The organism is Azospirillum sp. TSH20 (assembly GCF_003115935.1).
GTDB lineage: Bacteria > Pseudomonadota > Alphaproteobacteria > Azospirillales > Azospirillaceae > Azospirillum.
On the sequence record NZ_LGQU01000078.1, the window covers coordinates 57,672 to 100,826 of the forward strand.

Consider the following 43,155-nt stretch of genomic DNA (forward strand, 5'->3'; position numbering starts at 1 on the left):
ATGCAGCTTGCCGGTCCCGGCGTGTTCGGCCCGCCGAAGGACCATGACGCGGCGATTGCCGTGCTTCGCCACGCGATAGAAGCTGGCGTGAACCACATCGACACCAGCGACTTCTACGGTCCGCATGTCACCAACCGGCTGATCCGCGAAGCGCTGGCGCCCTATCAGGACGATCTGCTGATCGTGACCAAGATCGGCGCCCGGCGCGGCGACGATGCGTCCTGGCTGCCGGCGGCCTCGCCCGACGAACTGCGGCAGGCCGTGCATGACAATCTGCGCAATCTCGGCCTGGACGTGCTCAACGTCGTCAATCTGCGGCTGTGGGGCGACCATGGCCACGCGCCGGCCGAAGGGTCGATCGAGCGGGAACTGAGCGTGCTGGCCGACCTGCAGCGGCAGGGGCTGGTCCGGCACATCGGCCTCAGCAACGTCACCGCGGTCCAAGTCGAGGAAGGCCGCCGCATCTGCGAGATCGTCTGCGTGCAGAACCACTACAACCTCGTGCACCGGGCGGACGATGCGCTGATCGACGACCTCGCCGGCAAGGGGATCGCCTATGTGCCGTTCTTCCCGCTCGGCGGCTTCTCGCCACTGCAGTCGGACCACCTGTCGGACGTCGCCCGCCGGCTCGGCGCGACGCCGATGCAGGTGGCGCTCGCCTGGTTGCTGAAGCGGGCGCCCAATGTGCTGCTGATTCCGGGCACCTCTTCGGTCGGGCACCTGCGAGAAAATCTGGCGGCGGCGGAGCTGGATTTGCCCGCCGATGCCCTGGAGCTGTTGGATCGCTTGGTCCAATAGCCCCGGCGGCACCGTGGATGTCACATGGGAGCCGGTCGATAAGGGGGGCTGCCCGAACCGGTTTCCATATCCTACAATCGGCTGTTCAAGCGGATCAGCCGTAAAAGGAACAGCCCCGGTGAATCTCTTCTCCCTTCTCGATCAGGCGGCAACCCGGTTCCCCGACCATGGGGCGGTGTTCCGCGGCACCGAGCCGGTCCACAGCTTCGCGGAGTTGCGCTCGCGCGCGCTGCGCATCGCCGCCGAGCTGCGGACCTCGGGGCAGCCGGGGGACCGCATCGCCATCGCGACGGAGAATGTGCCGGAATATGTCGAGCTGTTCTTCGCCATCTGGGCGGCCGGCATGGCGGCGACGCCGGTGAACGCCAAGCTGCATCCGCGCGAGCTGGTGCAGATCCTGGAGGATTCCGCTGCGACCACCGTCTTCGTCTCGCCCAAGCTGGCCCCCGGATTGGAAAAGGCGCTCGACGGATCGCCGGCCGCCTCCTGCCGCCGGATCGTCATCGGCGGGAGCGATTACGCTGCCCTGGCGGCGGGAGAGGAGTGGGCCGGGCCGATCGACCCCGATCCGCAGGCGCTGGGCTGGCTGTTCTACACCAGCGGCACCACCGGCCGGTCGAAGGGGGCGATGCTGTCGCACCGCAACCTGCTGGCCATGACCATCGCCCATCTCGCCGATGTCGAGGCGGTGGACGAGGAGTGCAGCCTGCTGCACGCGGCGCCGATGTCGCACGGCTCCGGCCTCTACATGGCGGCCTATGTCGCCCGCGGCGCCCGGCAGGTGGTTCCGGCCTCGTCGGCCTTCGAACCGGCGGAGTTCCTCGATCTCTGCGACCGCCACCCCGGCTGCGGCGCCTTCCTGGCCCCGACCATGGTGCAGAGGCTGCGGCTGGAGGCCGAGCGCGACGGGCGCCGGCCGGCCAACCTGCGCTCCATCGTCTATGGCGGCGGGCCGATGTATGTGGAGGAGCTGCGCCGGTCGCTGGCGGTCTTCGGCCCGGTCTTCGTCCAGATCTACGGCCAGGGCGAGGCGCCGATGACCATCACGTCCTTGCGCCGCCGCGACCATGCCGCGGACGACGATGCGGTGCTGGGATCGGTCGGCTTCGCCCGCAGCGGTGTCGAGGTGGCGGTGGTGGATGCCGACGGCCGGCAGCTGCCGCCCGGCGAGGTGGGCGAGATCGTCTGCCGCGGCGACGTGGTGATGGCGGGCTATTGGAACAACGCCAAGGCGACGGCCGAGGCGCTGCGCGACGGCTGGCTTTACACCGGCGACATGGGGTCGTTCGACCGGCGCGGCTACCTGACCCTGCGCGACCGGTCGAAGGACGTCATCATCAGCGGCGGCACCAACATCTACCCGCGCGAGGTGGAGGAGGTGCTGCTGCGCCATCCGGATGTCGCCGAGGTCTGCGTCACCGGCCAGCCCGATCCCGAATGGGGCGAGATCGTCGTCGCCTTCATCGTCGCCGAAGCCGGCCGCGACATTTCCCCCGACAGCCTCGACGCCCATTGCAACGCAAACATCGCCCGGTTCAAGCGGCCCAAGCGTTACCTGTTCGTCGAGGCGCTGCCGAAAAACAACTACGGCAAGGTGGTGAAGCGCGAGTTGCGGGCGCGTCTGGCCGGCGGCGCGTAGGGCAGAGGAGGGCCGGTCAGCGGCCGGCCGCCTGACGGCGCAGGGCCTTCAACTCCTCGAAGCGGGCGGAGACGTCGCGCATGACGGCGGCCATTCCCATCATCGCGCCGTCCGCGTCCTTCAGCGGCACGATGGTGAACTCCACCGAGATACGGCTGCCGTCCTTGCGGGTCGCCGGAACCGACAGCAGGTCGCCGCTGCCATAGCGGCTGACCCCCGACTTCATCACCTCGTCATAGCCGTCCCAATGGCGCTGGCGCTGCCGTTCGGGGATGATGATGTCCAGCGACTGGCCCAACGCCTCTTCGGCGGTGAAGCCGAACACCCGCTCGGCACCGGCGTTCCAGAAGCGGATGATGCCCTCGCGGTCGGAATAGGCGATGGCCTCGGCCGGGCTGTTCAGCAGCGCCAGCCCCAGCCGTTGCAGGTCGTCCTCGGTCATGCGTGCTCCCCCCTTCGTCGTTGAAATGTCATCGTTGAATGTCCCGGACTCACAGGTCCAACACCAATCTTGCGCTGCGGGCACGCGACACGCACAGCATCATCGTCTTGCCGGCGGCGCGTTCGGCGTCGGACAGCACGCTGTCGCGGTGGTCGGGTTCGCCCTCCAGCACCGTCGTCTCGCAGGTGCCGCAGATGCCCTGTTCGCAGGAGGAGTCGACCGTGACGCCGGCGGCATAAAGCGCCTCCAGCACGCTGGTCCCCGGCGGCACCGTAACCGTCACGCCCGACCGGGCGCAGACCACCTCGAAGCTGTCGTCCTTGAAGCTGTCGGCGGCCGCATCCTCGCGGACGGGCCCGACCCGCGGCGTGAACCATTCGAAGCGGACATCCTGCGCCGGCCGGGCCGCTGCGGCAACCGCCTCCATCAGCCGTTGCGGACCGCAGCAGTAGATCGGGACATCGACGGGCGTCGCGGCGAGCAGCGCGTCCACCGTCAGCTTCCGCCCCTCGTCGGCGGCATGGACCTCGACACGGCCATGGGGCAGGGCGCGGAGTTCGCCGAGGAACGGCGCCGCCGCGGCGCTGCGCACGCAATAATGCAGGGTCCAGTCGGCGCCCCGGTCGGCCGCCGCGCGGATCATCGGCAGCAACGGCGTGATGCCGATACCGCCGGCGATGAACAGATAGCGCGGCGCCTCGTCGTAGCGGAAATTGTTGCGCGGCAAACCGATGGCGACGGCGGCGCCCGGCTCCAGTTCGCCATGGACGAAACGCGATCCTCGCCCGCCGGGCACGTTCAGAACGGCGATGCTGTAGGCCTGCCAGTCCGCCGGATTGCCGCACAGCGAATAGGACCGCACCGCCCCGTCCGGCAGATGGATGTCGATGTGCGCGCCCGGCTCCGCCGGCGGCAGGACCTGCCCGTCAGGGTCGCGCAGTTCCACCAGCATGACCTGCGGCGCCACCCGCTCCAGACGATGCACGCGCAGCGTCCGTGTCTTCGAAGGCGGGCGCTGCAGTGTCTCCGGCTGAAGGGTGTTCATCATCGTACCTGCCTGAAAAGTTCGTCGGTGGGGAAGGGTGCTGGCGTTTGGTATACCAGATCCAACGCAAACAGCATAAAACCTCAAGTCAACTTCAGGTCAAGCGAAAATGCCGGAATGCCGCCGCGAATTCGACGCCTTGCGGACCTCCCCGGCGAACGGCCAATGGATCATCCGCGCCTTACCGGGTGTTGTTCGCGAAACGGTGCGCACCGGCACAACAGCGGGAGGAGCGGTCATGTCACGCAAGACGATCATGGTCCTGGTTGCGGCACTCGGACTGGCGGCAATGCCGGCGCTTGCCGCATCCGGCGATGTCCATTCCGTGGTGGGAGAGAAGGTGAACCTGCGCGCCGGCCCCTCCGACGATGCGGCGGTGCGGTCCACCGTCGCGCGCGGCGGCGAGGTGGTCGAGTTGCGGCGGGAGGGCAACTGGCTGGGCGTCCGGGTGCTGCGCACCGGGGAGGAGGGCTGGCTGTTCTCCGACCTCGTCAAGCGGCAGACCGCCAGCACGCTGGGCGGCGGGGAGGCCGCACCGGCGCAGGCCGGGTTCGAGCGGCTGTCGCCCGGTTTCGACGGGCTGATGGCGACCATCGGCGAGCGTCTCGGCTACCGCTTCGCCGACAAGGTGGACCAGGCCGGCAACGGCGCCCTTCGGGTCGTGCCGACCCAGGAATGGTCCTACAACACCGGCCGCGACGCCAAGATGTATGCGGCGCTGGCCCTGTACCAGATGTGGAAGAACTACAACAACGGCCGACCGGTGACGGTGACGCTGGGGCCCCAAGGGCCGTCCGCCATCACCATCGCCGATGCCGCGAAGGGGCCCGAGTTGACCATGCCGACGCTGAACCCGTCTCGCTGAGCCGAGGCCGGGCCTTGGACTCGGGCTGAATGGATCGGGCTGAGCGAATCGGCCCGAATCCGCGCGTGGTGCCCATCATTCGGGATGGGCGGCCATGCGACGTCGCGCGGCCATCCCGTCGCGGCTCCTGCCCAATATGCGGCGTGTTGGCGCAGGAACGGCGTTGTCCGGCCTTCCGCAGCGCCGTCCGGTCGACCATCCGCCGGCACCGCACCCAAATTTCCTGAAATACCGCCATATGTAAACCGGGCCGCAATAATTGGCCTCGACACTGACATCAGAGTGCGTAGCCCGCACGGCAATCGTCCGGTCGATCGAGTTCGAAAAGGTGCACCCCCATGTCCGTGTCGCCAACCTCCGTGCCGCCCACCCGCACGCGCCTCGTCACCAAGATCATGGGGCCGTCGCTGCTGCTGGCCGCCATCGCCGTCGGGATTGCGGTGTATGGCCTGACGTCGCTCTCCACCCTGCATGAACGGAACGTCCAGCTGGTCGAGCGCGATGCGGCACGTCTGGAGATGGCGCTGCGGCTGAACAGCGAGTTGAACGTCACGGCGATCGCCACATCGAACGCTGTGCTCGCCACCAAGGCGGAGGATGTGAAGACCATCCGCGGACGCTACCAGCAGCGTCTGGCCGCCGTGCTGGATTACTCGAAGAGGATCCTGGAGACCAACCCCGCGCCGGCCATCGCAAAGCCGGCAAAGGACATCCAGGACCTGTCGGGCGATTACGACCGGCTGGCCCAGCGGGCCATCGCCCTGTCGGCCGAAGGCAAGAAGGACGAGGCCTTCCAGGTGATTTTCGGCGAGATGCGTGACGTGCGCTTCAAGATCAACGGCGAGTCGGACAAGCTGGTCGCCGCCGCCAAGGAGGAGATGCAGGCAGCCCAACGGAGCGGCGATGCGGTCTATGGCGCCGCCCTGTTCTGGCAATCGCTGGGGTCGGTGCTCGGCATTGCGCTGTCGCTGGGTCTGCTGGTCTGGATCGTCCAGCGTCACGTCTCCCGCCCGCTGACCCGCCTGACCTCGGCGACCGAGCGGCTGTCGCGCGGCGATCTGGAGGTCGAGCTGGAGGCCCTTGACCAGGGGCGCGGCGACGAGGTCGGCACGCTGGCGCACGCGCTCCACATCTTCCGCGACAACGCGCGCGAGATGCGTCGTCTGGAGGCGCAGCAGCATGAGGAGGAGGCGCTGAAGGACCGGCGCCGTCAGGCCGTCGACGGGCTGATCGCCAATTTCGAGAACGGGATCACCGGGCAGCTCACGGTGCTGACCAATGCCGCCGACCAGATGCAGCAGACCGCCCAGCTGATGAACCGCACCGCGGAGTCGACGCACGAGCGCACCGCCGCGGTGGCCAACGCCTCCGAGGTGGCGTCCGGAAACGTGCAGACGGTCGCCGCCGCCGCCGATGAACTGACCGCGTCGATCGCCGAGATCAGCCGCCAGATCGAGCAGGCCAACGGCGTCGCCGGCGAGGCCGTGCAGCAGGTGATGCAAACCAACACGACCGTCGAGGGGCTGTCGTCCGCCGCCGCCCGGATCGGCGAGGTCGCCCATCTGATCACCGAAATCGCCAGCCAGACCAACCTGCTGGCGCTGAACGCCACCATCGAAGCGGCGCGGGCGGGAGAGGCGGGCAAGGGCTTCGCCGTCGTCGCCCAGGAGGTGAAGAACCTCGCCACCTCCACCGCGCGCGCCACCGAGGAGATCACCGCGCAGATCCAGGAGATCCAGGCGGTGAGCGGTGAGACGGTCGCGGCGATCCGCAATGTCGGGACGACGATCCGCTCCATCAGCCAGATCTCCGCCACCATTGCCGCCGCCGTCGAGCAGCAGAGCGCGGCGACGCGGGAGATCGCGCGCAACACCCAGGAGGCGGCGCAGGGAACCAGCCAGGTGTCCACTCACATCGGCGGCGTGGAGGCGGCGGCCCGCGACACCGAGGCGGCGGCCGATCAGGTCAAGACCGCAGCCGCCGCCCTGTCCGGCGAAGCGTCGTCGCTGCATGCCCAGGTCGCCGCTTTCCTCTCCTCCATCCGGGCTGCCTGAGCGGTCCATCCGGTCCGGGCGTCATACATCTGTCATGGTGCTGCTGTAGCGTGACGCGCCGGCGCGAGGCCGCCCACGCCGAACAGCCGTCCGGCGGGGCCGATCCGCCAAGTCCTTCCGGAGACCCGTCGCATGGATTTCTTCCGCCGCTTCAACTTCCTGGTCTGTGCCCCTGCCTTCGAGGTGGACGAGCTGGAGGGCATGCGGCTTCAGCAGATCCTGTCGGAAGTGGAGCGGATGGGCTTCGAGGTGGTGCGCGCCCGCCGGGTCGAGGATGCCGAGTTGGCGATCCGCACCGATGCCGCCATCGGCTGCATGATCGTCGATTGGGGCAAGCGCGGCGCCGACGGCAAGCAGGCCTCGCTGATCGCCTTCGCCCGCCAGCGCGGCTTGGAGATGCCGATCATCCTGCTGGTCCGCCGCCAGCGGCTGGAGAACATCCCGGTCGACGTGCTCAATCAGGTCGACGGCTACATCTTCCTGGCGGAGGAAACGCCGGAGTTCATCGCCAAGAATCTGGTCAGCCGGCTGAAGCAGTATGCCGACACGCTGAAGACCCCCTTCTTCGGCGCACTGGTCGATTATGCGGAGGAGGGCAACCAGCTCTGGACCTGCCCCGGCCACAATGGCGGCATCTTCTACAGCCGCAGCCCGATCGGCCGCATCTTCGTCGAGCATCTGGGCGAGGCGGTGTTCCGCGACGACATCGACAATTCGGTGCTGGAGATGGGCGACCTGCTGGTCCATGAGGGGCCGGCGCTCCAGGCGCAGAAGGAGGCCGCCCGCATCTTCGGGGCGGAGCGCACCTATTTCGTGCTGAACGGCACCTCGGCCTCCAACAAGATCGTGCTGTCGGCGCTGGTCGCGGAGGACGACCTCGTACTGTTCGACCGCAACAACCACAAGGCGGCCCATCACGGCGGCCTGTTCCTGGGCGGCGGCATCCCGATCTTCCTGGAGACCGAGCGCAACGCCCATGGCCTGATCGGTCCCATCGACCCGCAGGCTCTGGACGAGGAGGTGATCCGCGAGCGCATCCGCCGCAACCCGCTGGTCAAGGACCCCGACGCCTGGAAGCGCGAACGCCCCTTCCGCGCCGCGGTGATCCAGCAATGCAGCTACGACGGCACCATCTACAACGCCCAGATGATGCTGGAGCGGATCGGCAAGCTCTGCGACTACATCCTGTTCGACGAGGCCTGGGCGGGGTTCCTGAAATTCCACCCGCTGTTCAAGGGCCATTTCGCCATGGGGCTGGAGGGGCTGAACGACGGCCATCCCGGCATCATCGCCACCCAGTCCACCCACAAGCAGCTGGCCAGCTTCTCCCAGGCCTCGCAGATCCATGTGAAGGACAACCACATCAAGGGCCAGCGCCGTCGGGTGGAGCATCGCCGCTTCAACGAGACCTTTCTGCTGCACGCCTCGACCTCGCCCTTCTACCCGCTGTTCGCCTCGCTGGATGTCGGCGCGCAGATGATGAAGGGGCGGTCGGGCGAGGTGCTGTGGGACGACACGATCCGGCTGGGCATCGAGCTGCGCAAGAAGATCCGCGCCATCCGCCGCGAGTTCGAGGAGCGCGAGAGCGACCCGGCCAAGCGCTGGTTCTTCGACCCCTTCGTGCCCGACCGCGTCACACGCAACGGCGTCCCGACCGCGTGGGAGGAGGTGCCGACCGACGAGCTGGCGACCGACGTGCGCCATTGGGAATTCGCCCCCGGCGCCGACTGGCACGGCTTCCAGCATGTCGGGCCGGGCTATGCCATGACCGACCCCAACAAGCTGACGCTGCTGACGCCCGGCTTCGACCGTCACAGCGGCGCCTATGGCGACCACGGCATCCCGGCCCCGGTGGTGGCGCAGTATCTGCGTGAGAACCGCATCGTTCCGGAAAAGAACGACCTGAACTCGCTGCTGTTCCTGCTGACGCCGGGCGTGGAATCGAGCAAGGCCGGCACCCTGCTGAGCGGTCTGGTCGCCTTCAAGCGGCTGCACGACGACAACGCCCCGCTGGAGGAGGTCATCCCCGAATTCGTCGCCAAGCGGCGCGGCCATTATCTGGGCCGGCGTCTGCGCGACCTCTGCGCCGAGATGCACGCCTTCTACCGCGAGAAGAACACCAGTGCCCTGCAGCGCGCCATCTTCCGGCCGGAGCATCTGCCGGCCATGGCGATGCCGCCGCGCGAGGCGACGCGCCATCTGGTGCGCAACACCGTCGATTACCTGCCGATCGACGAGATCGCCGGCCGCATCGCCACCACCCTGTGGGTCGTCTATCCGCCGGGCATCGCCACCATCGTCCCCGGCGAACGGCTGGACGAGCGGGCGAAGCCGATGATCGACTATCTGAAGGTCTTCCAGGAAAGCGCCAACCGTTTCCCCGGCTTCGACAACGAAATCCAGGGCCTGTACCGCGAGACCGACGCGAAGGGCGTGATCCGCTACTTCACCTATGTGGTGAGGGAGTGACGGTGGCCTATCCCTGAACGCTGCCGTTCTCCAGGTCGATGCGGTCGACCAGGAAATCCAGGAAGGACCGCACCTTCGGCGGCTGGATCCGCCCGCCGGGAAAGACCGCGTGCAGGTCGACATCCGATCCCTTCCAGCCGTCCAGCACCCGCACCACCTGCCCGGCCGACCGGTAGGGCCGCATGGCGAAGTCGGTGGCGAGCACCAGTCCGCCACCGGCCAGCAGCGTCGGGACCAGCATTTCCGGATCGTCAGCCGCCATCACCGGATCGATGGCGACATCAAGCTCCTCGGCGTTGCGGCCCCCTTCGGTCCGGAACAGGCGCCAGCCATAGCCGGCGGAGCGCCGGGCGTTCATGTTCGCCAGCGTCAGATGCCGGGCCAGCTCGTCGGGATGGGTCGGCGTGCCATGGGCAGCACAATAGGACGGGGCGGCGTAGACGTGGCGGGGCAGGACGCCCAGCTTGCGGGCCGCCATGGCGGAGTCCTGCAGCGCCCCCATCCGGATCGCCAGATCGATGTCGCGCGCCACCAGATCCAAATTCAGGTGGCTGAGCACCAGATCGATCCGGACATCGGGATATCGGGTCCGGAAGGCGGGGAGAAGCGGTGCGATGACCTTCATCCCGAAGGACGGCGGGGTGGTGACTCGCAGCCAGCCGCGCGGCGCGTCGCGAAGCTGCGCGACGGCGCTCTCGGCCTGTTCCAGCTCCTCGGAGATGCGCCGGCAGCGCTCGAAATAGACGGTCCCCGCCTCGGTCAGCCCGATGCGGCGCGTGGTCCGGTGCAGAAGCTGGATGCCGAGCCGCCGTTCGAGGTCGCGCACCTTACGGCTCAGCGTCGTCTTGGGCAGCCGCAGCCGCTGGGCCGCCTTCGTGAAGCTGCCTTCCTCCACCACCTTCACGAAGGCGATGGTGTCGCCCAGGTCCTGCATCCGCGCCTGCCGATTGGATAGGATTTCGGCACAATGTTGCCCAAAGGCGGCAGGTAATCAAGCCGTCCGCCTGGTGCTAGGTGATGGGTCAGAACGGCGGCCGGAACGAACGCCGCCGCAGTACCAGACACCCGCATCGCACCAAGGACAGGCACGATGAAATCGAAAATGCTCTTGCTGGCCGCCGGCCTGCTGTTCGCCGCCATCCCGGCCGGCCATGCCGCCGAAAAGGCCGGCGGTCAAAACGCCACCCAGGCGGTCACCCAATCGGCCGCCCAACCCTCCGCGGCCGGTGTCTACCGCTTCACCGTCGGCGATCTCCGCATCACCGCGCTCAGCGACGGCACCCTGCCGCTCGGCATCAAGCCGCTGGTCCAGGGGCTGCCGCCGGAGCGCATCGACGCGCTGCTGGCCGAACGGTTCGAACGCGATCCGCTTGAAACCTCCATCAACTCCTTCCTGATCGAGGCCGGGCCGCGCCTGCTGCTGGTCGACACCGGGGCGGGCCAGCTGTTCGGACCCTATGGCGGCAAGCTTCCGGTCAGTCTGGCCGCGGCCGGCTACCGACCGGAACAGGTGACCGACGTCCTTCTCACCCACATCCACACCGATCACTCCGGCGGGCTGGCGCTGGACGGGCGGATGGTGTTTCCGAACGCCACCCTTCATGTCGGGCAGGCCGATCTGGACTTCTTCCTCAACCGCGACAATACGGCCAAGGGTTTGCAGCCCCGCCACTATGACGAGGCGGTCGCCACCGTCGGCCTCTATGTCAAGGCCGGCAAGGTCAAGCCCTTCACCGGCCAGTCCGAAATCCTGCCGGGCGTCACGGCGGTCCCCACCCCCGGCCACACCCCCGGCCATGCCTTCTACCGGGTGACCAGCCGCGGCGAGAGCATCGAGTTCTGGGGCGACATCATCCATGTCGGCCCGGTGCAGTTCCCGCACCCGGAGGCCACCGTGTCCTTCGACATCGACCAGGACGCCGCACGCGCCCAGCGCCTGAAGCGCTTCGCCCAGGAGGTGGACAGCGGCCAATTGACCGCCGCCGCCCATCTCAGCTTCCCCGGCCTCGGCCGTCTGCGGCGCGACGGCGACGCATATCGCTGGGTGCCGGTGGAATACCGCAACCGCGAGTGAAGCCGGCTACAGCGCCCCCATTACCTCGTCCAGCGTGGCGAGGAACAGCCGGGCGTCGTCGGCCGAGAACACCAGCGGCGGCCGGATCTTCAGGATGTGCCCCTCCTGCCCGGTCGCGCTGATGAGCACCCGGCGCCGCCGCATGTCGTTCACCACGCGGGCGGTTTCCTCCGGGGCGGGGGTCTTCAGCTTGCGGTCGCGCACCATCTCGACGCCGATGAACAGGCCGCTGCCGCGCACGTCGCCGATCAGCTCATGCTTGGCGGCCAGCGCGCGCAGGCCCTCGATCATCTGCGTGCCGACGGTCAGGGCGTTCTCCTGCAGCCGCTCCGTCTTGATGACGCGCAGCACGGCGAGCGCCACGGCACAGGACACCGGGTTGCCGCCGAAGGTGTTGAAATAGCGCTGGCTGCGGCCGAACGCCTCGATCACCTCCGGCCGGAACACCGCCCCCGCCACCGGATGGCCGTTGCCCATCGGCTTGCCGACCGTCACGATGTCGGGCACCAGCCCATGGCGCGCGAAGCCCCACATGTGGGTGCCGAGCCGGCCGAAGCCGGGCTGGACCTCGTCGGCGATGAAGATTCCGCCGGCCTTGCGCATCGCCTCCACCGCCGGGGCGAGGAAGCCGGCCGGATCGGTGAAGACGCCGCTGCTGGAGAAGATGGTGTCGACCAGCAGCGCCGCCGGGGCGATGCCCTTCTCGCGCAGATCGGCGATGGCCTCCTCCACCGAGCGGGCGAAGGCGGCGCCGATCTCCGCCTCCGGGATGCGGTAGCTGTCCGGGGCCGGCACGACGCGGACATGGTCGCCCAGCTTCACCGCGCCGCCCAGCGACGGCGACATCTCCGCCAGCGCCGAGGTGACGCCGTGATAGGCGTTGTGCGCGATGACGACACCGGTGCCGCCGGTGTGATGGCGGGCGACGCGCAGGGCCAGATCATTGGCCTCGCTGCCGGTGCAGGTCAGCATCAGGTGCGACAGCGGCGCCGGGAACTCCGCCAGGAAGGCTTCGGCGAAGTCGAGGATGCCGTCGGTCAGATAGCGCGTGTGGGTGTTCAGCACGGCCGCCTGCTTCGCCATCGCCTCCACCACCTCCGGCCGGCAGTGCCCGACCGAGGCGACGTTGTTGTAGGCGTCCAGATAGCGGTTGCCGTCGGCGTCGTAGAGATAGGAACCCTCTCCCCGCACCACATGGATGGGGTCGGCGTAGAACAGGCGGTAGGCCGGGCCGAGCAGCTTTTCGCGGCGGGCGATCAGGGCGCGCTCGCGCTCCGGCAGGGAACCGGCGGAGTCGGGCGCATAGGCGTTGATCATGGTCATGACGGGTTACACTCTCTGGCAGGCGCGATGGAGCAGACGGCGCGCGGTGGCGGCCTCGTCGCCGGTCAGCTTTTCCAGGCCGGCGAAGGCGCGTTCGGCATTCCGCAGGATGTAGGCGGCATTGGCGGGATATTCGGCGGCCCGCCAGCCGGTGATGGCGATGGTGAGGGCCAAGCGGGCGGCCACCAGATCGGGCAGCAGTTCCACCTCGTCATCAGTCAGCGGCAGGACGGCGGTGAAGGCGCCGGTCATCTCGACCAGCGAGCCGAAGGGCGTCTCGCCGCTGGTGACGTGGTAGGCGAGGGCGGTCGCCAGATCGTTGACCAGCGGCGCCCTCAGCGCGTCGCCGAAATCGATGATGCCGGTGACCGTCTCGTGCCCGACCGGATCGACCACCGCGTTGTGCGGGTTGAGGTCGTTGTGGATCACCTGATGCCGCAGGGTGGGCAGCCGCGGCGCCACCTGATCGGCGAAGCGGGCGATGAAGCCCTCCACCATCCCGCGGCGCGGGCCGTCCGCCAGATAATGCAGCCGGTCGGCGACGCTGGCGGTGCGCGTGATGTCCCACAGCAGGTCGCGCTCCGAACCGGGATGCTCGTAGTCGGCCAGCGCCAGATCCAGCCGGGCCAGCGTCGTTCCCAGCGCCCGCATCTGCCCCGGTGAGGCCGGCGCCGCATGGAGCGGCGTGCCGTCGAGATAGGTCAGCAGCCGCAGGATCATGGCGTGGCCGTCGATCCGGACCGTCGCCTGGGCCTCTCCATCCAGCGTCGGCACGACGCGCGGCACCGGCAGGTCCGGGTCGCGGACGGCCACATGCTGCATCGCCCCGGTCTGGAAGCTTGTGACGAGCGCCGGTTCCGCCGGGTTGGTGAACTTCAGCACATAGCCTTTCCCATCGGGGGTGGTGATGTGGAAGTTGCGGTCGCGCTCGCTGCTCAGTTCGCGGATGCTGCCGGTCACCCCGAAGCACCGCTGCATCATGGCGCCGGCCTCGATCGCGGAGATCGGCGGTGCGGCGGTGGTCAGAACATCAGGCTGCGTCATGACCGCACTCTCCTCGTTGCTCGAAGCTTTCAATGTTTGATGCATCATCGTCATGAACGAACCGGCCTTGCAAACCGATGTGGGGGGAAGGGCATCAGGAAACCAGCGCCCTGGGTGCAGGGGCGGAATTGGCGGTCGCGCCGTCGATCCGCTCCAGGATCGGGCCGCTGGCCAGCAGGATGTCGGCCTGGATGGCGTGGGCGGCGGCCAAGCCATCGTGACGGCGGATGGCCTCCATCAGCGGGTAATGGTGGTCGATCATCGTGCGTCCGGCGCCGCCATAGACGTCGGCGATCAGCGGTCCCATCTGGAGCCAAAGCCGCCGCAGAATGTCGCCGAGCACCGGCATGTCGGCGATTTCCGACAGCTTGAAATGGAAGATCTGGTTGAGTTCGGTGGCCCGCGCGGTGTCGCCGGCGGCCATCGCGTCCTCATTGTGCTTCAGCAGGGCCTCCAGCAGCGCGATCTCGGCCGGCGTGGCCTTTTCCGCGGCGCGCGCGGCGGCGAGCCCTTCGAGGTTGACGCGGATATCGCGGATCTCAAGGTAGGCGGCGCGGGTCAGCATCGGAACGCGGATGTCGCGCGGCGAACGCAGCACCAGAGCCTGGTCCTGCACCAGACGCAGGATGGCGTCGCGCACCGGGGTGACGCTCGTCCCCAGCCGTTCGGCCAGATCGCGGATCTTCAGCCGGTCGTTCGGCTTGAACACGCCCTTCATCAGAGCCTCGCACAGCCGCTGGTAAATCGTGCTGCCGAGATTGTCGTGTTCAAGAAGGGTGAGGTCGAACCCGCTCATCGTCTGTCCTTCACCCGCCGTCCGCTTTTGCTGTATGATGCATCATATTGCGGCGGGAGCGGGCGGAGGTCAAGTACCGTCGCACGTCATGTCCCTATCCGCCCGACGGAAGGCACAAGAGGGAGAGAGCGCATGAATGCCGAGACGACCGCCGACAAAACGGCGACCTTGCAGGGACCACGCATCGCGCTGATCCATGCGCTGGAGGAATCGGTGGTTCCGGCGCGGGCCGCCTTCCGGACGCATTGGCCCGAAGCGCGGATCTTCGACCTTCTCGACACATCGCTCGCGGTCGATCTGGCCGACGCCGGCCGGCTCGACGAGGCGATGATGGGGCGTTTCCGGACGCTGGCCGACTATGCCGCCGGCACGGTGGGAGCGGGCGGGCGGACGGCAGGGATTCTGTTCACCTGCTCCGCCTTCGCCCCGGCCATCGACGCGGTCAAGCCGCGCCTGCCGATCCCGGTCCTGCGGCCGAACGAGTCGGCATTCGAGGCGGCGATGGCGATCGGCAGCCGGATCGGCATCGTCGTCAGCTTCGGCCCCTCCGCCGACTCGCTGCGCACCGAGCTGCTGGCGATGGCCGCAGCCGCCGGCCGTCGGATCGAGGTCACCGTCGCCATCGCCGACGGCGCGCTGGCCGCGCTGAAGAGCGGTGACGGCGACGGCCATGACGACCGGGTGGCCCGGACCGCCGGGCAGCTGGCGGGCTGCGATGTCGTCATCCTCGGCCAGTTTTCGATGGCGCGTGCCCAGGCGAGGCTGCAGCCGCTGCTGTCGGTTCCGGTGCTCACCACGCCCGCTGCGGCGGTGGAGGCGCTGCGCCGCCTGACGGTACCGCCGTTCCCTCATACATGAAGGTCATGATCTTCGGGCCCGGCAGATGGCTTTCCGTCAGGTCCGTGATCTCGAATCCGGCCGCGCGGATCAGGTCGTCCATCTTCCGGTCCAGATGGCAGCCACCCGAACAGCGCGACCACAGCGGCGTCAGGCGGTGCTGCCAGCGCCGAACGGCGGGAGCCGGGGCAAGGCCATGCTCGACGAAGCGCAACTCCCCGGCCGGCTTCAGCACACGGCGCGCCTCCCTCAGGGCGGCGGACGGGTCGGGGATGCTGCACAGGGACCATGTCACGACCACGGTGTCGAAGCTGTCGTCCTCGAACGGCAACCGTTCCGCCGTCTGTTCCACCAAACTCACCGGACGGGGCGACTGCGCCGCGGCACGGCGGGCCATGGCGAGAAGTTCGGCAGAGGGATCGACACCGACGATCTCCTCGGCCGCCGCGCCATAGAATGGCAGGTTGCGACCGGAGCCGATGCCGATCTCCAGAACCCGCCCGCGCGCCTGCCCGGCGACCCTGGCGCGGGCCTCCGCGAGCAGCGCCTGCCCCATGACCCAGTTGATCAGCCGGGGCAGGATGTGGTGGCTGTAGATGGCCATGGTCCCCTTGCCTTTCACTTAAACGTGGAACGGCTCGCAGCTGCCCCGTCGGACCGGTCAGAGCGCCTCCTGCATCTCGAACAGCCGTTGAACGGCGTCGGCGGTGCGCTGGTAGTGATCCCTCAGGGCCGCCACCGCCTCTTCGGCATTGCGGTCGATCGCGCAACTCATGATCCGTTCATGCTCGCGAACCACGTCACGGTCCTGTTTGGGCACGCTGACCGACAGCCGGCGGTAACGGTCGGCCCGGACGAACAGCTTCTCGCACAGTTCGATCAGGATCGGCGATCCGCAGGCCGAGATCAGGATGCGGTGGAAATCGGCATGTCGCAGGTCCCAATCCTCGCGGATGGCGGTCGGCAGGTCGTCGCGTTCACGGGGCAGGCGCGACATCATATGGTGCGCCGCCAGCAGCCGGCCTTCCCATTCCGAGTCGCCGTTTTCAATGGACAGGCGCAGCGCCTCGCCCTCCAGCAGTTTGCGGGTGGCGACGATGTCCAGCAGTTCGGCGACCGACAGCGGTGCCACCGAAAAGCCGCGGTGATCGTCTGAAACGGTGAAGCCCTCCGCGGTCAGCCGGACCAGCGCCTCGCGCACCGGCGAAACGCTCATGCCGCACAGCGCCTGCAAATCGGCGAACCGCAGGCGCTGGCCGGGCGTCAGCACGCCGGAGCGGATGGCCCGGTGAATGACGGCATAGGCATCGCCCGCCAGCGTGCGTGCCTCGGCACGGTCCTTCATGACTGCCCCCTCGGAAGCGACACCCGCATTTTCGAAAATCCTATCCTCATTCGAAAACCATTGACAGCATATATGATCCGTGGAAACTGTATGTTAACGCAGCAATCCTGAAAAGATGACCACAAAGCTGGTCGGCGCAAGGAGACGACGTTTTGAAACTCGTTCGCTTCGGGGCTCCGGGAGAAGAGAAGCCGGGCCTGATCGACAAGGACGGTTCCATCCGGGACTTGTCGTCGGTTGTCAAGGACATCGACGGTTCTTCTCTGAATAAAAGCAGCCTGGAGAGGCTCCGGTCCATCGCGGTCGATGATCTGCCGCTGGTCTCGGGCGCGGTGCGGTTGGGACCGTGCGTGACCGGTGTCGGCAACTTCATCGCCGTCGGCCTGAACTATGCCGACCATGCGGCGGAAAGCGGTATGCCGGTTCCGGCGGAGCCGGTGCTGTTCAACAAGGCGCCGTCCTGCATCGTCGGCCCGGACGACACCGTGCTGATCCCGCCGGGGTCGGAGAAAACCGACTGGGAGGTCGAACTCGCCATCGTCATCGGCGAGCGCGCCTCCTACGTGTCGGAGGCCGACGCGCTGAATTACGTGGCCGGCTATTGCGTGTGCAACGACGTGTCGGAGCGCGGCTATCAGCTGGAGCGCGGCGGCGGGCAGTGGACGAAGGGCAAGGGCTGCCCGACCTTCGGCCCGCTCGGCCCCTGGCTGGTCACCAAGGACGAGGTGGAGGACGTCCACAACCTCGCCATGACGCTGTCGGTCAACGGACAGACCATGCAGAACGGCTCCACCCGGACGATGGTCTTCCAGGTGCCGTTCCTGGTTTCCCACATCTCGCAATTCATGACGCTGATGCCGGGCGATGTCATCACCACTGGGACGCCGCCGGGCGTCGGCATGGGCATGAAGCCGCCGCGCTACCTGAAGCCGGGTGACAGCATCCGCGTCGAAATCCAGGGGCTGGGCGTGCAGAACCAGCGCGTCGCCGCCACCTGACCTGACATCCGGGCCGCGATCCGTCGCGGCCCCTCTTTTCCGGCGACGCGCGGGTTCGGCCTCCAGTTCGGCCACCCCGCCCGTCCCGGCCATCTTCGGCGTCCCATCGCCGCCCGTTCCAGTCAATGCAGAAAGCGGGAACTCGCCGTTGCGCGGGATTGCGCCCGCTCGTCCATCCGAGATTTGTGGCCGAGATTTGTGGAGGAAGCGCCTCATGAACATAAAAGACAGAATGGATCGGATTCCCGGCGGCCTGATGCTGGTGCCGCTGCTGCTCGGTGCGCTGTGCAAGACCTTCGTGCCGGAGGCGCCCGCCTATTTCAAAGGCTTCACCCAGGGGATCATGACCGGCGTGGTGCCGATCCTGGCGGTGTGGTTCTTCTGCATGGGCGCGTCGATCAAGCTGAGCGCCACCGGAACGGTGCTGCGCAAGTCCGGCACGCTGGTCCTGACCAAGCTGATCGCCGCCTGGATCATCGTGCTGGTGATGTCGCAGTTCATTCCGCCCGAAGGCATCCACACCGGATTCTTCGCCGGGCTGTCGATCCTGGCCGTCGTCTGTGCCATGGACATGACCAACGGCGGGCTCTACGCCTCGCTGATGCAGACCTACGGCACCAAGGAGGAGGCCGGCGCCTTCGTGCTGACCTCCATCGAATCCGGTCCGCTGATGAGCATGATCATCCTCGGCGCGTCCGGCGCCGCGCATTTCGAACCGCAGATCTTCATCGGCGCCGTGCTGCCCTTCCTGGTCGGCTTCGCGCTCGGCAACCTGGATCCGAAGCTGCGCGCCCTGTTCGCGCCGGGCGGCCAGCTGATGATCCCGTTCTTCGCCTTTGCGCTCGGCAACACCATCAATCTCGGCACGCTGTTCTCGCCGCTGCTCGGGCTGGGCGTTCTGCTGGCGCTCGGCGTCATCGTGCTGACCGGCATTCCGCTGATCCTGGCCGACAAGATCATCGGCCGCGGCACCGGCACCGCCGGCATCGCCGCTTCCTCCACCGCCGGCGCGGCTGCCGCCAACCCGGTGGCGATCGCCGCCGTCGCCCCGCAATTCGCCCCCGCGGCGGCGGATGCCACCGTGCTGGTGGCGATCTGCATCATCGTCACCTCCGTCGCCGTCCCGATCATCACCGGCCTCTGGTACAAGCGATTCGGCCAAGGATTGGCGGAGACGAACCGTGCCGACACCCCGCTGATGCCGGTCGGGGCGACGCCGGTGGACTGACGCCGCGACCGTTCTTCCACCAGGATCGTTATCCACACGCACCAAGCACCGTTTTCAGGAGTAGGACCATGACCGGAAAGCTGACCGGCAAGACCGCCGTCATCACAGGCGCGGCCCAGGGGATCGGCCGCGCGACCGCCGAACTGTTCGCCCGCGAAGGCGCGAACGTCGTCGCCACCGACGTCAACGGCGCCAAGCTGGCCGAGCTGGCAGGGCAGGGGATCGAAACGCGGGTGCTGAACGTGCTCGACGATCAGGCGGTGCGGTCGGTCCTGGGCGAGATCGGCCGCGTCGACATCCTGTTCAATTGCGCCGGCGTGGTCCACAACGGCACGATCCTGGAGATGACCGACGATGAGCTGGAGTTCGCCCTCGACCTCAACGTGAAGGCTCTGGTCCGCACCACGAGAGCGGTGCTGCCGGCCATGCTGGAACACGGCGACGGCTGCATCATCAACATGTCGTCGGTGGCGTCCAGCGTGAAGGGTGTGCCCAACCGCTTCGCCTACACCACCACCAAGGCGGCGGTCATCGGGCTGACCAAGTCGGTCGCGGCCGATTATGTGGCGAAGGGCATCCGCTGCAACGCCATCTGTCCGGGAACGGTCGAATCACCATCGTTGCAGGAGCGGCTGTCGGCCCAGGGCGATTACCAGGCCGCCCGCGCCGCCTTCATCGCCCGTCAGCCGATCGGCCGCATCGGCCAGCCCGAGGAGATCGCCGAGCTGGCGCTTCACCTCGCCACCGCCACCTACACCACCGGCCAGATCCACATCATCGACGGCGGCTGGGCGATGTAGGGAACGTCACAACAGGTGCGGTCCCCCGACCCAGGCCAGCGTAAGCCCGAGCCCCTGCAGGGCGTGGACGCCGACATAGATCCCGACGAGGATGATGACGGCGCTGGACAGGTAGGGGGCACGCCGCGCGAATTTGCCGAAGGCGTCCGACCAGCGCCGCTCGGCATGGCGCATGCCCAGCGCGGCGACCGCCCCCGCCGCCACCAGGGTCAGGGCCAAGCCGATGCTGAAACAGACGACCAGCGCGGCGCCGAGCGTGACCTCCTTGAGTTGGAGGCACAACAACAGAACGGTGATGGCCGCCGGGCAGGGGATCAGCCCGCCGGTCAGGCCGAACAGCAGGATCTGTCCGGTGGTGACGTGCCGGCCGGCGAAGCGGCGCTGGATGTCGCGGGCATGCGCCCGCTCATGCGCGTCCTGATAGTCTGACTGTCCGAGATCCAGTGCGCCGGCGTGGGCATGGGTGTGCCCACCATGGCTGTGGCCATGATGGTGATGCGCATGCCCGTGGTGGTCATGCCCATGCCCATGCCCATGATGATGGTGAGCATGTCCGGCCGTCTCGTGCCGCTGGTCCCGCCATGTCCGCGCCGCCATCCACAGCGCCACCGCAATGATCAACGCCGCCGAAGCGAGCTGGAAATAGGGCTCGGTCGTCTCGGCGTTCCAGCCTCGGCCGATCCACATCCCTCCAAGGGCCACGGCCCACACCACCGCCGTATGCGACAGCGTCGCGGCCAGACCGAGCAGGACCGCCTGGGCAACCGTGCCGCGGATGGCGACGATGAAGGCCGCCATCATCGTCTTGGAATGGCCCGGCTCCAGCCCGTGCAGCGCGCCGAGCAGGATGGCGCTCGGGATGAACAGCCAGGCGTTGGCGGCGCCTTGCTGCAGAAGGGCGGAGAATTCGGGCATCGCTGGTCTCTACAGGTATTTCGTGATCGCCTTGAATTCCGCGATCGATGCCCGCGCTTCGGCGGGCGTGGCGTCAACCGCCGCGTCCAGGCAGTGATCCAGATGATCGTGGATGAGCACCTTCTTGGCCTCGCGCACGGCGCTTTCCACCGCATGCAATTGCTGGGCGAGGTCGAGGCAGGGCCGGCCGGCTTCGATCATTTCGATGATGCCGCGCAGATGTCCATCCGCCCGCTTGAGGCGCTTGATGATGTCAGGGTGGCTGTGGTGAGTGCTCATGTCGAAATGGTATCCCCCCGGATAGGATATGGCAAGGCCGATGACGGCGCCTGCCGATCCGCCGCTTTTGCTTTGATGGCGCAGCATGTCGGGCGGAGTTGACCGCGCCCCTGTTCTTGCTCTATCCCCCTGGATAGGATCGCCGCGGTGACGAGCGCGGGCCGGGCATCCGCACCCGCCGATCCGACGGAGGTCTTATGGATGATTTCGCCGGTCTGGCCGGCCTGTTCAGCGCCGCGCTGCTGGCGGCGACGATCCTGCCGGCCCAGTCGGAGGTGATTCTGGCCGGCATGCATATGGCCGGGACCCACTCGACGCCGACGCTGGTGCTGGTCGCCACCATCGGCAACGTATTGGGCTCGGTGGTGAACTGGCTGCTCGGCCGCTACCTGATCCATTTCCGCGACCGCCGCTGGTTTCCGGTCAAGGCCTCGCTGATCGACCGCGCCACCGCCTGGTATCAGAAATGGGGGGTGTGGTCGCTGCTGCTGGCCTGGGCGCCCTTCATCGGCGACCCGCTGACCCTGGTCGCCGGCATCCTGCGGGAGAATTTCTGGATATTCCTTCTGCTGGTGACCATCGGCAAGGCGGCCCGCTACGTGGCCCTGGTGGTCGCCTTCTGATAGCTTTACCGTTCAACCGAGGACCAACGATGTCGTCTTGCCCCTGCGGCTCCGGCCGTTCCTTCGAAGATTGCTGCGGCCCCATCCTGGCCGGGGAGCCGGCGCCGACCGCCGAGGCGCTGATGCGGTCCCGCTACACCGCCTTCGTCCGCCATGACCTCGACCATGTCGAGCGCACCCACGCTCCGGAGATCCGTGACGACTTCAACCGCGGCGAGGCCGAACGGGTGGCGGAGGAGTCGGAATGGCAGCGGCTCGACATCCTGCGCGCCAGCGAGGAGGGCGACAGCGGGGTGGTGGAGTTCCAGATCCATTTCCGCCGCGACGGCAATGACATGCGCCATCACGAACGGGCGAGCTTCCGCCGGGAGGATGGGCGGTGGCTCTATGTCAGCGGCGAGGTCAACCCGAAGGGCGAGCCGCGCCGCGTGGTCAAGGTCGGGCGCAACGAGCCCTGTCCCTGCGGATCCGGCAGGAAATACAAAGCCTGCTGCGGCAAGTGACCGGAGGGGCGCCGCGATGGAACCGCGTTTCTCCTGCACCGCCTGCGGCAAATGCTGCCACGGCTGGCTGCCGCTGACGCTGGCGGACGCGGTCGCCCATGCCGGCCGTTTCCCCCTGGCGATGGTGTGGACGCCGGTGCGGTCGAACGCCCGATCCTACGAGCTGGCGACCCGGCTGGGCGCGACGGTGCGGCTGCCCAACCGCAAGACGGTGGCGGTGCTGATCGTGCCGACCGCCTATCTGCCGACCTCCTTCCCCTGTCCGGAACTGCTGGACGACGGGCTGTGCGGCATCCATGAGACCAAGCCGTCGCGCTGCCGCACCATGCCCTTCTACCCCTACCGCGAGGAGAAGGATCAGGCCGACCTGCTGATCCCGCGCAAGGGCTGGCAGTGCGACACCTCGGCCGAGGTACCCGTTGTCTATGCTAACCACGCGATTCTCGACCGCACGGATTTCGATCGCGAGCGGAGCGATCTGCTTGACCAGGCGCCCGCGATCCAGCGTTACGCCGACTATATGCTGAAATACATGCCGTGGATCGTCGACGAGTTGGCGAAGCTGGCGGCCAAGCCGACCGGCGGCAATCTGGTCACCAGCCTGTCCTCCTTCCTCACCGCCACGCGCCGGCCGGATGCGGCGGACATCGCCGCCGCCCAGGCCCCGCTGTTCCGGGCGATGGCGGAGCGGACGAAGGACGATCCGGCCTTGCGTGACTACCACCGCAATTACAGCGGATGGGCCAAGGAGATGGAGGGGCTTGCCCGGCGGAAGTAACCGCCGTCAGAGTTCGGCCGCGACCGCCTTCACCGCCTTGGCTGTTGCAGACACCACGATGTCGGCCTCCTCCCGCGTCAGGCAGAGCGGCGGGGCGAAGCCGAGGATGTCGCCCTGCGGCATGGCGCGGGCGATGACGCCGCGTTCCAGCAGTGCGGCGGACAGGCGCGGCCCGACCTTCGCCTCGGCCGGGAAGAAGCGGCGGTCGTCCCGGTCGGCGACGAACTCCACGGCCGCCAGCATGCCCTCGCCGCGCACATCGCCGACCATCGGATGCCCGCCCAGCGCGTCGGCCAGCGCGGCGCGGAAATAGCCGCCGGTCTCGCCCGCGTTGGTCACCAGACCGAGTGTGTCGATCAGCTCCAGGTTGGCCACGCCGGCGGCGGCGCAGAGCGGATGGGCCGAATAGGTCCAGCCATGGCCGATCGGCCCAAGCTGGTCGGAGCCCTGTTCCAGCACCTTCCACACCCGATCGCCGACGATCACGCCCGACAGCGGCGCATAGGCGGAGGTCAGGCCCTTGGCGATGGTGATGAGGTCGGGCTTGATGCCGTAATGGTCGGAGCCGAACATGCTGCCGAGCCGGCCGAACCCGGTCACCACCTCGTCGGCGATCAGCAGGATGTCGTACTTGTTCAGCACCGCCTGGATCTTCTCCCAATAGCCGGCGGGCGGCGGAACGATGCCGCCGGTGCCCAGAACAGGTTCGCCGATGAAGGCGGCGACGGTCTCCGGCCCCTCCGCCAGGATCATCGCCTCCAGCTGGTCGGCACAGTGCTGGGAGAACTGCTCCTCGCTCATGCTCCGGTCGGCGCGGCGGAAGTAATAGGGGGCTTCGGTGTGCAGAACCGACGGGCGCGGCAGGTCGAAGGCCTTGTGGAACAGCTCCAGCCCGGTCAGGCTGCCGGTCATCACCCCCGACCCGTGGTAGCCGCGCCAGCGCGAGATGATCTTCTTCTTCTCTGGCCGGCCGAGGATGTTGTTGTAATACCAGACCAGCTTGATGTTGGTCTCGTTCGCATCCGATCCCGACAGGCCGAAATAGACGCGCGACATCCCGGCGGGCGCGCGGTCGATGATCATCTTGGCGAGCGTGATCGACGGCTCGCTGCCATGCCCGACATAGGCGTGATAGTAGGCGAGCTTGCCGGCCTGCTCGGCGATGGCGTCGGCGATCTCGCGGCGGCCGTAGCCGACATTGACGCAATAGAGGCCCGCGAAGGCGTCCAGGCTGCGCTTGCCGTCACGGTCGGTGATGTAAACGCCTTCGCCGCCGGTGACGACGCGGGTCGGCGTGTCGCCGCGGGCATGCGCCGCCATATGGGTCGACGGGTGGAAGAAATGGTCGCGGTCCCAGGCGGTCAGCTCGTTGGTCAGGTCGGTCATGACGTTTCTTTCCCAGACAAGAATTTCGGTTCAGGCGGCGTCGAGGCAGACGTATTTCAGCTCGGTGAAGGCCTCCATCCCGTGGCGCGAGCCTTCGCGGCCGAGGCCGGATTGCTTGACCCCGCCGAAGGGAACCGGCGCGCCGGTGATCTTCACCCGGTTGACCGCCACCATGCCGTACTGCAGCGCCCGCGACAGGCGCAGGATCCGGCCGGCATCGCGGGTCACCAGATAGGCGACGAGGCCGTATTCGGTGTCGTTGGCGCGGGCCACCACCTCCGCCTCGTCATCGAAGGGCAGGATCGCGGCCACCGGGCCGAAGGTCTCCTCGCGCAGGATCAGCGAATCCGGAGCCACGTCGGCCAGCACGGTGGGACGGTAGAACAGCGGGCCGGCGGGATGGATTTCGCCGCCGGTCAGGCAGCGGGCGCCGCGGTCCACCGCGTCGCGGACGTGGCGTGCGCATTTGTCGACCGCCCGCTCGTTCATCAGCGGACCGATCTGCACATCCGGCTCCAGCCCCGGCCCGACGCGCAACGCGGCACTGCGGGCGGTGAAGGCGGCGCAGAAGGAGTCGTAGAGCGGACGCTGCACATAGATGCGGTTGGCTGCGAGGCAGTCCTGGCCGGAGGTGGCGAACTTCGCGTCGATGGCGATGTCCACCGCCCGCTGCAGGTCGGCGTCGGCGAAGACCAGCAGCGGCGCATGGCCGCCCAGCTCCATCACCAACCGCTTCATGGTGGGTGCGCAGCGCGCGGCGATGCGGCTGCCGATCCCAGTTGAGCCGGTGAAGCTCATGGCGCGGACGCGGGCATCGTCGCACAGCGCGCCGACCAGCGGTTCAGGCTCGCCGGTCAGGACGTTGAACACGCCGGCGGGGATGCCCGCCCGCTCCGCCAGCTCCGCCAGCGCCAGCGCCGACAGCGGCGTTTCGGAGGACGCATGCGCCACCACGGTGCAGCCGGCGGCCAGCGCCGCCGCCGCTTTGCGCGTCAGCATGGCCGACGGGAAATTCCACGGCGTCGCCATGCCGACCACGCCCAGCGCCTCCCGCCGCAGCAGCATTTCGGCGCCGGGCAGGTGGCTTGTAATGCTCTCGACGCCCACCCGCTTGGACTCCTCCGCGTACCACTCGACGAAGGAGGCGGCATAGTCGATCTCCCCCCGCGATTCGGCGAGCGGCTTGCCCTGTTCCAGCGTCATCAGCAGGGCGAGGTCCTCCTTGGCGGCGGTGATGCGGTCGAACCAGTCGCGCAGGCGGGCGGCGCGGTCCTGCGGCAGCCGGGCGCTCCAGGCCGGAAAGGCTGCCGATGCCGCGGTGACGGCGGCGGTCGCCTGTGCGGCGTCCAGCGCCGCGACATGGGCAATCGTCCGTCCGCTGGCCGGATCGGTCACCGGAAAGGTGGCGCCGTCGGGCGCCGCGGTCCAGCGTCCGCCGACATAGGCGAGTTCGCGCAGCAGGCGGCGGTCGGTCAGGCGGCTGACGGCGTCGTGACGGTCCAGGCGGGACAGCTGCGCGGTCATGGGCACCTCCGGATTTTTGGGTTGAGCGCCGAAACGCCCGTGTTCCGGAGTCTAGCGGTGATGCGGCGGAGACTGTGTCCGAACTGACCTCCTGCTGTGGAGACTGTCTCTTTGTCGGGGCGGGGAGGAAGAGAAAGTCTCTATGACGACGGGGCAGACCCGCCCGGCTCCTCCATCAGCGCCTCCAGCGGCATTGCCGCGTCGTCCTTCACCGTCCGCGTGACGATGTAGGTGAAATAGCGGTCGATCCCGGCATCGCCCTCCAACAGCCGGTCGATGATCCGCTGATAGGCGTCGACGTCGCGCGCCACCACCCGCAAGACATAGTCGAGCCCGCCGCCGACCGACCAGCAGGAGACGATGCCGGGTTCGGCCCGCACCGCTCGCTCGAACCGGTCGAAATCGGCCTGCCGGTGGCTGCCCAGTGTCACCTCGACCAGCGCCATGGCGAAGGGCGTGACCTGCCGCAGGGCCAGCCGGGCATGATAGCCGGTGACGATGCCGGCCTCCTCCAGCCGGCGCAGCCGCACCCAGCAGGGCGTCGGCGACAGCCCCACCCGGTCGGCCAGCGCCAGTTTGGTGATGCGGCCGTCACGCTGGATTTCCGACAGGATGCGCAGGTCGATGGGATCGAGCTTCAGGTCAGACATGGGGCCGGCCGCCTTTGGAAAAGTGACAACCGACGATGTCCATGCTTTCAGGCATTGTCAAATGTGATGATTTCCAGCAGAAATGTTGCATGACAAAGTGGCACCCCGATGCATCGGCTTTGAGCAGGCCCGTCTATCTCTCGCTGGCCGATCAGGTGCAGCGGGCGATCACGCAAGGCCAACTGGCGGTCGGCGACCAGCTGCCCACCCACCGGCAGCTTGCCGACGAATTGGGCATTTCCGTCCAGACCGTCAGCCGCGCCTATGAGGAGTTGATCCGGCGCGGCCTGATCAGCGGGGAAACCGGCCGCGGCACCTTCATCCGCGCGGCGCAAACCGAGGTCGATCCGCCCTACATCCCCCAGCGCACCGACGAGGTGATCGACCTGTCGATCCTCAAGCCGGTGTGCGAGCCGCTGCATGTGGAGGCGATGCGGCAGGCGCTGGTGGAGTTGTCCGCCAGCCTGCCGCCGGCCGTGGTGCTGTCCTTCCGCCCCAACACCCTGTTCGCCCGCCACCGGGCGACGGCGGTTTCCTGGCTGCGCCATTGCGGGGTGGAGACCACGGCGGCCAACGTCACCCTGACCAACGGCGCCACCGCCGGCATGACCATCGCCCTGATGGCCGCCGCCCCACCGGGATCGACCGTGGTGACGGAGGAGGTCGGGCACCACACGCTGCTGCCGCTCGCCTCCTATCTCGGCATCAAGCTGCGCGGCGTCGCCATCGACGAGGAGGGCATCCGTCCCGACGCCCTCGACGCCGCCTGCCGCGATGGCACGGCCAAGGCGCTGTTCGTCATGCCGAATCCGATCAACGCCACCGCCACCCACATGGGCGAGACCCGGCGCGCCGAGATCGCGCGGCTGGCCCAGCGCCACAACCTGTCGATCGTCGAGAATGATCCTCTCGGCCCCCTGCTGAGCGACAGGCGCCCGCCGCTGGCGGCCCTGGCGCCGGAACGGACGCTCTATGTCACCAGCTTCACCAAGACGGTGATGCCGGGCCTGCGCACCGGCTATCTGGTGGTTCCCGACCGGCTGCTCGCCGCCGTCACCAACCGCCATCTGGTGACCAATTGGATAGCGACGCCCATCGTCGCCGAGATCGCCACCCGCTGGGTCGAGAGCGGTTTCGCGATGGAGATGGTGGAGTGGCAGCGCAAGGCGCTGCACCGCCGGCACGCGCTGGCGGCCGAAATCCTGCAAGGCATCCCCCACCGCAGCCATCCCGAAGGGCTGCATCTGTGGCTGCCGCTGGGCGAAGGGCGGCCGGAGGCGACCTTCGTGTCGCATGCCCGCCACCAGGGGGTGGCGCTGGCGCCCGGATCGGCCTTCGCCATCGGTCCCGGAACGCGGCCCGACGCGCTGCGCGTCTCCATCGGCTCCACCACCGAGGCAGAGCTTCACGCCGGCCTGCGCGTGATCGTCAATCTGCTGAACAGCGACCCGGAGCCGGTGCTGCTGGCGATCTGAAGAGACCGAAGGTGAGACTCTTTAGAATTGTCATGATTTTATTTTCCGGATTGACATGATTTAAGCGGTCCCGCATCGTTTGCGCACATCCACGGTCGCCAACCATTGCAAGGGAAGACCGGTGTGACCGACACAATCATCGACATCGACTGCGTCACGAAGCGCTACGGCTCGCACACCGTGCTGAAAGACTTGTGCTTTTCAGTCCGTCCGGGTGAGAAGCTGGCGCTGATCGGGCCGTCCGGCTCCGGCAAGACCACGATCCTGCGGACATTGATGACGCTGGAGACCATCGAGAGCGGCACCATCCGCGTCGATGGCGAGCACCTGTTCCAGATGGAGCGCAACGGCCGTCTGGTCCCCGCCGACGAGGCGCATCTGCACCGGATGCGGACCAAGATCGGCATGGTGTTCCAGCTGTTCAACCTGTTCCCGCACAAATGCGTGCTGGACAACGTCACGCTGGCGCCGATGCTGACCAAGGGCGTCAGGAAGGCGGATGCCGAACGCCGGGCGATGGAACTGCTGGACCTCGTCGGCCTCGCCGACAAGGCCCGCGCCATGCCGGCCCAGCTGTCCGGCGGCCAGAAGCAGCGGGTGGCCATCGCCCGCGCCCTGGCGCTGCAGCCCCGGATCATGCTGTTCGACGAGGTGACCTCGGCGCTCGACCCCGAACTGGTGGAAGAGGTGCTGAGCGTCATGCGGATGCTGGGGTCCACCACCGACATGACCATGCTGCTGGTGACCCACGAGATGAGCTTCGCCCACGATTTCGCCGACCGCGTGCTGTTCTTCGACCGCGGCCGCATCGTGGAGGAGGGGCCGCCCGACCTCCTCTTCACCAACCCGTCTCATGAGCGGACCCAGGCTTTCCTGAAAAAGATCATCGCGGCCGGGCAGCGCATCTGACTAGTCCCCGCAGCCGCAAGGCGGCCGTTACCGTTTTTTCCCCGAACGCAGGAGATTTCGGCTTCATGGCTGATTGGGCCGGCTATATGGGCTTGATGCTGGACGGCGCGCTGGTGACGGCGAAGCTGACCGTGCTCGGCTGCGCGCTGGCACTGCCGGCCGCCTTCCTCGCCGGGCTGGGCCGGCTGTCGCGCTTCTCCGCCATACGCGCCGCGGCGGTCGCCTATATCGAGTTCTTCCGCGGCACCTCGATCTTCGTCCAACTGTTCTGGGCCTATTTCGTCCTGCCGCTGATGGGCGTGACGCTGACGCCGCTGCAGGCCGGCGTGCTGGCGCTGGGGCTGAATGTCGGCGCCTACGGCGCGGAGGTGGTGCGGTCGGCGGTGCAGTCGATCGGCCGCGAACAGCACGAGGCCTGCGTCGCGCTGAACCTGACGCGCTGGCAAAGCCTGCGTCACGTGCTGTTGCCGCAGGCGGCGGTGGTGATGGTGCCGACCTTCTGCAACAACGCCATCGAACTGCTGAAGGCGACCTCGGTGGTGTCGCTCATCTCGCTCAGCGACCTGACCTTCCAGGCGCAGGTGGTGCGTTCGCAGACCGGCAGCACCGCCATGCCCTTCCTGACCGTCCTGGTCATCTACTTCGCCTATGCCAGCCTGATCTCGTTCGGCATGAAAGCCCTGGAGCGCCGCATGACCCGCGGCCTCGACGGGCTGCGCACCTGAGGATACCCGCCATGGAATGGGATTGGGAGTTCGTTCGCGAGATCATGCCGACGCTGCTGGACGGCCTGCGCATCACGCTGCTGGCCACGCTGCTCGGGTCCGTCCTCGCCGCCGCCGCCGGGCTGGGCTTCGCTCTGCTGCGCCGCTCGAAGAGCCGGGCGGTGGCGCGCATCACCGGCTTCGTGGTGGAGTTCATCCGCGGCACGCCGCTGCTGGTGCAGCTGTATTTCCTGTTCTACGTGCTGCCGGAACTGGGTCTGCTGCTGTCGCCGCTGACCGCCGGGGTGGTCGGGTTGGGGCTCCATTACGCCACCTACACGTCGGAGGTCTTCCGCGCCGGCATCGACAACACACCGCGCGGCCAGTGGGAGGCGGCCAAGGCCTGCAACCTCACGCCCTACCAGACCTGGCGCCACATCATCCTGCCGCAGGCGATCCCGCCGATGATCCCGGCGCTGGCGAACTACTTCGTCGCGATGTTCAAGGAAACGCCGCTGCTCTCCGCCATCACGGTGATCGAGCTGATGAGCGAAGCCCGCAGCGTCGCCAACAGCAACTACCGCTATCTGGAGCCGATGACGCTGGTCGGCATCCTGTTCCTGTGCATCAGCCTGATCGCCGTGCCCGCCCTGCACATGCTGGAACGCCGGTTCCGGCCGACCCGCTGATCGCCGACGCGCTGATACGCTGACTCTGGAGTTCCCGAGCCATGTCCTCCATCCCCATCCTGCGCTCGGCCACCACACTGGCCTTCGACGACCGCCCGGTCGAAAAGCGCGTCGGCCTCGTCGTGCTGGCGACCGACCACACGACCGAGCCCGATTTCCGCCGCATGGTCGCCAGCGAGCGCATCGGCGTCTACACCGCGCGCATCGCCTACGCCAATCCGACGACGCCGGAGAATCTGCGCCGCATGCAGCCGCGCCTCGCCGAAGGGGCGGCGCTGATCCTGCCCGACGAACCGCTCGACGCCATCTGCTATTCCTGCACCTCGGCCAGCGTCGTCATGGGCGACGACGCCATCGAGGAGGCCATCGCCTCGGCCAAGCCGGGCGTTCCCGTCATCACCCCGCCCTCCGCCGCCCGCCGCGCCCTGAAGGCGTTCGGCGCGCAACGGATCGCCGTGCTGACGCCCTACACCGAACAGACCAGCCGGCCGATGGCCGCCTATTTCGCCGAGCACGGCTTCGACATCGCGCGCTTCACCTGCTTCGGGCTGGACGACGACCGCGAGATGGCGCGCATCGCGCCGGCCAGCCTGGTGCGTGCCGCCATCGACGCGATGGCGCCCGACGCCGACGCGCTGTTCATCTCCTGCACCGCCCTGCGCTCGGCCGGCGTCGCCGCGGAAATCGAGGCCGCGATCGGTCGCCCCGTCGTCACCAGCAATCAGGCCACCGCCTGGGCCACACTCCGCCTGTGCGGCGACGACCGGCCCCGGCCGGAAGGCGGACGGCTGATGACCCTTCCCTTGCCGGCAGAGGCTCAACCATGACCGGGCACGGCATCGGCCTGGAGGACGTCTTCCGCGCCCGCGCGCGGCTGGCCGGGCGAATCGCGGCGACGCCGACCGTCGCCTCGCCCAGCCTGACCGCCCGCTGCGGCGCCCCGGTCTTCCTGAAGCTGGAAACCCGCCAGACCACCGGCAGCTTCAAGCTGCGCGGCGCCACCAACGCGCTGTCGGCCCTGCCGCGCGAGGCTCTGGCGACGGGGGTCGCTGCGGCCTCCACCGGCAACCATGGCCGGGCGCTCGCCCATGCCGCAGCCCAAGCCGGCGTCCGCTGCGTCGTCTGCATGTCGGCGCTGGTCCCCGCCAACAAGGTCGAGGGCATCCGCGCGCTGGGCGCCGAAATCCGCATCGTCGGCCGCTCCCAGGACGATGCCCAGGTCGAGGTCGACCGGCTGGTCCGCGATGAGGGGTTCGCCACCGTCCCGCCCTTCGACCATGCCGACGTCATCGCCGGGCAGGGCACGCTGGGGCTGGAGATCATCGAGGCGGTTCCCGACGCCGAGCTGCTGCTGGTGCCGCTGTCGGGCGGCGGCCTGATCGCCGGCGTGGCATTGGCGGCCAAGGCTCTGCGGCCCGGCCTGCGGGTGATCGGCGTCTCGATGGAACGCGGCGCCGCCATGCATGCCAGTCTGAAGGCCGGCCGCCCGGTCCTGGTCGAGGAGTTGGAGACGCTGGCGGACTCGCTCGGCGGCGGCATCGGCCTCGACAACCGCTACACCCACCGCATCGCCGCCAGCCTGCTCGACGACGTGGTCCTGCTGACCGAGGCGGAGATCGCCGCCGGCATCGAGCACGCCTATTCCGCCGAGCAGGAGATCGTCGAGGGCGCCGGCGCCGTCGGCATTGCCGCCCTGCTCGCCGGCAAGGTGACGCCGCGCGGCCCCACAATCGCGCTGCTGTCCGGCCGCAACATCGCCATGGACCTGCACCGCCGCATCATCACCGGAGCCCATTCATGCCCCGCATGACCATCCTGACCGAGGCGGAGCTGCGGCGGATCGTTCCGCTCGACCGCGATGCCGTCGCCTGTGTCGAGGACGCCTTCCTGGCGCTGGCCACCCGCCCGGTGGCGATGCCGCCGATCCTGCGGCTCGACATTCCCGAATATCGTGGGGAAGTCGACGTCAAGACCGCCTATGTCCCCGGCCTCGACGGCTTCGCCATCAAGATCAGCCCCGGCTTCTTCGGCAACCCGGCGCTCGGCCTGCCCAGCGTCAACGGGCTGATGGTGCTGCTGAGCAGCCGGACCGGTCTGGTCGAGGCCCTGCTGCTCGACAACGGCTATCTGACCGACGTGCGCACCGCCGCGGCGGGTGCGGTCGCCGCAACGCATCTGTCGCGTCCCGACAGCGCCGTTGCCGCGATCTTCGGCGCCGGGGTCCAGGCGGCGTTGCAGCTGGAGGCGCTGACCCTGGTCCGCCCGATCCGCGAGGCGCGCATCTGGGCGCGCCAGCCCGAGCGTGCCGCCGCCACCGCCGCCCGCCTGTCGGAGCGGCTGGGCTTCCCCGTCCGTGCCGCGGAGGAGGGCAGGGCGGCGGTCGCCGGCGCCGACATCGTCGTCACCACCACCCCGGCCGACCGGCCGATCCTGATGGCAGACTGGCTGGAACCCGGCCAGCACGTCACCGCCATGGGGTCGGACGCCGAGCACAAGAACGAACTCGATCCCGCCATCCTGTCCCGTGCCGACCTCTATGTCGCCGACCGCCTGACGCAGACCCGCCGGCTGGGCGAACTGCACCACGCGATTGCCGCCGGCACGGTCGCCGCCGACCGCGACTTCCCCGAACTGGGCGCCGTCATCGCCGGGCAGGCCGCCGGCCGACCGACCACCGACGCCATCACCGTCTGCGACCTCACCGGAACCGGGGTGCAGGACACCGCCATCGCCACCCTGGCGCGCGGCCGGGCCCTGGCGGCCGGCGCCGGCACCGTCTTCGACGCCTGATCCTCTTTTCCCATGCCCCTCTTCTCATAAGAGAGACCCCGACATGCTGGAACCGACGCTGAACTTCAGCCGGGCCGAATATGCCGCACGGCTCGACAAGACCCGTGCCGCCATGGACAAGGCCGGCATCGAGCTGCTGATCGTCACCGATCCGTCGAACATGGCCTGGCTGACCGGCTATGACGGCTGGTCCTTCTATGTCCACCAATGCGTGATCGTGCCGCCGCATGGCGAGCCGATCTGGTACGGCCGCGGCCAGGACGCCAACGGCGCCAAGCGCACCGCCTATCTGGCCCATGACAGCATCATCGGCTATCCCGACCATTACGTGCAGTCGACCGAACGCCATCCGATGGACCTGCTGTCGACGATCCTGGCGGATCGCGGCTGGGGCGGCCTGTCCATCGGCGTCGAGATGGACAATTACTGGTTCACCGCCGCCGCCTACCAGTCGCTGACCACCCACCTGCCCAACGCCCGCTTCAGGAACGCGACGGCGCTGGTCAACTGGCAGCGCGCGGTGAAGAGCCCGCAGGAACTCGACTACATGCGCAAGGCCGCCCGCATCGTCGAGGCGATGCACGCCCGCATCGTCGAGCGGGTCGAGCCGGGCATGCGCAAATGCGACCTCGTGGCCGAGATCTACGACGCCGGCATCCGCGGCATCGGCGGAGCGGACGGCTTCGGCGGCGACTATCCCGCCATCGTCCCGCTGCTGCCGTCGGGGGCCGACGCCTCGGCGCCGCACCTGACCTGGGACGACCGGCCGATGAAGCTGGGCGAGGGCACCTTCTTCGAGATCGCCGGCTGCTACAAGCGTTACCACTGCCCGTTGTCGCGCACCGTCTTCCTCGGCACGCCGACGCAGGCCTTCCTCGATGCCGAGAAGGCGACGCTGGAGGGGATGGAGGCCGGGCTGGCCGCCGCCAAGCCGGGCAACAGCTGCGAGGACATCGCCAACGCCTTCTTCGCCGTGCTGAAGCGCTACGGCATCACCAAGGACAACCGCACCGGCTACCCCATCGGCCTCAGCTATCCGCCGGACTGGGGCGAGCGCACCATGAGCCTGCGCCCCGGCGACCGCACCGAACTGAAGCCCGGCATGACCTTCCACTTCATGACCGGCCTGTGGCTGGAGGATATGGGGCTGGAGATCACCGAGAGCATCGCCATCACCGACACCGGCGTCGAATGCCTGGCCAATGTGCCGCGCAAGCTGTTCGTGAAGTCCTGACCATGGCGCCCGTCACACTTGCCCCGTCCCCCATTACCCCGACGGTCGATTTCGACCGCGACGGCGTGCAGCACGGCTTTCTGCGCCTGCCCTACAGCCGGGACGATTCGGCCTGGGGTTCGGTGATGATCCCGGTCACCGTGGTGCGCAACGGCAGCGGGCCGACCGCCCTGCTGACCGGCGCCAACCATGGCGACGAGTATGAGGGCGCGGTCGCCCTGTTCGACCTCGCCCAGACGCTGACCGCCGACCGGGTCGCCGGCCGCGTCATCATCGTCCCGGCGATGAACTACCCGGCCTTCCAGGCGGGCACCCGCACATCGCCCATCGACAAGGGCAACCTGAACCGCAGCTTCCCCGGCCGGCCGGACGGCACGGTGACGCAGAAGATCGCCGATTACTTCGCCCGCGAACTGCTGCCGCTGGCCGATCTGGTGATGGACATCCATTCCGGCGGCCGGACGCTGGACTTCGTGCCCTTCGCCGCCGCCCACATCCTGCCCGACAAGAACCAGGAGGCGCGCTGCTTCGCCGCCGTCGCCGCCTTCGCCGCGCCCTATTCCATGCGCATGCTGGAGATCGACGCGGTCGGCATGTACGACACCGCGGCGGAGGAGCTGGGCAAGACCTTCGTCACCACCGAACTCGGCGGCGGCGGCACCGGCCGGGCGGAGACCATCGCCATCGCCAAGCGCGGCGTCCGCAACGTGCTGCGCCACGCCGGGATCCTGACGGACGCGCCGCCGGCAGACAGCCGACCGGCGGAGGTCAGCCGCTGGCTCGACATGCCGTCGGCCGACTGTTTCCGCTTCGCCGAGGACAGCGGGCTGATCGAGGCCTGCGTCGATCTGGGCCAGCCGGTGCGCAAGGGCGATCTGCTCGCCCGCATCCACCCCATCGGCCGCACCGGGCTGGCGCCGGCCGAATACCGGGCGGCGCTGGACGGCATCCTGGCCGCCCGCCATTTCCCCGGCCTCGTCAAGGCCGGCGACTGCATCGCGGTGGTCGGAACGGTCGAGGACTGACCGCCGCCTGTTGGAACCCGCCTCGGCAGAAGGCGGGCATGCTGCAAGAACGGTAACGACACCGACGAAACAGGGGCCGGCGCCCCAAAGGGAACGCCGGCCGGGCAATCACCAAATCACGAAAGAGGGACGGCCGACATGAAACACCTCAAGATCGCCAAAAGCCTCGGCATCGCCGCTACGCTCCTCACGCTCGCCGCGCCGGCCTTCGCCGCCGAGACGCTGGAGACGCTGCGCGAACAGGGCTTCGCCCGCATCGGCATCGCCAACGAACCGCCCTATACCGCCGTCAAGCCGGACGGCACCGTGTCGGGCGCCGCCCCCGACGTCGCCCGCGCGGTGATGAAGAAGCTGGGGGTCAACGACGTCGTCGCCTCGATCTCCGAATATGGCGCGATGATCCCCGGCCTGCAGGCCCGCCGCTTCGACGTCGTCACCGCCGGCCTGTTCATGAAGCCGGAGCGCTGCAAGGCCGTCGCCTATTCCGAACCGATCCTCTGCGATGCCGAATCCTTCGCCCTGAAGAAGGGCAACCCGCTGAAGCTGACTTCCTACGAGGACATCGCCAAGAACCCGAACGCCAAGATCGGCGCCCCCGGCGGCGGCACCGAGGAGAAGCTGGCGCTGCAGGCCGGCGTGCCGCGCGACCGCGTGATCGTGGTCCCCGACCCGCAGAGCGGCCTGAAGATGCTGCAGGACGGCCGCATCGACGTCTATTCGCTGCCGGTGCTGTCGATCCATGATCTGGTCGGCAAGGCCAACGACCCGAACATCGAGGTGGTCGCCCCGGTCAAGGGCGCCCCGGTCTATTGCGACGGCGCCGCCTTCCGCAAGCAGGACATCGCGTTGCGCGATGCCTTCGACAAGGTGCTGGCCGAGATGAAGGCGTCGGGCGAGTTCGCCAAGATCATCGAACCCTACGGCTTCTCCGCCGAAGCCGCGAAGCAGACCTCCCGCGAGAAGCTCTGCGCCGCATCCAACTGATCGGGCCGGCCGGCGTCCGGGAAATCTACACATGGCCGGAGGAGGGTGGCGAGCCCGGCAGGCGCCGCGACGCCGGGCTTCGCCTCCACCGGTTCCGCTCCGCGCCGGCCGGCAGGCGGAACCGCTCCGGCAGATCGCAACCACCGGCAGTACCCTAGTTTAGACGTTAATGCTCTGGTAACGGCCCGACCTGCATTCTTTTGTCGAGCACGACTGCACGCTCGCCTGCAAGGGGAGGCGATGATGCCAACGGTACTCGTGATCGACGACGAGGATATGGTCCGCTCGGTTCTCCGCCAGTTTCTGGAGCGCCAATCGATGACGGTCATCGAGGCGGAGGACGGCGAAGAGGGCTTGCGCCTGTTGCGTGCCAATGCGGTCGATCTGGTCATCTGCGACCTGATCATGCCGCGGGCGGACGGCATCGGCACGATCCTGAACATCCGCCGCTCGATGCCGGCCATGAAGATCATTGCCATTTCCGGTGGTGGACGCAGTCACGCCATGGAACTGCTGAAGGTCGCCGAGCAGATGGGGGCCGACCATGTCCTCAGCAAACCCTTCACCCGGGATCAACTGCTGACCGTGGTCTCCGCCTGCCTGCCCGGACACCCCATCGCCCGTTCCGCACGTCCCAGGTGACGGCGGCTCTGAGAGGATATGGTCATGCTTGGACTGTCGTTGGGGGAGAAGCTCCGCAACTGGTTCGTCGAGGAGGAGCCCGCCGCAACCGCCCCCTCGTCGCGGAGCGAAATGGCGAACGACACGGATGTCGAGCGGATGAGAGCGCTGGAGCGGCGGCTGAAGGTCCTGCTGGCCCAGCCGCAACTGCTCTCCGCCGGCCGCATCCATATGCTGAACCTCGACACCTTGCGTGCGAGCCTCGGCCCCGCCTGGGATGAATTGCGCGACCGCGTTCACAACTCTGCCGACCGCATCATCAACCGCCACATCGACGGCAAGGACGTCCAGTTCCGCAGCGGTGACGGCGAATACATCATCGTCTTCGCGACACTGAGCAGGCAGGCCGCGTCGCTCGTCTGCGCCAAGATCGCCGAAGAACTGTACCGGCTTTTCCTGGGCGATCCCAAACTGGCCGAGATCACCGTCTCCACGGCCGTCGGCGCGGTGGATGGAAAGCTGCTGTTCGAACACGCCTCCGTCGCGGACCTCCTGTCGGCCGTTGAGCAGACGGTGGAGGCGAACGGCCCGGAGGAGCAGGCCGCCGCTTCGACGGCACCGCCCCCGCCGACCGCCGCGGCCGGTGCGGCGGAGCCGCGCAAGCTGAAGCTGTCACAGTTGGAGATGGCGCAGATCGGCACCATGTACCGCCCGCTGTGGGATGTCGGCCGGCAGGTGATCTCCACCTACATGTGCACGCCGGTCCGCCGCTTTCCCGACGGGACCTCGGTCGAAGGGATGCTGGCGCTGTCCGGGGTCAGCGAACCGCAGCAGTTGGCCAAGGTCGACATCGACACGCTGGCCGACACGGTGGAAATCCTGGACGAGCTGTTCCGCAACAAGTTCCGGCTGATGGTGTCGGTTCCCGTCTGTTTCGAGACGCTGGCGGCGCGCCGGACCCGGCAGGATTATCTGGCGATCTGCCAATCGGTGCCGGATTATCTGCGCCCCTTTCTGATCTTCGAATTCCTGCGCTTTCCCGCCGGCGTGCCCAGCGGCCGGATGAGCGAACTGGTCAACGAGGTGCGTCCGTTCTGCCGCTGGACCTTCCTGCGCGTGGAATGCCGGCAGCAGAGCTTTGCAAGCCTGTCGGGAACCGGCCTGACCGGCCTCACCACCATGATCTCGTCCGACCGCGGCACCGAGGCCAGGATCATGGAGGACATGAACAGCTTCGTCGCGGCGGCGGAGCGGGCGAATTTGAAGACCTGCATCGTCGGCATCACCTCGACCAGCCTCGCGGTCGCGGCACGGGCGGCCGGGACCACGCTGATCGCCGGCGACCGGATCGGCCGCGCCGGGGAAATCCCCCAGCATATGCTGCGCTTCGGCTGGCAGGACCTGTTCCTGCGGGAGTCCATGCGCTGACAGGCGGCCGGCCACTCTGAGGGCCGACCCAACCGCAATCGTTCCGTGGTGATCTCTCAGGACAGGAGGTTCCACCATGCCAGGTGCCATCGGACGTTCGAACAGGTTCATCAGAACCCTTGCCACCGATGCCGCCGATCTCTGCGACGCTCCGAGGCTGCTTGCCTTCGATGACGATCCGCCGGCTTTCGTCCTCGGCTTCGTCTCGCCGGCGCTGCCATTTGCGAATGTCGCGGAGGACCTGCGCTCGGTTCTTCCCCAGGAAAGCAGGCTGGTGCTGGTGTCGACGGCGGGGGAGCTGTGTTCGGGAGTGCCCGGCGGCCTCTACCATCCCGGCGAACGGCGGGACGGCATCGTTCTTCAGGCTTTCAGCAGCGACCTGTTCGCCGATGTCAGCATCCACAGCGTTCCCCTGCACAGCGAGGACATCCGCACCGGCAGCATACGCCTCTCCCATGAACAGCGCGTCGACGCGATCCGTCGGGAGTTGGAGGCCATCGAGCCGGCATTCCCGCTCGACTGTCACGACACGGTGGCGCTGCTGTTCATCGACGGGCTGTCCGCCAGCGAGAGCTGCCTGATGGAGGCGATCTACGCCTCCGGCCGTTTTCCCGTGCTGTTCGTCGGCGGTTCCGCCGGCGGCACTTTGGATTTCCTGAACACATGGGTTTATGACGGCCGCCGGGTGCTGGACAATCACGCGGTCATCGCCTTCCTGCGGATGGCTCCAGGCAAGCGCTACGGGGTCTTCAAATCGCAGAATTTCCGCAAGACCGGGCTGTCCTTCACCATCCTGGACTGTGATCCGATCCGGCGCACGGTGACGAGCGTCATCGATCCCGAAAACCTGGAGGTCACCGGCTTCATCGATGCCCTGTGCCGGAGCCTCCAGTGCCAGCCCGACGAGCTTGAGCGCCTGCTGGTCTCCCACACCTTCGCCGTCGAGCTGGACAGCGGGCTTTTCGTGCGCTCGGTGGCGGGAATCAACCGTGCGAAGGGACGGGTCTCCTTTTTCTGCGACGTCAACGCCGGTGACGAGCTGTTTCTGGTCGAGGCCACCGATTTCATCGGGCAGACGAAAAGCGATTTCGCGGCTTTTCTCCGCGACAAGCCCGGACCGGTCGGAGGCATTCTCAACGACTGTGTCCTGCGGCGGATCAACAACGGTTCGAACCTGACGGGGATGACGGTTTTCGACGATCTTCCGGTGGCAGGCTTTTCAACCTTCGGCGAAATCCTGGGCATCAACGTCAACCAGACGCTTTCCGCGCTTTTCTTCTTCACCGACGACGGCGAGGGAGATCCGGCGGGACATGGCGGATTCCGTGACGATTACGTTGCCCGCTTTCCGATCCATTACGGGCACTTCCAGAACTATTTCCATCGCGCCCGCAATACCCGGTTGCGCATGCTGAACCGGCTGCGGCAGAGCCTGATCCGCGATCTGGTCGGTCGCGGCGACGCCCCCGGCACGCTCTATGGACGCGTCAAGCAGATCGGCGCCTATACCGAGCAGATCGCCACCCAAGCCGCCGATCCGCTGGGTTCCGCGGTCGACGATCTGCTGGATGCCGTCCGGCAGGCGACGGAGGAGCGGGAAGCGGTGGCCGAAGTGCTGAGCCTGCGGGAGGCGGAACTGCGCTTCGCCGAAGAGCGCCGCCGCACGGCCGAAACCCGCGCGGAGCTTGAGGGTCAACTGCGGGAGGCCCAGAAGCTGGAGGCTTTGGGCTGTCTGGCGGGCGGTCTGGCGCATGAGATCAACAACATGCTGCAACCGATCATCGGCTTGACCGAACTGGTCATGGAGGATGTGCCGCCGGATTGCCAGGCACAGAAGAATCTCGCCAGGGTGATCGAAGCCGCGCAGCGCGCCCAGCGGATCACCCAGCAGGTGCTGACCTTCAGCCATTCCGATCCGGCTGCGACCGGTCCGCTGCAACTGGGATCCGCCTTGCGCAATGTGGCCGACATGGTCGACGTGCTGGTCCCCCGGAACGTCGAACTCGTCTGGCGGATCGCCACCACCCCTCTGATGGTCCGCGCCGACGAGACGCAGATGGCGCAGTTGCTGATAAACCTGATCCGCAACGCCGCCGATGCGATCGGGCCATCGGGGGGAACGATCGAGATCGCGGCAGACGCGGTCCAGCTCGATGGGACGACGGACGGGGCATGGCCGCACCCGGCCGGCCGCTATGCCGCCCTGACCGTCCGCGACACCGGGTGCGGAATGGATGCGGCGACGCTGGCCCGGATTTTCGATCCCTTCTTCACCACCAAGACCGTGGGACATGGCACAGGGTTGGGTCTCCCCGTGGTGCATGGCATCGTCGCCGGCTGGGGCGGTCACATCCATGCAGACAGCGGCGTGGGGCAGGGGACCACGATACGCATCCTGTTGCCGGTCATTCCGCCGGAACCGGCCGATCCGTGGTCGTGAACCGGGAACAGCGCCGTCTACAGCGCACTCTTGTGCCGGCCGGCCGCGGCCCCGGCGTCCGGCGCGTCCTCGTCCAGACTGTGCAGGACGGCGCCGGCGGCCAGGGTCCGGGCATCGTCCCCGGTCGGTGATCCGGCGGGGCCGTTCACCGTCGCCTCGCCGGCGAAGCGGACCGTCACCTCGCGATGGGCGAAGCGGATGCCCTCGCGGCGGAACAGGGCGTGGAGTTCCTGGAACACCCGCTTGCGGACGTCCCACTGGTCGCCGGGGCGGGTCATGAACTTGACGCGGAGGATCATCGCCGAATCCTCCATCTGGATGACGCCCTGCGATTTCAGCGGCTGCAGAAACTTCGGCCCCAGTTCCGGATCCTCCAGCAGGGCCTGCCCGAGCTGCTTGATGTGTTTGCGGACCTTTTCGACATCGGTGTCGTAGGTGATGCGCAAAGGCAGCTTCATGATCACCCAGTCGCGCGAATAGTTGGTCAACTGGTGGATTTCGCCGAAGGGCACGGTGTGCAGGGGGCCGCGATGGTGGCGAAGCTGCATCGACCGCACCGAGATCTTCTCCACCGTGCCGCGGATGGCCCCGATCTCGATGTACTCGCCCTTGCGGAAGGCGTCGTCGATCAGGAAGAAGGCGCCGGAGAAGATGTCGCGGATCAGCGTCTGCGCGCCGAAGCCGATGGCGATGCCGGCGATCCCCGCCCCGGCGAACAGCGGCGCGATGTTGACCCCGAGATCCATCAGCACGGTGACCAGCACCGCGCCAACGATCGAAAGCAGGACGAAATTGCGCACCAGCGGCAGCAGCGTCGCCAGCCGGCTGGCCGAGCCGTGGCCGCCCCCCTCGTCGCCCGGAACGGTGCCGGCCACCGGCCCCTCCTCGGCGATCCGGCGGTCGATCCAGATGCGGATGCTCTGGTGGACGACGTAGCCGATCAGGGAGATCGCCATGATGCTGATGAGGTGCTCGGCCGCATCGCCCTGCATGCGCGGGATGTTCCACACCGACAGGGTCACGGTCACCCCGGCGGCGGCGGCCAGGATGCCCGCGACCCGCCGGGCCAGCGCCTCGTAGCTGTCGAGTGCGGCGACCGGCGGGGGAGAGGAGGGCAGGGCGCGCCGCGGGTGGAACAGCCGATGGGTGGAGTAGGTGACGGTGGCATAGACGGTGAAAATAGCCCCGGCGACCGCATAGGCGCCGAGCAGCAGCGGCAGTTCGGTCGGCCAGCCCAGGATCAGTCGGTTGACCAGCGCTGCCCACGCGCAGCCCAAATAGGAAACCACCACGGGAAACCACAGGCGCAGGCCCAGCCGTTCGAGCGGCGCGAGCGTTTCGGCGCCGCGCCCGGCAAGGAGGACGCTGTCAACCGTCCGCCGGTGGACATAGAGTGCGCCGACCGTCGCCAGCACGGTCAGCAGCCCGAATAGCGCAACCAGCACCGCATGGGGATCGGCGGGCATCCCCAGCGCCTCCAGCCAGATGGTGCCGGTCATCAGGGCGACGCCGACGGCACCGCTGGCGGTCAGGTCGCGCCGCAGCCGATCAACGCCGGGAGGCAGCACCAGCCGCCAGAACAGGCTGATGGCCCAGACCAGCAGATATCCAACTCCGACGAGGATGACGGTCTTCTCGGTCATCGGCGTCGGATCCGGGATCAGCGCGGTGGCGAGCCCGAATGCGATCAGGCTGGCGAGGATCATGCCGACCGCCGTCATCAGCGCACGGGCGACCAGCCCCGGAAAGCGCGCCGCCAGTTCCGAACCACCCGGTTTCGGCCCGTCGCGGTGCGGCAGCAGGCGGCGGGCGACCGGCCGCTCATAGAAGACATGCTGCACCGTATGACCCACGGCCAGCAGGGCGATGATCAGGCCGATGACCCGCAGGAAGTGGCCGGGATGACCGGTCGGGCTCTGGGCCGTCAGGGTCGCCACGATGGCCGACGGAATGTCCGGCGTGGCGCGGAGCCGCTGGGCGAGCTTGCCGCGGAACCCGGCCATACGGTCCTGTCCCTCGCTCAGCATCTTCATCATCATGTCGTCGGTCCCGCCCGGCGCGGCGGTGGCGGCCGGCGCGGGAGAGGAGGCCACCGTCGAGATCGCCTGGGCCGAAGCCCCGGCCGCCGGCAGGAGCACCATCAGCAAAAGCAGCACGCCGATCCTGAGCCGGAAGCGGGGGGCGCTCGTAATAAGCAAAACTGTATGCATGGCGTGGCTTCGCGATCCGTGGCGGTCGACGCCATCACAATAGCTCAGCTCACGCGGCGGGGAAGCGTATCGCGGTCGGTTGGGGCAAGTTGCACGTCAGAATAGAACCTACCCAGCTTACACACTAAAAACGCATAACGATTATTATGGAAATACCTGTAGGAGGATTGCTCATGTCAGGAACGTCAAGAACCTAGCCACTCTGCGTGTTTGAGCCGCGTTGCTGACAGG

The 43,155-nt window shown here is 67.9% G+C and carries 40 protein-coding genes (1 of these 40 cut by a window edge); 26 read left to right on the plus strand and 14 right to left on the minus strand.

Annotated elements, in window-relative coordinates:
* On the plus strand, nt 1-798 hold the 3' portion of the coding sequence (locus tag TSH20_RS21225) for an aldo/keto reductase family oxidoreductase (protein WP_109156290.1). The gene continues 72 nt to the left of window position 1, outside the view; the window shows 798 of its 870 coding nt (coding positions 73-870); the start codon falls outside the window, past its left edge; the stop codon is at nt 796-798.
* Nucleotides 799-916: 118 nt separating this feature from the next.
* Nucleotides 917-2,437, plus strand: a complete 1,521-nt coding sequence (locus TSH20_RS21230) for an AMP-binding protein (protein ID WP_109156291.1) — start codon at nt 917-919, stop codon at nt 2,435-2,437.
* A gap of 16 nt (nt 2,438-2,453) precedes the next feature.
* Here TSH20_RS21230 and TSH20_RS21235 read toward each other — a convergent pair whose 3' ends face one another.
* Both TSH20_RS21235 and TSH20_RS21240 read right to left on the minus strand, forming a co-directional pair.
* Complete coding sequence (locus TSH20_RS21235) at nt 2,454-2,879, minus strand: PAS domain S-box protein (protein ID WP_109156292.1); 426 nt, start codon at nt 2,877-2,879, stop codon at nt 2,454-2,456.
* A 49-nt stretch (nt 2,880-2,928) separates the two neighbouring features.
* Complete coding sequence (locus TSH20_RS21240) at nt 2,929-3,927, minus strand: PDR/VanB family oxidoreductase (protein ID WP_247871300.1); 999 nt, start codon at nt 3,925-3,927, stop codon at nt 2,929-2,931.
* Between the two features lie 235 nt (nt 3,928-4,162).
* Between TSH20_RS21240 and TSH20_RS21245 the strand changes: the two genes are divergently transcribed.
* The 3 genes from TSH20_RS21245 (at nt 4,163) to TSH20_RS21255 (ending at nt 9,312) form a co-directional block, all read left to right on the plus strand.
* Complete coding sequence (locus TSH20_RS21245; RefSeq protein ID WP_109156293.1) at nt 4,163-4,789, plus strand: SH3 domain-containing protein; 627 nt, start codon at nt 4,163-4,165, stop codon at nt 4,787-4,789.
* A 338-nt stretch (nt 4,790-5,127) separates the two neighbouring features.
* Nucleotides 5,128-6,843 carry a methyl-accepting chemotaxis protein gene (locus tag TSH20_RS21250; protein WP_109156294.1) on the plus strand — a complete coding sequence of 572 codons (1,716 nt, stop codon included), beginning with the start codon at nt 5,128-5,130 and terminating at the stop codon, nt 6,841-6,843.
* A 132-nt stretch (nt 6,844-6,975) separates the two neighbouring features.
* Complete coding sequence (locus tag TSH20_RS21255; protein ID WP_109156295.1) at nt 6,976-9,312, plus strand: Orn/Lys/Arg decarboxylase N-terminal domain-containing protein; 2,337 nt, start codon at nt 6,976-6,978, stop codon at nt 9,310-9,312.
* Between the two features lie 7 nt (nt 9,313-9,319).
* Here the strand turns inward: TSH20_RS21255 and TSH20_RS21260 are convergent, their stop codons facing one another.
* Nucleotides 9,320-10,246, minus strand: a complete 927-nt coding sequence (locus TSH20_RS21260) for a LysR family transcriptional regulator (RefSeq protein ID WP_109156296.1) — start codon at nt 10,244-10,246, stop codon at nt 9,320-9,322.
* 156 nt (nt 10,247-10,402) lie between these two features.
* Here TSH20_RS21260 and TSH20_RS21265 point away from each other — a divergent pair, with 156 nt between their 5' ends.
* Entirely contained in the window at nt 10,403-11,386 is a 984-nt protein-coding gene (locus TSH20_RS21265; protein WP_109156297.1) for an MBL fold metallo-hydrolase, read from the plus strand.
* Between the two features lie 6 nt (nt 11,387-11,392).
* Here the strand turns inward: TSH20_RS21265 and TSH20_RS21270 are convergent, their stop codons facing one another.
* From TSH20_RS21270 to TSH20_RS21280, 3 genes are all read right to left on the minus strand, one after another.
* The gene (locus tag TSH20_RS21270) at nt 11,393-12,709 is read right to left on the minus strand and encodes an aminotransferase class III-fold pyridoxal phosphate-dependent enzyme (RefSeq protein ID WP_109156298.1); all 1,317 of its coding nucleotides are present in this window, start codon (nt 12,707-12,709) and stop codon (nt 11,393-11,395) included.
* Between the two features lie 6 nt (nt 12,710-12,715).
* Nucleotides 12,716-13,753, minus strand: coding sequence for a phosphotransferase (locus TSH20_RS21275; RefSeq protein WP_109156299.1), 1,038 nt, complete (start codon nt 13,751-13,753; stop codon nt 12,716-12,718).
* Between the two features lie 94 nt (nt 13,754-13,847).
* Nucleotides 13,848-14,549, minus strand: coding sequence for a GntR family transcriptional regulator (locus TSH20_RS21280; RefSeq protein WP_109156300.1), 702 nt, complete (start codon nt 14,547-14,549; stop codon nt 13,848-13,850).
* A 132-nt stretch (nt 14,550-14,681) separates the two neighbouring features.
* On the opposite strand from TSH20_RS21280, the gene TSH20_RS21285 reads away from it, so the two are divergent.
* A complete protein-coding gene (locus TSH20_RS21285) occupies nt 14,682-15,407 on the plus strand; it encodes an aspartate/glutamate racemase family protein (protein ID WP_247871301.1) in 726 nt (241 codons plus the stop codon).
* Here TSH20_RS21285 and TSH20_RS21290 read toward each other — a convergent pair.
* Both TSH20_RS21290 and TSH20_RS21295 read right to left on the minus strand, forming a co-directional pair.
* Nucleotides 15,340-15,990, minus strand: coding sequence for a class I SAM-dependent methyltransferase (locus tag TSH20_RS21290; protein WP_109156301.1), 651 nt, complete (start codon nt 15,988-15,990; stop codon nt 15,340-15,342). The two genes, TSH20_RS21285 and TSH20_RS21290, sit on opposite strands and share 68 nt — an antisense overlap.
* A gap of 57 nt (nt 15,991-16,047) precedes the next feature.
* Nucleotides 16,048-16,731 (minus strand): GntR family transcriptional regulator, encoded by a 684-nt coding sequence (locus tag TSH20_RS21295; RefSeq protein WP_109156302.1) that lies wholly within the window; start codon nt 16,729-16,731, stop codon nt 16,048-16,050.
* 152 nt (nt 16,732-16,883) lie between these two features.
* Between TSH20_RS21295 and TSH20_RS21300 the strand changes: the two genes are divergently transcribed.
* From TSH20_RS21300 to TSH20_RS21310, 3 genes are all read left to right on the plus strand, one after another.
* Nucleotides 16,884-17,729, plus strand: a complete 846-nt coding sequence (locus tag TSH20_RS21300) for a fumarylacetoacetate hydrolase family protein (protein WP_109156303.1) — start codon at nt 16,884-16,886, stop codon at nt 17,727-17,729.
* 232 nt (nt 17,730-17,961) lie between these two features.
* The gene (locus tag TSH20_RS21305; RefSeq protein ID WP_247871302.1) at nt 17,962-18,957 is read left to right on the plus strand and encodes a 2-keto-3-deoxygluconate permease; all 996 of its coding nucleotides are present in this window, start codon (nt 17,962-17,964) and stop codon (nt 18,955-18,957) included.
* Nucleotides 18,958-19,025: 68 nt separating this feature from the next.
* Nucleotides 19,026-19,757: an SDR family oxidoreductase gene (locus TSH20_RS21310; protein WP_109156305.1), complete on the plus strand. Its 732-nt coding sequence runs from the start codon at nt 19,026-19,028 to the stop codon at nt 19,755-19,757.
* Nucleotides 19,758-19,763: 6 nt separating this feature from the next.
* On the opposite strand, the gene TSH20_RS21315 is transcribed toward TSH20_RS21310, so the two are convergent.
* A complete protein-coding gene (locus tag TSH20_RS21315) occupies nt 19,764-20,672 on the minus strand; it encodes a nickel/cobalt efflux transporter (protein ID WP_109156306.1) in 909 nt (302 codons plus the stop codon).
* 9 nt (nt 20,673-20,681) lie between these two features.
* Nucleotides 20,682-20,951 carry a metal-sensing transcriptional repressor gene (locus TSH20_RS21320; RefSeq protein WP_085082254.1) on the minus strand — a complete coding sequence of 90 codons (270 nt, stop codon included), beginning with the start codon at nt 20,949-20,951 and terminating at the stop codon, nt 20,682-20,684.
* A gap of 197 nt (nt 20,952-21,148) precedes the next feature.
* On the opposite strand from TSH20_RS21320, the gene TSH20_RS21325 reads away from it, so the two are divergent.
* From TSH20_RS21325 to TSH20_RS21335, 3 genes are read left to right on the plus strand one after another with little or no spacing between them, the layout of a single operon-like run.
* Nucleotides 21,149-21,574 carry a YqaA family protein gene (locus tag TSH20_RS21325; protein WP_109156307.1) on the plus strand — a complete coding sequence of 142 codons (426 nt, stop codon included), beginning with the start codon at nt 21,149-21,151 and terminating at the stop codon, nt 21,572-21,574.
* 29 nt (nt 21,575-21,603) lie between these two features.
* The gene (locus TSH20_RS21330; protein ID WP_109156308.1) at nt 21,604-22,077 is read left to right on the plus strand and encodes a YchJ family protein; all 474 of its coding nucleotides are present in this window, start codon (nt 21,604-21,606) and stop codon (nt 22,075-22,077) included.
* 16 nt (nt 22,078-22,093) lie between these two features.
* Nucleotides 22,094-22,855: a YkgJ family cysteine cluster protein gene (locus tag TSH20_RS21335; protein WP_109156309.1), complete on the plus strand. Its 762-nt coding sequence runs from the start codon at nt 22,094-22,096 to the stop codon at nt 22,853-22,855.
* Between the two features lie 6 nt (nt 22,856-22,861).
* Here the strand turns inward: TSH20_RS21335 and TSH20_RS21340 are convergent, their stop codons facing one another.
* The 3 genes from TSH20_RS21340 to TSH20_RS21350 form a co-directional block, all read right to left on the minus strand.
* The gene (locus TSH20_RS21340) at nt 22,862-24,241 is read right to left on the minus strand and encodes an aspartate aminotransferase family protein (RefSeq protein ID WP_109156310.1); all 1,380 of its coding nucleotides are present in this window, start codon (nt 24,239-24,241) and stop codon (nt 22,862-22,864) included.
* A 30-nt stretch (nt 24,242-24,271) separates the two neighbouring features.
* Nucleotides 24,272-25,765: an NAD-dependent succinate-semialdehyde dehydrogenase gene (locus tag TSH20_RS21345; protein ID WP_109156311.1), complete on the minus strand. Its 1,494-nt coding sequence runs from the start codon at nt 25,763-25,765 to the stop codon at nt 24,272-24,274.
* 140 nt (nt 25,766-25,905) lie between these two features.
* Nucleotides 25,906-26,415 (minus strand): Lrp/AsnC family transcriptional regulator, encoded by a 510-nt coding sequence (locus TSH20_RS21350; protein WP_109156312.1) that lies wholly within the window; start codon nt 26,413-26,415, stop codon nt 25,906-25,908.
* 89 nt (nt 26,416-26,504) lie between these two features.
* Here TSH20_RS21350 and TSH20_RS21355 point away from each other — a divergent pair, with 89 nt between their 5' ends.
* The 13 genes from TSH20_RS21355 to TSH20_RS21415 all read left to right on the plus strand — a co-directional run bounded on the left by TSH20_RS21355 (nt 26,505) and on the right by TSH20_RS21415 (nt 40,714).
* On the plus strand, nt 26,505-27,890 hold the full coding sequence (locus TSH20_RS21355) for a PLP-dependent aminotransferase family protein (RefSeq protein WP_109156313.1): 1,386 nt from the start codon (nt 26,505-26,507) through the stop codon (nt 27,888-27,890).
* A gap of 123 nt (nt 27,891-28,013) precedes the next feature.
* A complete protein-coding gene (gene ehuA / locus TSH20_RS21360) occupies nt 28,014-28,799 on the plus strand; it encodes an ectoine/hydroxyectoine ABC transporter ATP-binding protein EhuA (protein WP_109156314.1) in 786 nt (261 codons plus the stop codon).
* Between the two features lie 65 nt (nt 28,800-28,864).
* Nucleotides 28,865-29,524 (plus strand): ectoine/hydroxyectoine ABC transporter permease subunit EhuC, encoded by a 660-nt coding sequence (ehuC, locus tag TSH20_RS21365; RefSeq protein WP_109156315.1) that lies wholly within the window; start codon nt 28,865-28,867, stop codon nt 29,522-29,524.
* Nucleotides 29,525-29,535: 11 nt separating this feature from the next.
* The gene (gene ehuD, locus TSH20_RS21370) at nt 29,536-30,192 is read left to right on the plus strand and encodes an ectoine/hydroxyectoine ABC transporter permease subunit EhuD (protein ID WP_109156316.1); all 657 of its coding nucleotides are present in this window, start codon (nt 29,536-29,538) and stop codon (nt 30,190-30,192) included.
* 41 nt (nt 30,193-30,233) lie between these two features.
* Nucleotides 30,234-31,019, plus strand: coding sequence for an ectoine utilization protein EutA (gene eutA, locus TSH20_RS21375; protein ID WP_109156317.1), 786 nt, complete (start codon nt 30,234-30,236; stop codon nt 31,017-31,019).
* Nucleotides 31,016-32,002, plus strand: a complete 987-nt coding sequence (gene eutB, locus TSH20_RS21380; RefSeq protein WP_109156318.1) for a hydroxyectoine utilization dehydratase EutB — start codon at nt 31,016-31,018, stop codon at nt 32,000-32,002. The genes eutA and eutB overlap by 4 nt, the downstream gene beginning before the upstream one ends.
* Nucleotides 31,990-32,982 (plus strand): ectoine utilization protein EutC, encoded by a 993-nt coding sequence (gene eutC / locus TSH20_RS21385; protein WP_109156319.1) that lies wholly within the window; start codon nt 31,990-31,992, stop codon nt 32,980-32,982. The genes eutB and eutC overlap by 13 nt, the downstream gene beginning before the upstream one ends.
* Before the next feature lie 43 nt (nt 32,983-33,025).
* Nucleotides 33,026-34,216, plus strand: a complete 1,191-nt coding sequence (doeA, locus tag TSH20_RS21390) for an ectoine hydrolase DoeA (RefSeq protein ID WP_199231956.1) — start codon at nt 33,026-33,028, stop codon at nt 34,214-34,216.
* Nucleotides 34,217-34,218: 2 nt separating this feature from the next.
* Nucleotides 34,219-35,241 carry a N(2)-acetyl-L-2,4-diaminobutanoate deacetylase DoeB gene (gene doeB, locus TSH20_RS21395; RefSeq protein ID WP_199231957.1) on the plus strand — a complete coding sequence of 341 codons (1,023 nt, stop codon included), beginning with the start codon at nt 34,219-34,221 and terminating at the stop codon, nt 35,239-35,241.
* Between the two features lie 138 nt (nt 35,242-35,379).
* Entirely contained in the window at nt 35,380-36,225 is an 846-nt protein-coding gene (ehuB, locus tag TSH20_RS21400; protein WP_109156321.1) for an ectoine/hydroxyectoine ABC transporter substrate-binding protein EhuB, read from the plus strand.
* Between the two features lie 243 nt (nt 36,226-36,468).
* The gene (locus tag TSH20_RS21405) at nt 36,469-36,867 is read left to right on the plus strand and encodes a response regulator (protein ID WP_109156332.1); all 399 of its coding nucleotides are present in this window, start codon (nt 36,469-36,471) and stop codon (nt 36,865-36,867) included.
* Between the two features lie 24 nt (nt 36,868-36,891).
* Nucleotides 36,892-38,274 carry a hypothetical protein gene (locus TSH20_RS21410; protein WP_109156322.1) on the plus strand — a complete coding sequence of 461 codons (1,383 nt, stop codon included), beginning with the start codon at nt 36,892-36,894 and terminating at the stop codon, nt 38,272-38,274.
* Nucleotides 38,275-38,350: 76 nt separating this feature from the next.
* Nucleotides 38,351-40,714, plus strand: coding sequence for an FIST N-terminal domain-containing protein (locus TSH20_RS21415; protein WP_109156323.1), 2,364 nt, complete (start codon nt 38,351-38,353; stop codon nt 40,712-40,714).
* A gap of 17 nt (nt 40,715-40,731) precedes the next feature.
* Here TSH20_RS21415 and TSH20_RS21420 read toward each other — a convergent pair whose 3' ends face one another.
* On the minus strand, nt 40,732-42,870 hold the full coding sequence (locus TSH20_RS21420; RefSeq protein WP_247871303.1) for a mechanosensitive ion channel family protein: 2,139 nt from the start codon (nt 42,868-42,870) through the stop codon (nt 40,732-40,734).
* Between the last annotated feature and the right edge of the window lie 285 nt (nt 42,871-43,155).

What these genes read in the sequence shown, in the direction of transcription:
- TSH20_RS21235 (WP_109156292.1), bottom strand. Translation starts at nt 2,879, where the DNA reads ATGACCGAGGACGACCTGCAACGGCTGGGGCTGGCGCTGCTGAACAGC.
- TSH20_RS21240 (WP_247871300.1), bottom strand. Translation starts at nt 3,927, where the DNA reads ATGATGAACACCCTTCAGCCGGAGACACTGCAGCGCCCGCCTTCGAAG.
- TSH20_RS21245 (WP_109156293.1), top strand. Translation starts at nt 4,163, where the DNA reads ATGTCACGCAAGACGATCATGGTCCTGGTTGCGGCACTCGGACTGGCG.
- TSH20_RS21250 (WP_109156294.1), top strand. Translation starts at nt 5,128, where the DNA reads ATGTCCGTGTCGCCAACCTCCGTGCCGCCCACCCGCACGCGCCTCGTC.
- TSH20_RS21255 (WP_109156295.1), top strand. Translation starts at nt 6,976, where the DNA reads ATGGATTTCTTCCGCCGCTTCAACTTCCTGGTCTGTGCCCCTGCCTTC.
- TSH20_RS21260 (WP_109156296.1), bottom strand. Translation starts at nt 10,246, where the DNA reads ATGCAGGACCTGGGCGACACCATCGCCTTCGTGAAGGTGGTGGAGGAA.
- TSH20_RS21265 (WP_109156297.1), top strand. Translation starts at nt 10,403, where the DNA reads ATGAAATCGAAAATGCTCTTGCTGGCCGCCGGCCTGCTGTTCGCCGCC.
- TSH20_RS21270 (WP_109156298.1), bottom strand. Translation starts at nt 12,709, where the DNA reads ATGACCATGATCAACGCCTATGCGCCCGACTCCGCCGGTTCCCTGCCG.
- TSH20_RS21275 (WP_109156299.1), bottom strand. Translation starts at nt 13,753, where the DNA reads ATGACGCAGCCTGATGTTCTGACCACCGCCGCACCGCCGATCTCCGCG.
- TSH20_RS21280 (WP_109156300.1), bottom strand. Translation starts at nt 14,549, where the DNA reads ATGAGCGGGTTCGACCTCACCCTTCTTGAACACGACAATCTCGGCAGC.
- TSH20_RS21285 (WP_247871301.1), top strand. Translation starts at nt 14,682, where the DNA reads ATGAATGCCGAGACGACCGCCGACAAAACGGCGACCTTGCAGGGACCA.
- TSH20_RS21290 (WP_109156301.1), bottom strand. Translation starts at nt 15,990, where the DNA reads ATGGCCATCTACAGCCACCACATCCTGCCCCGGCTGATCAACTGGGTC.
- TSH20_RS21295 (WP_109156302.1), bottom strand. Translation starts at nt 16,731, where the DNA reads ATGAAGGACCGTGCCGAGGCACGCACGCTGGCGGGCGATGCCTATGCC.
- TSH20_RS21305 (WP_247871302.1), top strand. Translation starts at nt 17,962, where the DNA reads ATGGATCGGATTCCCGGCGGCCTGATGCTGGTGCCGCTGCTGCTCGGT.
- TSH20_RS21310 (WP_109156305.1), top strand. Translation starts at nt 19,026, where the DNA reads ATGACCGGAAAGCTGACCGGCAAGACCGCCGTCATCACAGGCGCGGCC.
- TSH20_RS21315 (WP_109156306.1), bottom strand. Translation starts at nt 20,672, where the DNA reads ATGCCCGAATTCTCCGCCCTTCTGCAGCAAGGCGCCGCCAACGCCTGG.
- TSH20_RS21320 (WP_085082254.1), bottom strand. Translation starts at nt 20,951, where the DNA reads ATGAGCACTCACCACAGCCACCCTGACATCATCAAGCGCCTCAAGCGG.
- TSH20_RS21325 (WP_109156307.1), top strand. Translation starts at nt 21,149, where the DNA reads ATGGATGATTTCGCCGGTCTGGCCGGCCTGTTCAGCGCCGCGCTGCTG.
- TSH20_RS21330 (WP_109156308.1), top strand. Translation starts at nt 21,604, where the DNA reads ATGTCGTCTTGCCCCTGCGGCTCCGGCCGTTCCTTCGAAGATTGCTGC.
- TSH20_RS21335 (WP_109156309.1), top strand. Translation starts at nt 22,094, where the DNA reads ATGGAACCGCGTTTCTCCTGCACCGCCTGCGGCAAATGCTGCCACGGC.
- TSH20_RS21340 (WP_109156310.1), bottom strand. Translation starts at nt 24,241, where the DNA reads ATGACCGACCTGACCAACGAGCTGACCGCCTGGGACCGCGACCATTTC.
- TSH20_RS21345 (WP_109156311.1), bottom strand. Translation starts at nt 25,765, where the DNA reads ATGACCGCGCAGCTGTCCCGCCTGGACCGTCACGACGCCGTCAGCCGC.
- TSH20_RS21350 (WP_109156312.1), bottom strand. Translation starts at nt 26,415, where the DNA reads ATGTCTGACCTGAAGCTCGATCCCATCGACCTGCGCATCCTGTCGGAA.
- TSH20_RS21355 (WP_109156313.1), top strand. Translation starts at nt 26,505, where the DNA reads ATGACAAAGTGGCACCCCGATGCATCGGCTTTGAGCAGGCCCGTCTAT.
- ehuC (WP_109156315.1), top strand. Translation starts at nt 28,865, where the DNA reads ATGGCTGATTGGGCCGGCTATATGGGCTTGATGCTGGACGGCGCGCTG.
- ehuD (WP_109156316.1), top strand. Translation starts at nt 29,536, where the DNA reads ATGGAATGGGATTGGGAGTTCGTTCGCGAGATCATGCCGACGCTGCTG.
- eutA (WP_109156317.1), top strand. Translation starts at nt 30,234, where the DNA reads ATGTCCTCCATCCCCATCCTGCGCTCGGCCACCACACTGGCCTTCGAC.
- eutB (WP_109156318.1), top strand. Translation starts at nt 31,016, where the DNA reads ATGACCGGGCACGGCATCGGCCTGGAGGACGTCTTCCGCGCCCGCGCG.
- eutC (WP_109156319.1), top strand. Translation starts at nt 31,990, where the DNA reads ATGCCCCGCATGACCATCCTGACCGAGGCGGAGCTGCGGCGGATCGTT.
- doeA (WP_199231956.1), top strand. Translation starts at nt 33,026, where the DNA reads ATGCTGGAACCGACGCTGAACTTCAGCCGGGCCGAATATGCCGCACGG.
- doeB (WP_199231957.1), top strand. Translation starts at nt 34,219, where the DNA reads ATGGCGCCCGTCACACTTGCCCCGTCCCCCATTACCCCGACGGTCGAT.
- ehuB (WP_109156321.1), top strand. Translation starts at nt 35,380, where the DNA reads ATGAAACACCTCAAGATCGCCAAAAGCCTCGGCATCGCCGCTACGCTC.
- TSH20_RS21405 (WP_109156332.1), top strand. Translation starts at nt 36,469, where the DNA reads ATGCCAACGGTACTCGTGATCGACGACGAGGATATGGTCCGCTCGGTT.
- TSH20_RS21410 (WP_109156322.1), top strand. Translation starts at nt 36,892, where the DNA reads ATGCTTGGACTGTCGTTGGGGGAGAAGCTCCGCAACTGGTTCGTCGAG.
- TSH20_RS21415 (WP_109156323.1), top strand. Translation starts at nt 38,351, where the DNA reads ATGCCAGGTGCCATCGGACGTTCGAACAGGTTCATCAGAACCCTTGCC.